Origin of the sequence: Rhodococcus sp. NPDC077669 (assembly GCF_040686915.1) — a bacterium.
Lineage (GTDB): Bacteria > Actinomycetota > Actinomycetes > Mycobacteriales > Mycobacteriaceae > Rhodococcoides > Rhodococcoides fascians.
The window spans coordinates 1-54987 of the sequence record NZ_JBFBMD010000022.1; the positions used below are offsets into that span (position 1 = coordinate 1).

Annotated in this window: 68 protein-coding genes (1 of these 68 only partly in view); 29 read left to right on the forward strand and 39 right to left on the reverse strand. The window is 65.3% G+C overall.

Annotation, left to right across the window (positions count from 1 at the left end):
- The 3 genes from AB0P23_RS19975 to AB0P23_RS19985 form a co-directional block, all read left to right on the forward strand.
- The coding region (locus AB0P23_RS19975) for a hypothetical protein (RefSeq protein WP_363798971.1) at positions 1–405 on the forward strand (405 nt) is incomplete at its 5' end.
- A complete protein-coding gene (locus AB0P23_RS19980) occupies positions 402–575 on the forward strand; it encodes a hypothetical protein (protein ID WP_155289420.1) in 174 nt (57 codons plus the stop codon). The genes AB0P23_RS19975 and AB0P23_RS19980, both read left to right, overlap by 4 nt.
- Positions 576–835: 260 nt before the next feature.
- Positions 836–1000, forward strand: coding sequence for a hypothetical protein (locus AB0P23_RS19985; protein ID WP_176457852.1), 165 nt, complete (start codon positions 836–838; stop codon positions 998–1000).
- A gap of 11 nt (positions 1001–1011) precedes the next feature.
- Here the strand turns inward: AB0P23_RS19985 and AB0P23_RS19990 are convergent, their stop codons facing one another.
- Positions 1012–1401: a hypothetical protein gene (locus AB0P23_RS19990; RefSeq protein ID WP_363798975.1), complete on the reverse strand. Its 390-nt coding sequence runs from the start codon at positions 1399–1401 to the stop codon at positions 1012–1014.
- Positions 1402–2089: 688 nt separating this feature from the next.
- On the opposite strand from AB0P23_RS19990, the gene AB0P23_RS19995 reads away from it, so the two are divergent.
- The 6 genes from AB0P23_RS19995 to AB0P23_RS20020 all read left to right on the forward strand — a co-directional run bounded on the left by AB0P23_RS19995 (position 2090) and on the right by AB0P23_RS20020 (position 6072).
- Positions 2090–2377: a hypothetical protein gene (locus AB0P23_RS19995; RefSeq protein WP_363798977.1), complete on the forward strand. Its 288-nt coding sequence runs from the start codon at positions 2090–2092 to the stop codon at positions 2375–2377.
- A 99-nt stretch (positions 2378–2476) separates the two neighbouring features.
- Positions 2477–4183, forward strand: coding sequence for a ParB/RepB/Spo0J family partition protein (locus AB0P23_RS20000; protein ID WP_363798979.1), 1707 nt, complete (start codon positions 2477–2479; stop codon positions 4181–4183).
- Positions 4184–4476: 293 nt separating this feature from the next.
- Positions 4477–4740, forward strand: a complete 264-nt coding sequence (locus AB0P23_RS20005; RefSeq protein ID WP_363798981.1) for a DUF3263 domain-containing protein — start codon at positions 4477–4479, stop codon at positions 4738–4740.
- Entirely contained in the window at positions 4737–5105 is a 369-nt protein-coding gene (locus tag AB0P23_RS20010; RefSeq protein ID WP_363798983.1) for a hypothetical protein, read from the forward strand. Before AB0P23_RS20005 ends, AB0P23_RS20010 begins: the two co-directional genes overlap by 4 nt.
- 82 nt (positions 5106–5187) lie before the next feature.
- Positions 5188–5379 (forward strand): three-helix bundle dimerization domain-containing protein, encoded by a 192-nt coding sequence (locus AB0P23_RS20015; protein WP_363798986.1) that lies wholly within the window; start codon positions 5188–5190, stop codon positions 5377–5379.
- 84 nt (positions 5380–5463) lie between these two features.
- A complete protein-coding gene (locus AB0P23_RS20020) occupies positions 5464–6072 on the forward strand; it encodes a hypothetical protein (RefSeq protein WP_363798989.1) in 609 nt (202 codons plus the stop codon).
- Positions 6073–6252: 180 nt separating this feature from the next.
- On the opposite strand, the gene AB0P23_RS20025 is transcribed toward AB0P23_RS20020, so the two are convergent.
- Entirely contained in the window at positions 6253–6621 is a 369-nt protein-coding gene (locus AB0P23_RS20025) for an Lsr2 family protein (protein WP_363798991.1), read from the reverse strand.
- Positions 6622–7044: 423 nt separating this feature from the next.
- Between AB0P23_RS20025 and AB0P23_RS20030 the strand changes: the two genes are divergently transcribed.
- Both AB0P23_RS20030 and AB0P23_RS20035 read left to right on the forward strand, forming a co-directional pair.
- Positions 7045–7305 carry a hypothetical protein gene (locus tag AB0P23_RS20030; protein ID WP_363798993.1) on the forward strand — a complete coding sequence of 87 codons (261 nt, stop codon included), beginning with the start codon at positions 7045–7047 and terminating at the stop codon, positions 7303–7305.
- Between the two features lie 548 nt (positions 7306–7853).
- On the forward strand, positions 7854–8309 hold the full coding sequence (locus tag AB0P23_RS20035; protein WP_363798996.1) for a hypothetical protein: 456 nt from the start codon (positions 7854–7856) through the stop codon (positions 8307–8309).
- A 64-nt stretch (positions 8310–8373) separates the two neighbouring features.
- Here the strand turns inward: AB0P23_RS20035 and AB0P23_RS20040 are convergent, their stop codons facing one another.
- The gene (locus AB0P23_RS20040) at positions 8374–8934 is read right to left on the reverse strand and encodes a hypothetical protein (RefSeq protein WP_363798999.1); all 561 of its coding nucleotides are present in this window, start codon (positions 8932–8934) and stop codon (positions 8374–8376) included.
- A gap of 254 nt (positions 8935–9188) precedes the next feature.
- Here AB0P23_RS20040 and AB0P23_RS20045 point away from each other — a divergent pair, with 254 nt between their 5' ends.
- The 5 genes from AB0P23_RS20045 to AB0P23_RS20065 all read left to right on the forward strand — a co-directional run bounded on the left by AB0P23_RS20045 (position 9189) and on the right by AB0P23_RS20065 (position 12101).
- Entirely contained in the window at positions 9189–9620 is a 432-nt protein-coding gene (locus tag AB0P23_RS20045; protein WP_335742918.1) for a hypothetical protein, read from the forward strand.
- The gene (locus AB0P23_RS20050) at positions 9617–10018 is read left to right on the forward strand and encodes a hypothetical protein (RefSeq protein WP_143547055.1); all 402 of its coding nucleotides are present in this window, start codon (positions 9617–9619) and stop codon (positions 10016–10018) included. Before AB0P23_RS20045 ends, AB0P23_RS20050 begins: the two co-directional genes overlap by 4 nt.
- A gap of 41 nt (positions 10019–10059) precedes the next feature.
- Positions 10060–10401: a hypothetical protein gene (locus AB0P23_RS20055; RefSeq protein WP_335742919.1), complete on the forward strand. Its 342-nt coding sequence runs from the start codon at positions 10060–10062 to the stop codon at positions 10399–10401.
- A 490-nt stretch (positions 10402–10891) separates the two neighbouring features.
- Positions 10892–11032, forward strand: coding sequence for a hypothetical protein (locus AB0P23_RS20060; RefSeq protein ID WP_179274904.1), 141 nt, complete (start codon positions 10892–10894; stop codon positions 11030–11032).
- A 49-nt stretch (positions 11033–11081) separates the two neighbouring features.
- Positions 11082–12101, forward strand: coding sequence for a DUF4192 family protein (locus AB0P23_RS20065; RefSeq protein ID WP_094716885.1), 1020 nt, complete (start codon positions 11082–11084; stop codon positions 12099–12101).
- A 173-nt stretch (positions 12102–12274) separates the two neighbouring features.
- On the opposite strand, the gene AB0P23_RS20070 is transcribed toward AB0P23_RS20065, so the two are convergent.
- On the reverse strand, positions 12275–12445 hold the full coding sequence (locus AB0P23_RS20070; protein ID WP_179274903.1) for a hypothetical protein: 171 nt from the start codon (positions 12443–12445) through the stop codon (positions 12275–12277).
- Positions 12446–12940: 495 nt separating this feature from the next.
- Here AB0P23_RS20070 and AB0P23_RS20075 point away from each other — a divergent pair, with 495 nt between their 5' ends.
- The 4 genes from AB0P23_RS20075 to AB0P23_RS20090 all read left to right on the forward strand — a co-directional run bounded on the left by AB0P23_RS20075 (position 12941) and on the right by AB0P23_RS20090 (position 14967).
- The gene (locus tag AB0P23_RS20075; protein WP_037174601.1) at positions 12941–13174 is read left to right on the forward strand and encodes a glutaredoxin domain-containing protein; all 234 of its coding nucleotides are present in this window, start codon (positions 12941–12943) and stop codon (positions 13172–13174) included.
- A gap of 36 nt (positions 13175–13210) precedes the next feature.
- Positions 13211–13354 carry a hypothetical protein gene (locus tag AB0P23_RS20080; RefSeq protein WP_335742920.1) on the forward strand — a complete coding sequence of 48 codons (144 nt, stop codon included), beginning with the start codon at positions 13211–13213 and terminating at the stop codon, positions 13352–13354.
- A 78-nt stretch (positions 13355–13432) separates the two neighbouring features.
- Positions 13433–14029 carry a DnaB-like helicase N-terminal domain-containing protein gene (locus AB0P23_RS20085; protein WP_363799005.1) on the forward strand — a complete coding sequence of 199 codons (597 nt, stop codon included), beginning with the start codon at positions 13433–13435 and terminating at the stop codon, positions 14027–14029.
- 86 nt (positions 14030–14115) lie between these two features.
- Positions 14116–14967, forward strand: a complete 852-nt coding sequence (locus AB0P23_RS20090) for a hypothetical protein (protein ID WP_363799007.1) — start codon at positions 14116–14118, stop codon at positions 14965–14967.
- 85 nt (positions 14968–15052) lie between these two features.
- Here the strand turns inward: AB0P23_RS20090 and AB0P23_RS20095 are convergent, their stop codons facing one another.
- From AB0P23_RS20095 to AB0P23_RS20115, 5 genes are read right to left on the reverse strand one after another with little or no spacing between them, the layout of a single operon-like run.
- Positions 15053–15382, reverse strand: coding sequence for a hypothetical protein (locus AB0P23_RS20095; protein ID WP_094716882.1), 330 nt, complete (start codon positions 15380–15382; stop codon positions 15053–15055).
- On the reverse strand, positions 15379–15798 hold the full coding sequence (locus AB0P23_RS20100; RefSeq protein WP_363799008.1) for a hypothetical protein: 420 nt from the start codon (positions 15796–15798) through the stop codon (positions 15379–15381). Before AB0P23_RS20100 ends, AB0P23_RS20095 begins: the two co-directional genes overlap by 4 nt.
- Positions 15795–16607: a methyltransferase gene (locus AB0P23_RS20105; protein ID WP_363799010.1), complete on the reverse strand. Its 813-nt coding sequence runs from the start codon at positions 16605–16607 to the stop codon at positions 15795–15797. Before AB0P23_RS20105 ends, AB0P23_RS20100 begins: the two co-directional genes overlap by 4 nt.
- 31 nt (positions 16608–16638) lie before the next feature.
- Positions 16639–16863, reverse strand: a complete 225-nt coding sequence (locus AB0P23_RS20110; protein WP_094716879.1) for a hypothetical protein — start codon at positions 16861–16863, stop codon at positions 16639–16641.
- A 3-nt stretch (positions 16864–16866) separates the two neighbouring features.
- Complete coding sequence (locus tag AB0P23_RS20115) at positions 16867–17286, reverse strand: hypothetical protein (protein ID WP_094716878.1); 420 nt, start codon at positions 17284–17286, stop codon at positions 16867–16869.
- Between the two features lie 192 nt (positions 17287–17478).
- On the opposite strand from AB0P23_RS20115, the gene AB0P23_RS20120 reads away from it, so the two are divergent.
- Positions 17479–17877, forward strand: a complete 399-nt coding sequence (locus AB0P23_RS20120; RefSeq protein WP_037174593.1) for a hypothetical protein — start codon at positions 17479–17481, stop codon at positions 17875–17877.
- Positions 17877–18224, forward strand: a complete 348-nt coding sequence (locus tag AB0P23_RS20125; protein ID WP_037174678.1) for a helix-turn-helix transcriptional regulator — start codon at positions 17877–17879, stop codon at positions 18222–18224. Before AB0P23_RS20120 ends, AB0P23_RS20125 begins: the two co-directional genes overlap by 1 nt.
- Positions 18225–18251: 27 nt before the next feature.
- On the opposite strand, the gene AB0P23_RS20130 is transcribed toward AB0P23_RS20125, so the two are convergent.
- Positions 18252–19583 carry a pentapeptide repeat-containing protein gene (locus tag AB0P23_RS20130; RefSeq protein ID WP_179274901.1) on the reverse strand — a complete coding sequence of 444 codons (1332 nt, stop codon included), beginning with the start codon at positions 19581–19583 and terminating at the stop codon, positions 18252–18254.
- A gap of 396 nt (positions 19584–19979) precedes the next feature.
- Here AB0P23_RS20130 and mobC point away from each other — a divergent pair, with 396 nt between their 5' ends.
- Entirely contained in the window at positions 19980–20360 is a 381-nt protein-coding gene (gene mobC, locus AB0P23_RS20135) for a plasmid mobilization relaxosome protein MobC (RefSeq protein ID WP_363799014.1), read from the forward strand.
- Positions 20357–22114: a hypothetical protein gene (locus AB0P23_RS20140; protein ID WP_363799017.1), complete on the forward strand. Its 1758-nt coding sequence runs from the start codon at positions 20357–20359 to the stop codon at positions 22112–22114. Before mobC ends, AB0P23_RS20140 begins: the two co-directional genes overlap by 4 nt.
- Before the next feature lie 69 nt (positions 22115–22183).
- On the opposite strand, the gene AB0P23_RS20145 is transcribed toward AB0P23_RS20140, so the two are convergent.
- From AB0P23_RS20145 to AB0P23_RS20275, 27 genes are all read right to left on the reverse strand, one after another.
- Positions 22184–22744 (reverse strand): hypothetical protein, encoded by a 561-nt coding sequence (locus tag AB0P23_RS20145; protein WP_363799019.1) that lies wholly within the window; start codon positions 22742–22744, stop codon positions 22184–22186.
- A 145-nt stretch (positions 22745–22889) separates the two neighbouring features.
- Entirely contained in the window at positions 22890–24206 is a 1317-nt protein-coding gene (locus AB0P23_RS20150; protein ID WP_363799021.1) for a hypothetical protein, read from the reverse strand.
- A gap of 66 nt (positions 24207–24272) precedes the next feature.
- Positions 24273–25811, reverse strand: a complete 1539-nt coding sequence (locus AB0P23_RS20155) for a hypothetical protein (RefSeq protein ID WP_363799023.1) — start codon at positions 25809–25811, stop codon at positions 24273–24275.
- Entirely contained in the window at positions 25808–26491 is a 684-nt protein-coding gene (locus AB0P23_RS20160) for a hypothetical protein (protein WP_363799026.1), read from the reverse strand. Before AB0P23_RS20160 ends, AB0P23_RS20155 begins: the two co-directional genes overlap by 4 nt.
- Positions 26488–27249 carry a DUF4913 domain-containing protein gene (locus AB0P23_RS20165; RefSeq protein ID WP_363799029.1) on the reverse strand — a complete coding sequence of 254 codons (762 nt, stop codon included), beginning with the start codon at positions 27247–27249 and terminating at the stop codon, positions 26488–26490. The genes AB0P23_RS20160 and AB0P23_RS20165 overlap by 4 nt, the downstream gene beginning before the upstream one ends.
- Positions 27246–29462: a TraM recognition domain-containing protein gene (locus AB0P23_RS20170; protein WP_363799032.1), complete on the reverse strand. Its 2217-nt coding sequence runs from the start codon at positions 29460–29462 to the stop codon at positions 27246–27248. Before AB0P23_RS20170 ends, AB0P23_RS20165 begins: the two co-directional genes overlap by 4 nt.
- A 31-nt stretch (positions 29463–29493) precedes the next feature.
- Positions 29494–30090 carry a hypothetical protein gene (locus AB0P23_RS20175; protein WP_363799034.1) on the reverse strand — a complete coding sequence of 199 codons (597 nt, stop codon included), beginning with the start codon at positions 30088–30090 and terminating at the stop codon, positions 29494–29496.
- Positions 30087–30218 (reverse strand): hypothetical protein, encoded by a 132-nt coding sequence (locus tag AB0P23_RS20180; protein ID WP_363799036.1) that lies wholly within the window; start codon positions 30216–30218, stop codon positions 30087–30089. Before AB0P23_RS20180 ends, AB0P23_RS20175 begins: the two co-directional genes overlap by 4 nt.
- Positions 30219–30402: 184 nt before the next feature.
- Positions 30403–30786 (reverse strand): hypothetical protein, encoded by a 384-nt coding sequence (locus AB0P23_RS20185; protein WP_363799039.1) that lies wholly within the window; start codon positions 30784–30786, stop codon positions 30403–30405.
- 62 nt (positions 30787–30848) lie between these two features.
- Positions 30849–31427 (reverse strand): hypothetical protein, encoded by a 579-nt coding sequence (locus AB0P23_RS20190; RefSeq protein WP_363799040.1) that lies wholly within the window; start codon positions 31425–31427, stop codon positions 30849–30851.
- Positions 31424–33058 carry a M23 family metallopeptidase gene (locus AB0P23_RS20195; protein WP_363799093.1) on the reverse strand — a complete coding sequence of 545 codons (1635 nt, stop codon included), beginning with the start codon at positions 33056–33058 and terminating at the stop codon, positions 31424–31426. Before AB0P23_RS20195 ends, AB0P23_RS20190 begins: the two co-directional genes overlap by 4 nt.
- Positions 33059–33129: 71 nt before the next feature.
- Entirely contained in the window at positions 33130–33447 is a 318-nt protein-coding gene (locus AB0P23_RS20200; RefSeq protein WP_094661994.1) for a hypothetical protein, read from the reverse strand.
- Positions 33444–35339 carry an ATP-binding protein gene (locus AB0P23_RS20205; protein ID WP_094716868.1) on the reverse strand — a complete coding sequence of 632 codons (1896 nt, stop codon included), beginning with the start codon at positions 35337–35339 and terminating at the stop codon, positions 33444–33446. The genes AB0P23_RS20200 and AB0P23_RS20205 overlap by 4 nt, the downstream gene beginning before the upstream one ends.
- 55 nt (positions 35340–35394) lie before the next feature.
- A complete protein-coding gene (locus tag AB0P23_RS20210) occupies positions 35395–36888 on the reverse strand; it encodes an SCO6880 family protein (protein ID WP_094716867.1) in 1494 nt (497 codons plus the stop codon).
- Between the two features lie 178 nt (positions 36889–37066).
- On the reverse strand, positions 37067–38626 hold the full coding sequence (locus AB0P23_RS20215; protein ID WP_094716865.1) for a hypothetical protein: 1560 nt from the start codon (positions 38624–38626) through the stop codon (positions 37067–37069).
- Positions 38617–39498 carry a hypothetical protein gene (locus AB0P23_RS20220; protein ID WP_094716864.1) on the reverse strand — a complete coding sequence of 294 codons (882 nt, stop codon included), beginning with the start codon at positions 39496–39498 and terminating at the stop codon, positions 38617–38619. Before AB0P23_RS20220 ends, AB0P23_RS20215 begins: the two co-directional genes overlap by 10 nt.
- Positions 39495–40154, reverse strand: coding sequence for a hypothetical protein (locus AB0P23_RS20225; RefSeq protein ID WP_094716863.1), 660 nt, complete (start codon positions 40152–40154; stop codon positions 39495–39497). The genes AB0P23_RS20220 and AB0P23_RS20225 overlap by 4 nt, the downstream gene beginning before the upstream one ends.
- Complete coding sequence (locus AB0P23_RS20230) at positions 40151–40507, reverse strand: hypothetical protein (RefSeq protein ID WP_094716862.1); 357 nt, start codon at positions 40505–40507, stop codon at positions 40151–40153. Before AB0P23_RS20230 ends, AB0P23_RS20225 begins: the two co-directional genes overlap by 4 nt.
- The gene (locus AB0P23_RS20235; RefSeq protein WP_094716861.1) at positions 40504–40797 is read right to left on the reverse strand and encodes a hypothetical protein; all 294 of its coding nucleotides are present in this window, start codon (positions 40795–40797) and stop codon (positions 40504–40506) included. Before AB0P23_RS20235 ends, AB0P23_RS20230 begins: the two co-directional genes overlap by 4 nt.
- A gap of 104 nt (positions 40798–40901) precedes the next feature.
- Positions 40902–41129 carry a hypothetical protein gene (locus AB0P23_RS20240; protein ID WP_143547052.1) on the reverse strand — a complete coding sequence of 76 codons (228 nt, stop codon included), beginning with the start codon at positions 41127–41129 and terminating at the stop codon, positions 40902–40904.
- A complete protein-coding gene (locus tag AB0P23_RS20245; RefSeq protein WP_094716859.1) occupies positions 41117–41395 on the reverse strand; it encodes a hypothetical protein in 279 nt (92 codons plus the stop codon). Before AB0P23_RS20245 ends, AB0P23_RS20240 begins: the two co-directional genes overlap by 13 nt.
- An 80-nt stretch (positions 41396–41475) precedes the next feature.
- Entirely contained in the window at positions 41476–41763 is a 288-nt protein-coding gene (locus AB0P23_RS20250) for a hypothetical protein (protein WP_363799047.1), read from the reverse strand.
- The gene (locus AB0P23_RS20255) at positions 41763–42317 is read right to left on the reverse strand and encodes a hypothetical protein (protein WP_363799048.1); all 555 of its coding nucleotides are present in this window, start codon (positions 42315–42317) and stop codon (positions 41763–41765) included. The genes AB0P23_RS20250 and AB0P23_RS20255 overlap by 1 nt, the downstream gene beginning before the upstream one ends.
- Positions 42314–43081, reverse strand: a complete 768-nt coding sequence (locus tag AB0P23_RS20260) for a hypothetical protein (protein WP_363799050.1) — start codon at positions 43079–43081, stop codon at positions 42314–42316. The genes AB0P23_RS20255 and AB0P23_RS20260 overlap by 4 nt, the downstream gene beginning before the upstream one ends.
- Positions 43078–44022 (reverse strand): hypothetical protein, encoded by a 945-nt coding sequence (locus AB0P23_RS20265; protein ID WP_094716855.1) that lies wholly within the window; start codon positions 44020–44022, stop codon positions 43078–43080. The genes AB0P23_RS20260 and AB0P23_RS20265 overlap by 4 nt, the downstream gene beginning before the upstream one ends.
- Positions 44023–44159: 137 nt before the next feature.
- Positions 44160–45476, reverse strand: coding sequence for an insoluble domain protein (locus AB0P23_RS20270; protein ID WP_363799053.1), 1317 nt, complete (start codon positions 45474–45476; stop codon positions 44160–44162).
- Positions 45477–45505: 29 nt separating this feature from the next.
- Entirely contained in the window at positions 45506–47107 is a 1602-nt protein-coding gene (locus AB0P23_RS20275; protein WP_363799056.1) for a cutinase family protein, read from the reverse strand.
- Between the two features lie 787 nt (positions 47108–47894).
- Between AB0P23_RS20275 and AB0P23_RS20280 the strand changes: the two genes are divergently transcribed.
- The 3 genes from AB0P23_RS20280 to AB0P23_RS20290 are packed head-to-tail and all read left to right on the forward strand — an operon-like array spanning position 47895 to position 49878.
- A complete protein-coding gene (locus AB0P23_RS20280; protein WP_335743469.1) occupies positions 47895–48584 on the forward strand; it encodes a hypothetical protein in 690 nt (229 codons plus the stop codon).
- Positions 48581–49063, forward strand: a complete 483-nt coding sequence (locus tag AB0P23_RS20285; RefSeq protein WP_335743468.1) for a hypothetical protein — start codon at positions 48581–48583, stop codon at positions 49061–49063. The genes AB0P23_RS20280 and AB0P23_RS20285 overlap by 4 nt, the downstream gene beginning before the upstream one ends.
- Positions 49064–49086: 23 nt before the next feature.
- Complete coding sequence (locus AB0P23_RS20290) at positions 49087–49878, forward strand: SGNH/GDSL hydrolase family protein (RefSeq protein ID WP_363799059.1); 792 nt, start codon at positions 49087–49089, stop codon at positions 49876–49878.
- Here AB0P23_RS20290 and AB0P23_RS20295 read toward each other — a convergent pair.
- The gene (locus tag AB0P23_RS20295; RefSeq protein ID WP_335743466.1) at positions 49860–50975 is read right to left on the reverse strand and encodes a hypothetical protein; all 1116 of its coding nucleotides are present in this window, start codon (positions 50973–50975) and stop codon (positions 49860–49862) included. The two genes, AB0P23_RS20290 and AB0P23_RS20295, sit on opposite strands and share 19 nt — an antisense overlap.
- Complete coding sequence (locus AB0P23_RS20300; RefSeq protein ID WP_335743465.1) at positions 50968–51495, reverse strand: hypothetical protein; 528 nt, start codon at positions 51493–51495, stop codon at positions 50968–50970. The genes AB0P23_RS20295 and AB0P23_RS20300 overlap by 8 nt, the downstream gene beginning before the upstream one ends.
- Positions 51496–52230: 735 nt before the next feature.
- Here AB0P23_RS20300 and AB0P23_RS20305 point away from each other — a divergent pair.
- Both AB0P23_RS20305 and AB0P23_RS20310 read left to right on the forward strand, forming a co-directional pair.
- Positions 52231–54069 (forward strand): hypothetical protein, encoded by a 1839-nt coding sequence (locus AB0P23_RS20305; RefSeq protein ID WP_363799062.1) that lies wholly within the window; start codon positions 52231–52233, stop codon positions 54067–54069.
- Positions 54070–54794: 725 nt separating this feature from the next.
- On the forward strand, positions 54795–54987 hold the 5' portion of the coding sequence (locus AB0P23_RS20310) for a ParA family protein (RefSeq protein ID WP_363799064.1). 521 nt of this gene lie beyond the right edge of the window; the window shows 193 of its 714 coding nt (coding positions 1–193); it begins with the start codon at positions 54795–54797; the stop codon falls past the right edge of the window.

The following is a 54987-nucleotide window of genomic DNA, read 5'->3' on the forward strand; positions in this document are numbered from 1 at the left end:
CTTCTGCGAACTCGACGACTGACACATGCTCGACTGACAGACGATTCACTGCTCCCGCCCACGGATCGCTTGACATGTATAGGACCGTCATGGGTCACCCTGATCGTCGGCGTCCTCGCCGTCGTCGGCGTCGCCCTGACCGTCCGCCAACGCACCGTCGCCGACAAACGCGCTCAAGCCTGGCAACGGATCACCTGGTGCCTCGAACGCACCACCAGCGCCGACCCTGCCGAAGCCGAACTCGGATGGGACATCTACGCAACCGTCACCGACTCACCGCTCATCACCACCACCGAACAAGACGTCCTCGTCGCCGTGGCCGACCGATCCACCCGACGTGCACTGGCGGAACCCGGCGAAACCGAGGACACTGACAACCAGAACGAGCAGGAGGACCCACGATGACCACCGCAGAAGCCCGCAAGACCTGGACCCCGAACGAACGGCGCAGTGTCGCTGCCGCAGCAGCCCGCGCCTCGATCGCACTCCGTGAACGCAGCGGCCGCGAGGTACCCCAATGGATCCGCGACGCCGCCGAAGGGCGCCCGACCACCCCACCAGCCGAACAGCCCTGACACAGGCTCACAACCCGCAGACCGAAAGGCCCGCACCCCGACACCGGGTGCGGGCCTTCTCCATTGCCTGGGATCGGGAAAGCGTGAGGGAGCAGGATCGGGCCACCCTACTGGCGTCCAACCGAATCGAACTCCGCTACGCTCCGCACTGCCACAAACCCGACCACAGTGCAGACAGGCCGCCCGTGCACGCGCGGTTCAGCCTTCAACCCGTTGCAGCGCAACACAATCTGTCGGTACCCGATGCCACACTCGAAGCCATGAGAATCCGAACCATCGACGGACCACCACTACCCGCCGAAATCGCCGAGATGACCGCCCGCGCACTCGCTCTGACGCAGCTACACCACGCCACCGGACGATCCACCAGCGCGAACAACGCCGCAATGGACCGTCCGGACGCACTCACCAGCGCAGTCGAATAGAGAAGGGTCGGTCAGACGCTGCCCGACCCGCACTTCGGAACGCCAGGCTGATTCCCCACGAACGACGAATGCACGAACAACCAGCCCACATAACCGCTCGTGAGCTGGACATAGACCTTGAACCACCGCGGAGAACCGTTGTACGAGGCACCGTCCCACCAGCACGACATGTCCGACACCTGATACGTCGACCCCGAACCGTCGTACGCCACCTGACCCATCAGACACGACGACAAACTCACACAACTACGCGCGTTCGCGCCGACAGCGACATGAGCACCCGACGCCGCATTCGCCGCAGGCGCAACCGCCAACGCCGACATCGCCAACGCAGCAAACAGAACAACAGCGACAACCGAACGACGCACCACAGCGGACGCCCGGGAAGTGAAAGAACGCATGATCAACCAACTTTCTCGAGAGGAAAGTAGAACGAACCATCGCAGTATCACCCCACACAACACTGCCGCGATGTCCTCCAATCGACGGACCCAAACAGCCTCGAAACTGTTACACCACAACCCGATTCACCCCACCACCTCGAAACCCGACCGATAGAAGCGACAGCTACCGCTTCCACCCACCCGATCGGGGAAACCGACCGAACCCCCCAGGGCAGCAGGCGCACCCTCAACAGATCCGCGCTACCGCGACACCGAACGTGGCCGGCCTGCGTCGCTCCCGCACAATCGCCTCGCGAGCTACACGGCCGGGAGGTGGCTACGCCGCCGGCGTCGACCAGCGGTCCTGCATCCCGCCTGCCGGCGGTGCCGGCCACCTGCGGTGTCCACCGAATTGAGCTTCGCTTCGCTCCGCACTCACAAGAGCAAAGACGTTTTTTCACTCCGGTTCTGGCTACCGGCGAGCATCCATCACCCGTGCCCGCCGCCTCAACCCCTCGCTCCGCTGCGCTACGGCCGAGGCTCCGAACACTTTTCGTAGAGCAGTCGCTGCGCTCCCACGAAAACTGTCCGGCCGAGGGGTTGCCCCGTCGGTCCCGTGCGCTGGTTTCTCTCCTCACGCCAGAAACGGCGAAAAAACGTGGCAGGGCAAAGGGCCAGGCCACCAGTTGAGAAGGGACGTAGCGACATGCACGACACCATCACAGGACCGAGGACGGTGGGACTGCACACGGCGATCATGGCCGCGATCGGTCAGGTACCGGCGCAGGTCAAGACCCACGCACTCGCGCAGGTCACCGCCTACACCGAGCAGGTCAACCGGGCCGCCGCGGATGCAAATTCGACCACCGTCGATGCGCACCTCGAGCGGGCCGCGTTCTGGGCGTGCACTGCCCGCGAACACGGAGCCAGTGAGGCCGAAATCCACGCCGCACGCCAGGCAGGCCACCACCAGGTAGCCACCGCCCAGCAGTAACCCCCAGGCCCGTACAGGCCCGGAAAACAAGAAAACACCGGACAGCGTCTATCTGCCCGGTGTCTCCAACCGAAGAATCTACCAGGGAGAGACACCACCATGAACGCCAGCATCGAAACCATCACCGCCGCAACCGAAGCCCCCACGACCGGCACCGTGCCGGTCGTGGGGGCGGGCGAGGAGTTCGCCCGCCTGCACCCCACCGCCCTCGAGGTCGGCCCCAACGTTCGCGACGAGGTCGACACCGACTCGGACGAGTTCCGCGCCGTCGTCGCCTCAATCACCGAACACGGTGTGCTCCTGCCGATCCTCGCGCGCCGCGACGGCGACCGCATCGTGGTCATCGACGGCCAGGTCCGCACCCTCGCCGCTCTCGAAGCCGGGGTCGACAGTGTGCCGGTACTGATCCGGCCGACTGCGAGCAAGGCCAAGGACCGCGAAATCGAACGCCTCACCCAGCAGGTGAACACCAACGACCGCCGTATCGCCCTCACCGACGGTCAACGCGCGAAAGCGGTGACCGAGATGTTCGAGCTGGGTCTGTCGGCTACCAGGATCGCCAAGACGATGCAGTACGACAATCGGGAGACCGCCAAAGCCGCAGGAACAGCGGGTCGGTCGCAGACCGCTCGCGAGGCGCTCGACGCCGGACAGCTCGACCTCGAGCAGGCGGCAGTGGTCGCGGTGTTCGATGCAGACGGCGACGACGAGGCTGTCGAGGAACTGCTCGACGCCGGATCACGGTTCCGCTCTGTCGCGCAGGAGTTGATCGCGGACCGCGCCGAACGCAAGGCCCGCGTCGAAGCCGGTACCCCGTATGCCGAGAAAGGTGTGACCGTCCTCGAGGAAGAACCCGGCTACGACAGCCCCTACGTCGCCGCTGAGGACTTGGTGACCGCAGACGGAGACCCGATCACCGAGGCCGTCATCGACGGCGCAGCCGAGCACTGGGCGGTGTGGCTCACCCCGAACGAGCAGATCACCCTCACCGCCACCGGCGAGGTGATCGAGTCCGAGTCGATCGACTGGGCCACCGAAGGAGCCCCGAAAGCTGTTGCCACCGAGGGCTACCACCACCACAAGGACGTCACCGTCGCCCAGGTGTGGGCGCCGGAGTACTTCACCGCCGACCCCGACGCGGCCGGGGTGAAACTGGGGCCGATCCTGGCCGCAGCGTCGAGCGAACCAGACGAGGCCGACGACCAGGCCGCAGCCGAGAGGAAGGCACGCGATAGGAAGGCAGCGCAGGCAGCGCTCGCGGAGAAGGAAGCCGAGAAGGCCACTCGGCGGCGCACCGTCGCATTGAACAAGGCCAGTGCCGCCGCGACGATCGTCCGCAAGGAATGGCTGAGCAAGTTCCTGACCCGCAAGACCTTGCCGAAGGGGGCAGGGAAGTGGATCACCGAAACGCTCGTCGACGAGCCGGGACTGTTGACCGAGAACAAAGCGGCGCAGTACCTCACGGAGCTGCTCGGTGTCACCGTGCCTGTCGACACCAGCCCCAGCGCCGGGTACCCCGGTGTCGCGGACAAGGCCGCGCGTCGAGCGCTCGCCGCCACGATCGACAAGACGCCCAGCGAGACCCGCGCTCAGGTGATCCTGCTCGCGCAGATCCTCGCCGCCTACGAGGCACGAGTGAGTGGCAAGGGCAACGACTCGTGGCGTCGCTCGTCCTGGGGTAACCAGGACAACTACCTGGGCTTTCTCGACCAGCACGGCCACGTGCTGACCGTGGTCGAGCAGGCCGCAGCGGGAATGCTCACCCCTGAGCTGGCGTACGACCAGCTCACTGCGACCACCGAGTAGGGACCGGGATCGGTGGCGGGTACCTCGACGGTGCCCGCCACCGATCGCTCTCGTCCCCGGCCCGGGTCGAGGGGGCTCCGCCGCCCTCGAGCTCCCCCGGAGGGCGCGCCCGATCACCTGCTCCCACGGACACCAGCGGCGCACCAGGCAGCAGGGGCGACGAAGAACGTGAACACCAGGACACCCTGACGAGTGCGGCATCGAACGACCACACACCCACTGTTCATCGGCCAGCTACCTGCTGGATGCTTGCAACACCCGCACATGCGCGATCGTCGGGTGATACTGCCGTCATGCCGCCGACATCGGAGAAACCGAACGAGCATGATCGGATGCTGACGTTCGCCGTCCAGTGGATGCCCTACGGGGGCGGTGACGCCGAGGACATCATGGTCGCGTTCGGAGTTGCGCCGGAGACGTATTTTCGCAGGCTCCGGCACCTGCTGACCGACCCGACACAGCTCACCGGCCTCGACGATCGGACCGTGAAAGCGCTGCTGCGAATGTGCCGTCATCGCCTCGAGGTCGCGGCCGGACAAGTCACGGTCGGGCAGTGACCGCCTCCCGTACCGTTGACACCGCATCGTCGACGGCGGTGTTCACCGCGCATTCACGCAAGGCCGGTCTCTCGGCGCGTTCCGGTGACCAACGGGTGAACGCGCTGCTCACGCCCGGCAGGGAGCCTGCTACCTCCGATTGTGCGCAAGCCCGCGTGTTCGCGGCCATGTTGACCGCCGAAATCGACGCCGTCTCCGCCCTCGTCGACGACGCCGAGCAGCTCGCCCGCACAGCCGGGCGGGTCGGGCAGGGAACGGCGCGACTGTGGCACAACGAAGAAGCCCGAACACAGCGCAGGACGCTCTACGAGCTGCACCGTCAACTCGACGCCCTCCACCGGCGGTTCCCCGATGTCTCGGGGTAGGCACCGACTGCCCGACCCCGACCCCGACACCACGTCGGACCCACCATTGACCACACCCCGAACAGAGCGGATCGTTGACACGATGACTACCACCGAGCACGAGCACATCGACGCCGTCCGCGATCGCATCGGCACGCTGTTTCCCGATGTGCCACGCTCGGTCATCGACGACACCATCGCCGCCGAGCACGCGCGTTTCGACGGCAACTCCATCCGCGACTTCGTCCCCCTGTTCGTCGAACGCAAAGCCCGCGAAACCCTCCGGTCCAAGTAGCTCGGCCGGTCGACTCCCCTTGTACTGCAACCGGTCTCGGCGGAGCCCTGCGGTCGTGTAGCGGACTGCGGCACACTCGAGGTGGTGAGCCCACGACAAAGCTGGTTGGACCAACGGACCGATGTGTTTCTCGCCGAAGCCTCCGCGCACGGACTCCAAGCACCCCGCAAGGCCGTCGCATCGCTGATCGAGACCGCCCTGAGCCGGGTAGCGCTGCGGATGAGGATCACCCCACGCTCAGCGCGGCAGTACTTCTCCGACGACGAAGTCCGCGCCCTGGTACATGACGCCGCCTCGTCGATGACCGCGCAGGCACCTGGTCAACAACTGATCGATCTCGATCCCACCCACACCGTCCCGATCGCCCTCGCCGGACGGACCGTGGCAGGACTGGCGATCATCACCGAACTCGCCACTACGGCCGGTGCCGACCTAGACCGGCACGAGCTGATCAACGAACTCAACCAAACCCTGTCCCTGATCACCGAATGGGGAACAGCCATCGAAGCAGCCGCATCCACCGAACAGACATCGGTCGCAGTGCACGAAGCAGCTATTCACCGCACCGTGCGCGAATTCGAGCGCGGCAGGACGCACCTGGCATCAGGGATCACCCCGCTCGATGGAGGCGACCCCGACGCCCTCTCGAACGCTTTCGCCGGCAACATCGCCGCGCTCCGCGAAGAACTCTGACCGCGCCACACCGAAAGCGGCGGAGCTTGCCCCCCCCGGTAGAGCTACGCCATAGCGCTACGGCGTAGAGCTGCACTACGCCCGCGCGGAGTTGCGAACGAGATAGAAGCACTCGAGCTCCCCCGCTCGGCGCACCACCACCGGCACTTGCTCACGTCGACGCAGGCGGCTCACGGCCAATCAGTGTGCGGCGTTGTACGCCTCTTCGATATCGGCCGGAATCCGGCCACGTTCGCTGATCTCGTAACCCTGGTCGAACGCCCACTGCCGGATCGCTCGCGTCTGCTCCGGATCACGCTTGACCGATCCGCCGGCCGCTGTCACGGTCGACGCGGCAGCGGGGGAGGGCTTACGCTTGCGGCCACCGACCCGCGTCGCATGCCCGACGTAGTAGTCGAGCTTCTTGTGAAACTCGGTGGCGTTCTTCGCTTTCAGGTCGATCACATACTCGACGCCGTTGATCGCGAATTCGATCGTCTCGCCGGACTCGTCGTCGATGACCGACCCGTCGATATCGTCCACCAATTGGGTTGTCACTCGTTTGGCCACAGCAGGAAAACCTTTCATCGATACATTCGCAATGCGCAACCGCATTCGTCTTCTCGAGGATAACCAGCGTCGATATCCGCCTTCTTCATCGACACGGTAATTCAGGCCGCAATCGAGCCGAATTCGTTTTCCCGAAGACTGACATACAGGCACAGAGAAAGCGACCGCAGCCGTTGCGTGGGTGAGTTTTTTCGCCGACCACAAGCTATGCAGTGCAACAGTATTCGGCCGCGTGAACGCGTCCGCACGTCCCCTTTGGGGCCGCCCCATATGGGTCACCATTTTGGTCGTACGAGTCGCCCGAGTCTGACATGCCGGGGACCCCGACCAGTCAACCCACGCTCCGCTCTTCGGGGTTGACAGGCCACCCTCGTCATGTCGATCGGGGACGTCTCATCCGAACCTTTGGAAGGTGTCCCTGTCATGAACAGCAACGAATTGCTCAACGATCACCAGATCATCACCGGCCTCATCGGCGCAGCCGCGAATGCCCCCGCTGGGGATCCGCGCGCGGCCCGATGGGCCACCGAAGCGCTCGCGCTCGCCAGGGCAGTAGATCTGCCCATCCTCATCGAGGAGGCCGAGGGAGTGCTCGGACGGATCGAGCACGACACCACCTGCGGGTGGTGCAACAGGCAGCCGGGAGCGGCCATCCCGGTCGGGTCCTTCTGGTGCACCCACTGAGCACCAGGCCCTCCGGGGTCCCGGTCCCAGCACGGGGCCGGGCCCCCTTTTTTGGCTCCCAGATCGGAGCTGTGCATCCGTGTGGAGTGCACGCGGGCGGGGCCAGTTCAAGCTCGTCCAGTCATTCAGACGAATGACTGTTGGCGGAACCGCCCCACGTTCGCGTGCGTCCAAGCCCGTATGGACCACGACGAACGCTCAGCCATCCGAGACGAAGGCCACGACCCCGACCATCCCGCCGTCATCGCTGCACTCGAGCGCCTTGCCCGCACGCTGAATGCACACCGCGGCCTCGTCGACGAGATGCTTCCTGCCCTTGGTCTGCGACGAACCGCATCGTTCGCGATTTCGGCCGATAGCATCGACGGTATGACTCCGCATCCGCGATGAAGGGTGCGCATCCGGAGCAGAAAGCAACAAACCAGGAGAGCAGGGAGTGCGTGATGCGGTTCGACTACTCGTCCATGACCGAGGGGTTTCGCAGTGAACGACCGATCCCTCTATCGAGCCCTCCGGAGCTGAACAAGACCGGTAGCGCAGTCATATGGTTGTCCAGCGTCGCGGTCTACTCGTTCGGGGTGATGTTCTCGGTGTCGGTGTTGACCAGGCAGTCGGATCTAGGGCTGATCCTCGGTGCTGAAGAGCACGTGGACTCTGCGCGGTATGCGTCGATTCTGTTCGGAGTCGAGCTGGGAGACGGAACAAAGCTGGCGATCGATCGGCGCGCTCCGCGAGGGGTCGTTCTGGAAGTCCGGAGCTCCAACGGCAACCGTGGGTCGCTGCACGGCACCATCTTTCTCGGCCCCGTTCCGCCTCCCGGGCCCGTCCGTATCGTGACCGCGATTCCCCGGCTCGGCGTATCGGAAGCGACAGTCACCCTCGATGGCAATCACATCATCGAAGCGTCCGAACAGGTCGAACGCCTGTGGACGGCACCGCCGCCCTCTCAGGGCCTCGGCGGAGCAGGCCTGCGCGGTGGCAACTGGTTCACCCGCCTCGACTGATCGCAGAACAAAGGGAGGGGGCTACTCGAAATCTCGAGTAGCCCCCTCCCTTGTCGAATGGCATCTACAACGTAGACAGAACGCCGATCTGCGTGGCCCCGTCCTCCGAATACACCGAGATCTGGCGAGAAGGCGTGTGCGCCTGGCCGCTGCCGTCCTTCTGCAACTGCTCCGCCGCCGATCGATCGACCGGCTCGGTGATCAGGTCCGCGCTGCGGATGAAGCCCTGCTCTCCGGAATCCGTGTAGGCGGCAACGAACGTCGGCTGCTCGGTGTCCGGCTTGGCCGGATCCGCGGGGCCGAACGTCTGACCGTCGACGGTGAACGACTCGACCGCCGGTGTCTCACCTTCCGGTGCAGCTGAACGAGCAGCGGGGGCGACGAAGTCGATGGGATTGGTCGGGAATGTGAAGTAGTCCCGATAGCCGGCACTGTTGTCGTACGTTCGCACGTAACCGTGGCTGTTGTACGAACCTGTGCCGCAGTGGGCACCATTGGTCGAAATCTCTAGCTGTGATGCCCAGTCCGTGTTGTAGGTGAACTCGACCACCTGGCAGATGATGCCCGACTTGAACAATCGCGCTCGCGCGGCGATATCGAACGCCGGGACCGTAGCCCCGGTCACGGTCTACGCACGCCATCCCGAACCGGACTGCACAGCAACGCACTTGCTCTCATCGGCCTCGCCGTAGTCGCCGCCAGCGTCTTCGCCCTCACCTATCCAGACCTCGCCTGGGGATGGAAAGCCGCCCTCATCGCAGGATCCATCCTGTTCGGCTACCTGAGCGCACGGCAGTTCAACAGCACCCGCGCCGAATACGAAGACGACCAGAAACGCAGATTCACCCACGCCACACTCGACGACGACAGGGGCAACCGATGACACTGCCCCACGCACTCTGGATCGCAACCATCGACACCCTCACATCAACTGCGTACGTGGCTATCTCGACAATCCTGGTCACCACCGTCGCCATCAGCAAGCTCGTCCACTACTACCGCACCCGACCCACCCACGACACCACCAACCGGCGCCGCGCCATCCTCGGATGCATCGGAGCAGTAATCGTGGCTCTCTCGTGGATCACACTCAACCTGCCCGCCAAATTCATCTCAGTATTCGACCCCGACAGGTACTACAGCCAAGTCCCCGTCATCGTCCTACTGGGGGGCATCGCCGTGTCCGTGATCGTCCCAGCCCTGCTCGCCCGCCACCTCACAGACACGATCACCGGCCGCTACGACTACGCCACCCGGCAGCCACACTCTGGCCACACCCAGACCGCCAAGCTCGACAGGGGCAACCAATGAACATTCTCAACACCAAGAACACCCACGCCGCCAGAGCCGAGATGGAACGACTCAACCGCGACCTCCTCGCCAACTACACCAAAGAGGGAGCAGGTCTGTACCTCAGTGCGGCCCGCGCCTATCGCACACAGCGCGCAATACAGCTCAAACGACTACTCCACTTCTACGTCGCCCTCTCGTTCATCGCCATCATCACCAACATCATCAACACGGGGGTCGGCGGTGAACCGTCGACCATTCTGTGGATCGCCTCCTGCGTAACTGTTCTCGGTGTCCTCTACAGCGGCTACAAACTGTGGCGCAACGCAACTCACGACGAATTCGTGGACACCATCGGTGCTCAAGAAACTGTCGTCGACGCACACGAACTCCACAACAACCGCCAACGCAACACCTGACCCGGCAACCACACATCTCAGCGCACGATTGGTGATCGAGCATGAACCGCACAGCTCCGCCGACGACCACGATCGACTGGTACCAACTGGACTGCCTCATCTCCAGAGACATCCGCAAACTCGAAGAACACTCCAGACGCGGTCTCGACAGCAGATTCCCCATCTCGCCCGATGCACAACACCGCGTCGTCACAGGGAAAGTGCAAATCCAGAAATGGTTGGCCGCCCTACAACACCTCCGCAACGACGCCGCACGAAACACCACACCCGAACTCATCCAAGAATGGATGCAACTACGACAGCAGATGGTCATGAAAGGCCCCTTCGGCATCCGCTTTTCGCTGGTCCCACACCGCACGCGACACTACGAACTCGACCACTGACAACCACGAGCTACCGCGACACCCAGCGTCGTCACCCTCCGTCGCTCCCGCACAATCACCAACCAGCCGTACCCCATTACCGCGCCGCCGTAGAGCACCAGCTCCGGCGGCGTTCCGCGTCCCACCACCCGAGGCCGGCCACATTCACAGGCAGGCCCTAGCGGGCCACACGCAGCCCTACGGGCTGCACCGAACCGAACTCCGCTGCGCTCCGCACTCACAAGAGCGAAAAGAATCAAATTTCTTTCAGGCGTAGGTGGCTTCTCCGAGCATCCATCACCCGTGCCCGCCAGCTCAACCCCTCGCTCCGCTGCGCTACGGCCAAGGCTCCGAACACTTTTCGTAGAGCAGTCGCTTCGCTCCCACGAAAACTGCCCGGCCGAAGAGTTGCCCCGTCGTTCCCGTGCGCTGGTTTCTCTCCCCAGCCACCACGGCGAAAGAAATTCGGCAGGGCAGAAGGTCCGGCCACCAGTTTTCGAGGAAGGTCACCATGCGCGCACAACACCCCACCACCGCCGACGAAATCGACATCATCGTCCACCGACGCGGCAACCGGACAGTCCGCCGCACCGTCAAACGCGCCAGCGCACGACGCGACCGACGCACCGCACGCCGCGAACTCCGCCACTGAAAACCGCTCCACCCCAACTCAACCCGTACACACACTGAAAGGCATCACCATGACTCAACGTCGTATGTCCCTCGCCACCGCCGCCGATACCCTCGCCGCCATCCCCGCCCTGCTCGGCTACACCCCCGACAACTCCGTCGTCGCCATCAGCCTGGCCGACAACGGCAACGGCTCGCACGAGGTCGTCACCGCCGCCCGCATCGCCGCCGTCCAGGCCGAAGCCGGAGCCGACAACGTCGCGACCCCACTGTCCCGGCACACCGTCCACGGACGACCGGTCACCGCCGTGATCCTCGCCGCGATTGCAGACACCGCCCACGCAGGCGCTGCCCTGCTCGGGCTCGACGCCATCCGCGACGCGTTCACTGCACGCGGAATCCGCACCATCCGCGCCCTACACACCTACAGTCTCACCGCAGGAACGACGTTCACCGACCTCGACCGCTTCACCGACGGCATCATTCCCGATCCCGCCACCACCGCACTCGCGGCAGCCCTCACCGCACGCGGAGCCGTCATTGCCGCATCACGCGCCGACCTCGAGGCCCGCTACGCCCCCACCGCCGAGATCCCCGAATCCCTGGCACTCGCCGCCGCCGCGACGATGGGTGCCGACTTCCTGCCCGTCACGTTCGACGAGCTCGCAGCCGTCATCCATGCCCGCGAAATCCCCAGCGCCGACCTCACCGCCCGCGTCGGCCTCGCACTGGCCACCGGACACACCGAAGTCCGAGACGCCTTCATGGCCCTGCACGTCCACGGTGACCACGACGCAGCCGACGCGTTCACCCGCATCGCCGCCCCGCTACGCGGCACCGCCCGCGCGAACGCCCTGACCATCGCCGCCTACTTCCTGTACTGCACCGGCGACGGCGCAGCCGCGCACGCGGCCCTCGACGCCGCCGAACGCACCGCCCACCGCGCCGACATCACCCTGCCGAAACTGGCGGTCCTGCTCTCCGCCGCACTCGCAGCCGGAATGGAACCGACGCAGGTCCGAGGGCTCGGCGAAGTCATCACCCCCGACTACGTCGCCGCCCACATCGGCGCAGTGCAGAGCTACACCTGACGCCGCTGCTGAGCGTGGCCACCGATTCGAGGTGGCCACGCCCAGCAATCGGAGGTCGCGGGGCCGGTGCATCGGGCATCGAGCCCTCACACCGACAGACGCGCCCAGCATCGTCCTACCAGCGCGGAGCGGGCGGCCATCGGATCAGAGGGAGGCCGAGAGCGGAACTGCGCTCAGAGGGACGTCGGCTCGGCCGGCCACACCATGTCGACGTCGGCGGCGGTGGGTCGGGTGTCTTCGACCGGAACACCGGCCACGATCGCATCGAGCGCCAGATCCGACGGTGGCGGTGCAGCGTTCACCACAGCTTTGGACAAGGCATGTTCGATCCGCGAGCGCTCCATACCCCAGCACCCTACCGACCAGCACGAGCACAACTGCGGCTACGAGCTCGGCGGTGACGACGACAAGGGAGGGTTCTTTTCGGTCCGTCTGGCTGCGCAACGAGAATGCAACACCCGTCATCTCCCGGATCAACCCCTGACTCCGCTCACGCTCCGGCCCACAGGGCCCAGCACGACTGTTCGCCCGACCCACACTCGCTGCGCTCCCCGGCGAACACTCGCACCGGCCAGGCATTGACCGTCGACGCCGTGCGCCGCGTCTCTTTTTCGCGCCACCCGGAAGCGAAAAGAACGCAGTAAGAAAAGGGTAGGGAAGGTTTCCGAGAACTGTATTTCAATTCCCCTGACGAATAAGCGGTGCGGCCAGAAGTGAGCATGAAAATGCAAGGGCAGCAACGTGAATGGACGATATTCGAGCCGCGTAAACTCTGGTGAAAATGCGGCTGTTGACGTAGAATGGAAGTCAACGCCAGCAATTCCGATAAGGAGAAAGCTATGTCGATCACCGTGTACACGAAACCCAATTGCGGACAATGCGACGCAACGAAACGACGACTCGACAAACACGGCCTCGATTACCGGACCGTCGATATCACCCAAGACGACACCGCTCGCCATTTCGTGAGTTGCGAACTCGGCTACCTCCAGGCCCCCGTCGTGTACGTCGACGAGGACACCCACTGGAGCGGATTCCGGATCGACGCCCTCGACGAGCTCGCCGCCGCCTGAAACCCACAAACCCACAAACACAGAAGAGGCCCCACCATGCGACTCGTACCCGCCTACACCCCCGACCCCGACTACATCGACCGCCAGATCGACGCCGAACTCACCGCAGAACACCCCACAACACGCCATGCCGACCATGCCGACAGTGAGCACCACGACATCGACAAAGCCGCATCCTGACCACCGACGCGATGCACCACAGCCGGTAGCACCTCCCACCGGTACGACGTCCGACCCGACACGAACACGAGGCCCACGATGAACGCACTACGCGCAGTCCCCACACCCGGCGACGACCCGGCAGCGCGGGCACGCGCGGACCTCGCACCCGTCGAGGACCTCGACACGTCGGTCGAACCCGGCTACGACCCGGCCACCGACCCCGAAGCGATGCTCCTGTGCGCCCTGATGGACGTGCGTAACCAGTCCACGGACGGTGGGGACGTCGAGCGGATCACCAGCACGCTCACCGCGGCGGACTTCGAGGATCCTGCACACGCACGCATGTACGGCCACATCGTCGACCTCATCACCGCCGGCCAACCCCACGACTTCGCGTCCGTCACCGGTGCACTCATCCGATCCGGAGCAGACGGAGCCAAAGACGCCCCGCTACGCAAACGCCTCATGGGCATCGTCACCGCCGGCGCACATTCCGTCGCGGCCGTGCACTACGCCGACAACGTCCTGTCCCAGTCCTACCGCCGCAGCTTCCACATCGCCGGCCAACGACTGACCCAGGCCGCCGAAGAAGCACCCGAAGAGTACCTGTTCGAATACATGGTCGAACTCGGCACCCGGCAGCGGGCAGCATTCAACCGGCTCAACAGCTTTCGGCAACCACCGACCTCCTGAACAAACCCACAGGGACACCGGTGAGCGCGTCGACGACGCCCAGGGCACTACGGTGCTCTGCGGGCCACAATCGAAAGACGAGGACAGTGACAGAGACAGGTGAGCATGCCGAACGGCCGCCACACGACGCGCCGGACCGCACGAACGCACCGACGACCGGTGCCGCTGTCGATGCGGGTCTGCCCGTGCACGTCCGCGAGCAGATCGCTGCTGTCGTCGACGCGTCCGGCGACCTCGAGCGCGTCCCGACCGGTAGCGGCGCACTGACTGTGCAGGTGTGCTCGGCATCGGAAACCTCGTACGACGCCGCGACGTGGAGCACCCTGGGTACTTACCGTGCCGCTGACGCCGCAACCCTGGCCGAGCGACTGCTCGACGCTCTCGGGGACAGTGCGAACATCGGCACCGACCTCGGTGTCCTCATCGTCACCCACACCCATACCGACACCCTGGAGGCACCGGCCATGACCGCACCCACCGCCGACGGAACCCGCGCGCCGGCCGCCCCGCTACTCACCCTCGACCTCGCGAAAGCCGACGTGCTCGACGACGACTTCGAGTGGCCCGAACCCGGTACCCCGCAAGCACTGTGGACACCGCACTGGCTGCTGCAGGCCGCGATCAACTCCGGGGCCGTCACCTACGACCGGCGACTGTGGGGCGAGCTCGCCCTGTCGGCCGAGTTCACCGCCCCGAACCGGCACGAGCTCCAATTCGTGATCACCTACGAAATCGACGGCGCACCGAACATCGTCGACGGTGACACCACCGACTACCCCGCCGACTTCAACGAGCTCGACGACGACGAACAGAACGCCGTCCCCTCGACGCTGGTCCCGAACCCCGAAACCGCGCGGGCCTGGTTGACGTACCTCGTCGACGCCTTCAACGCCCTGCACGCGAGTACCGACAAGCTCGTCCGCGGCTGGCCCGAGTAGTAGAACCCCGTCAGCGCCGAAGCCCCCAACCACACTGTGTGGCTGGGGGCTTCGTTCGTTCTCGCGATTCGGGATCGCGTGATGGTCAGTCCTCGCGGATCCTCCGCAACAGCTGTGCGAGCGCGAGCGCGGTGATCGGATCGTCGACGGTGGACGCGGACGCGACGACCACCTCGAGGTCACCCGAATCCTGCACCGCGTCGAGCAGATCGAGCGATGCGTCGACAGCGAAGTTCGGGCCCGAGATGTCGTTGATAATCGACAGCAGCTCGGCGAACCGCGATGCAGTGTCCGGGTGGACGGTCGAATGCAGCATCTCGAACGCGGCTACCGCTTCCGGTGAGCGCAGTTCGGCGAGGATCGCGAGTTCGACGGTGTCGAGGTCGGACAAGGCGGGGGAGTCGGGTGTGCTCATGGTGTGGGTCCTTCGGTCGACGCGTCGCCGGTGACCGGCGAGGTGGGAGGGACGAGAGACAGTCGGGCCACCGCGGCTTCGGTGGTCCCGAGTTGGCCGGCGACGGCGGCCGTGGAGTCGATGGCCACCAACTCTGCGACGAGATCCAGATGGATCCGGGCGGCGAGGCGGTGCTGATTGGCGAGGTAGGCGAGGAGCTCGGCGGTGAGCAGTGCGGCACCGGTAGGTCCGCCGTAATCGTGCGCCCAGTCTTCACCGTCGCGTTCGGGGGCGTACAGCAGCGATTCCGGGGCGCTGAGAACCTTGTCGAGGATCTCCGAGGTGATCCCGCACGCCTGCAGTCGCTCGATCACCCCGGGGATCTCGGCGGCGGTGCGGTGCCCGACGAGGCTGAGGTACCACCCGATGTCGATCACGCCACTGCGTCCGATTCGTCGTCGAACGACCGGCGGGTATGGCTTTCCAGTACGTGGAGCTCGGCGGTGAGGCCGACGGCGCATTCGGCGTCTGCCACCGGATCGAGGGCAGCGATGTTCGCCCGCAGTTGCGTGATCCGGGTGTAGCGGGCGACCGCTGCGGTGTCGGTGTCGTAGACCTCCGCCGGGTGTTCGACGACGAGCCGTCGTTGCCCGGGCACTGTCTTCACGGTCGCTTCGCTGTGGCCACCGCTGCGCATCGTGATCTCGCGGGCGAGAGCGGCGGCGAAGATGTGCGCCGAGTGGGCGGGGAAGTCGCCGGCCATCGTGGTCGTGTCCGGCAACGGATCGGGCCGGGTCGAGCGCACGGTGACGTCGATCAGGTCGTCCGGGTCGACGCCGGGAAGCGGCTCGATCGGTGTGGCGGTCCAGACCCCGATCGAGGTGGTGACGTAGCCCGGTGGCGGCAGTTCCGCCGAGCGGACACCCGCTGCGTAGTCCGACATCGACGCCAGAGCGCACGCGATCTCGCCGGGTGTGCCGATGAGGCACAGCGAGTCGTCGACGGTCTGGGTGAAGGTCGCGGCGACGGTATCGACCTGGTGGAGGTCCGCGACGGTTTCGGCTTGGCTCACCGCGAACCGTGCCGCCGTGGAGGGGGAGCGGAAGTGCCCGCGGGTGTGTACGAACCCGGGGTCGCCGTGTTGGTCGAGGGTGGAAATCTCGACTTCGATCAGCGCACGAGTCGAGGGCGTGGCCGAGTGCGGCGCTGTGGCCGGCGGGTGGGAGTGGGGATCTGTGGTGTCCATGATGGATGCCTTCGATGTAGGGCGAGACAGGTCAGAGTGGAATGGGGCTCGGGCCCCACGATGGCCAGGCCGAGAGAGCCAGGGTGGCGGCGGCGCACAGAAGACCAATCAGGACCAGGTTTCGACTGATGCGGTCGTCCAACGGTCCACAGATGGTTGTGTGCCTGAGAGTGAGGCCGAGCCGGGCACCGGCGATTGCCGTCGTGATGAAGGACGTGAGCGCCAGTGCCACGGTCAGCCAGTACAGAACGGCCATCGGTCAGCTCGCGTTCGCGTAGCTCTCACCGGACGTGTTCTGCTCAGTGTCCGTGCCGGTCGACTCAGGAGCGTCGGACTCGGTCTTCGCCGTCGACGACGGTTGCAGGCGCGGGGGCCGAGGTGCCGTCTTGGTGGCCGCGGTGGTCGCGGTCTTCTTACCGTTCGCGGCGGAAGCAGGGACTTTGAGTCCGGCTTTGCGGAGCTCGGGAACGGACCAGCCACCGTCGACCGCGGCTTTGATCGCGGAAAGTTCTGTCGCGGCCGCAGCCCGCTCGGCGGCTTGGGCTTCGGCGACCTTGGAAGCGGCGACGGTGCGTTCGTTCTGCGCCGCGACAATCGCGTCGATCAACCCGAGACGGGCATCGAGCGCAGCTTGCGCGGCGGCGCGAACAGCCTGGGGATCGAGAGGAGTGAGAGACATGTGCGGACCTTTCGGAGACGGCGTGGAGCGCACACACAAACCGATGCGTGGCGCTGTTGTTGACGCGGTCTCGGGCGGCCCGCACGGCTGCCCGATATCCAAGGACAACGCTATCGAATCGGTCCGACAGATGCACCCCGCCAACCGCTATATGCCTTGTATGGCATATGCCGTGCAGGGTATACTCAGGTGGTGGACGTTGATGCACCGGAAGAGTTCTTCGACTGGCTCGATCGCGTGGAGGCGAAGGCCGACGCCGGCGATGCTGCGTCGGTGCGGGTGCTTGCTCGGGTGACCGATGCGTTGGTGCAGTTGCGTGAGCTCGACGGTGTTCCGTTGGAGGATCGGCCGGACCTCAAGAGGGTGCGGCAGTCGAAGAAGTTTCCGGTGTGGCGGACGGCGCATCCGTTCGATGCGCAGATTGCGCTGCGGTTGATCTGTTGGTTTCCGCCTGGCAGTAGTTCGGTGGTGGTGGCGTTGTTCGCGGCCGACAAGGCGCGGATGGGTGATGTGTTCTACGACGGTGTCGGCGCACGGGCTGATGTCGCGATCGAGCGTTGGTTGCGGGAGACCGCGGAAGGGGAGCAGTGATGAGCGAGAAGAAGTCGTTCCGGCGTGCGAACGACCGGATCGAGCAGTTGCGTACCAAGCCGGCGATTGCGGAGACGGTGCGCGAGTTCGCGGCCGAGCGGGAGACGATGAACCGGGTGTACGCCGAGGGGTTGGCGGACATTCGGAAGGCCGGCAACCTCACCCAGGTTCAGATGGCAGCGTTGCTCGGTACGAATCAGGGTGCGGTGTCGCGGATCGAGGGCCGCGACGATCTGCTGCTCTCGACGCTGCGGCAGTACCTCGCTGCGACCGGCGCTGTGCACCCGAAGATCGTGGTCGAAAAGGACGGCGTCGAAATCGCCCTCGACCTCGACGCGTTCGCCTGAGACTGCTTCACGTTTGTCGGTGCACTTCTACTCGTTCCCGTCCCCCAGATCGGTATCGGAGCCTTCGATGTCGGATACCGAGTCGTTGACTAGAGGGTCGTTCCTGGATTCCTGCTCGGCAGCGGCCTTTACTTCTTTGAATGGCTTGGGCGGCCACGGTTTGCGTAGTGACTGTGGTTGCCCGCTGTGCTCGTTCCAGTCGACGGCGGGAGGCTCCGCCCATGTTCGTGGGGACGAGAAGTCGAGGCGTGTGGTTTTTTCGAAGTCTGCGACACGGAAGCTGACAGGCGCACGCCACCAGCTGCTCTCGAAGGTGACTCGTCCCTCGAATATGGCGGAGTCGAAAGTTGTGCGGCTGCTCTTCTCGTAGTTGGCGTGGGAGAAGTAGTTGTGGGGTCCGCGAAACTCCGCTGATGTGAAGTCGCACGTTCCGGTCACGATCATCCTGTTGAATAGAGCATTGGTGAAGAACTTCGTCTTGACGAAGATTGCTCGGGTGAACTGTGTTCTCTTGAACAGGGCGACCGTGTTGTTGGTGTTTCCTCGAAACTCAGCGTCGGTGAAGTTGGCGTTTCGTAGACGGGCGTTGGAGAAGTCAGCGCCGTCGACGAAGGTTGCGTTGGTGAAGTCGAGGAGTCCGTTGAATCTGCTGCTCGCCCATCCGATGTGTGGCAGCTGTGCGCCGGACAGGTCGAACTTGCAGTCCTGCCACGGGCCGTCACTCTCGGTTTCTGAATCCATCAAAGTTCGTTGTCCGATTATGCGGATGATGGTGTTCCGGACTTCGGCGTCCCGCAGCTCGTCTGCTGTAGGAGGCCGCATTTGGATGGCAACGCTGGGTGCGGACTGAGGTCCTGTCGTAGCGGGTGTTCGGAGGTACGAGCAGAGAAGGTCGATGCACACTTGCCGTTCGGCTGGCTGCCGCGAATCGGCCCAGTCGTCGGCAAGCGACGCCAACGAGTACACACCGGCGAGCCGGATCGTTGCGGAGTTGTCGGCAAGTTGTGCAGCGCTGCTCGTGAAGCGTGATTGTAGGTCCCGCCTGACTTCTCGTGAGTGCGCTTGGTCGCGAGCATTCTGCTGCTCGGTGAGTTTGGCTTCTTCGTCGTCGTGCGTCTTGTCGCGCGTCAGCTTCGCGCTGTAGAACGTCAGCGCTGCACCGCTGAGGACCGCAAGCCCGCCGATAGTTGTGCCCTGTCCTGACTCGATCGGTGTGGCAAGGATCAAGGCGAACAGGCCCAGTCCCGCACCGGCCGAGCTGATACCTATGCCGACCTGTGTTTTGGTTTTTGACAGCCACGATGACTGTGTCGGTGCGTTGCCATTCGCTTCCGGCACGAGGTCCTTGCTGTCACCCATGCGTCTCATCGTGCCCTGTCGTCCGAACGGGATGGGCGGTTGCCCCCAACTGTGGATCGGACGTGGTCCTCATGTGGATGTCCGAGAGTTCCCAGGCCGCTCCGCTCGATCTCAGGCACCCACAATCGGGTCCGAGACCCACAACCGGGGACAACCGCCGGCCGCGCACCGGTGGCGCGCGGAATCGGAACTCGCAGCGCTCGTCCTGAGCGTCTTTTCTGGTGACCCACTGCGCAGGCTCCGCGAGCCACCAGCGTGCCCCTGGCGGAGCAAGTTAGTATTTAGGTGCCCTAAATGTGGATTTCCTGACGGAAATCTGACACGCTGGTCGCGTGGTCCCCGGTCGGGGTCGCTGCGCTGGGCATGTGAAGGGCGAGTGGAGAAGGCGGTGACGGCGTGAGCGAAGGCAAGAGTGTGTGGCGTCGAAGCCGCCAGTCCAACGAGGACGGTGGCCGGCAGAACCGGCACGTCGTGAAGCTGACCGATGAGCAGGAATTGGCTGCGCAGGCGAGAGCCAAGGTGGCCGGGGTGACGGTGTCGCGGTTGCTCGCGGACTCCGCGCTCTCGCAGCAGCGAGCGTTGATCGCGCACGAGGATCTCGCGCAGTTGTTCGCGTTGACGAACCACGTGGCTGCGGTGGGCCGCAATCTCAATCAGCTCGCGAAGGCGGCGAACGCGACGGGGCAGTTGGAGCCGGAGACAGCGGCGGCCATCGAGTCGGTCATGCGGTTGTTCGACCGCCTGCACACCATCCGCGTGGAGTTGGCCGGCCGGTGATACCGAAGATCGTCAAGGGCTCGAAGATGGTCGGTCTGGTGGTGTACCTCGCCGGTCCGGGTAAGGCCAACGAGCACGAGAACCCGCACATCGTGGCCGGCCACAACGCGGTGGTGCTGCGCGCACCGACCGGCGAGCTCACGCACGCCGATGCGATCGACATTGCCCACGAGATCGACACTCCGCGTGTGGTGTTCGGTACCGAAGTGCTCGCGACGAACCGCAAGCAGATGAACGCTGCGATCGACGATGGCGTCCCGCGCTCGGTGGCGTTGGCGGACGCGACGCACGACATCAATGTCTGGCACTGCTCGCTCTCGCTCAACCCGGAAGAAGGGGAACTGTCCGACGAGAAGTGGGGCGCGATCGCGACCGACTTCATGAAGGAGATGGGCTTCGACGATCCGGACGACCCGCGCTCACCGGCGCGGTGGGTCGCGATCCGGCACGGCAAGACCAAACGGGGCGGCGACCACATTCACATTGCGGCGTCCGTGGTGCGTGAGGACGGGACGAAAGTCAATCTGCGTCGTGACCACAAGCGGGTGCAGACGACGGCGAATCTGCTCGAGCACCGCTACGGCTTGACCGTGCTGATGTCGCGGGAGGAGGAGCGCGGTACCCGTGGTCTGGAGCCCGCCGAGCTCGAGACGACCCGCCGATCCGGTGCGGTCGAACCTGTCCGGCACAGCTTGGAACGCGCAGTGCGAGCAGCAGCGACGGCATCGAAATCCGAAGCCGAGTTCGTGCGTCGGCTGCGTGCCGACAAACTGCTGGTACGCCCGCGGTACGACAAGGGTTCGGCCGGTGCGGTGGTCGGCTACTCCGTCGCGACGACACCGTCGGCCGCCGAGCGTGCGAACGGCGGCAAGCCGGTCTGGTACGGCGGCGGCAGGCTCTCGAAGGACCTGACGTTGCCGCGACTGCGAGACGAATGGGACACCTCCGCCGATGCGAATGCGGCGGCTGCGGCGGAATGGTCGGCTGCGCGAAAGAAGGCGTCGGTCACTCGCGGCAACGGCCGTGAACGCGCAGGGTTCGACCCGGCGTTGTACGCGCGAGCGGCGGCGGACATGGAGACCTGGAATGCCTACCTGGCATCGGTTCCCGCGTCGGACCGAGCGCAGTGGGCGCGGGCGTCCGGGCGGGCCGCGGGTGTGTTCGCGGCGTGGTCGGCGCGCATCGAACCGACGCCGGGCCCGTTGGCAGCGGCGTCCGCGTCGCTGGCGCAATCCGCGCAGATCCCGGCGCACAGCAGAGGCGACGGTGCAGGCTCGCGCATGACGTCGGCGGCCGGTGCCGCGCTGATCGTGTTGCAGGCAACCACGACCGATCCGACAGCGGCGACGGCGTTGTTGTTGCATCAGATGATGCGCACGCTCGATGCGATCGCGGCCGCGCACCGGGCGTCCGGCGAGGCGCAACGAGCTGCGCAGTTGGTGGCGGTGCGCGAGCGTCACCTCGACGCTTTGCACGCCCGGTTGTCGAACCCGATGACAGCAGCGTCGGCGTTCACTGTCGATACCCGACCTCGACGCGAGGGCCCGAGTACCGCGTCTGCCGCGCGGAGCGCGCAGCAGCAGGTTGCGGACATCGTCGCGGCGCAATCGGTGTCGTCGGCGGGTAGTGCCGGTGGCCGGCAACATGTTGCGCTTCCGGACCCGGCAGGGCGGGACGAGATGGACCCAGGCCGATTGGCGTCACCGCCTGGCACTGCCCGTCGCGACCGTGAGGACCGCGACAAAGAACGGTGATTGCGTGCCCCTGACGTGGACGGCGGAGTGCCCGTTTCTGACGACGCGAGCTACCGGTGTGTGGGCAGCTCAGGGGACCGCAGTCAGCGTCGTCGTCAGTGGAAGGGCGATGAGTACTTCCCACGTGGGTGTTGGGGACATCGGCTGCCCTGTCCAATAGTTTTGGGCGCAGTCCATCATGAATTGGTAGTTCCCTGCTTTGAGCCATGTCATGTCGCCGCGGTGGGTAGTGGTCCCTGCAGGAACGGACAGCTGCCAAACAGTGCCGCCGCCACTGTCCGTGGCGAAGCGCTGAGCGTCGATGACTGTGGTGAACGCGAACAGGGAATGGAAGCGCGACGGTAAGGCGGGAAACATGGCGTGCCGGTACAGCTCCCAGAAATTCTCGATCACGAGATTGGTCGACACGATGTTGGCGCTGCTGCCGTTCCACAGCACCGACCCGACCGGCGGGTCATTCAATTGATACTGGCGGCCGTGCTCGGACAGGCCACTGTTGAGCGCGATTGTCCCGCCTGTCTGTGGAAACGTTCCGCGACGGTCGACGTGAAAGAACGTCTGCGTTGCTGACGTTGCCTGTGCCGGAGTCGTTGCGGCCTGTGTCGGCTCTGGCGTGTTGTGGTCGTGCACTTGTCACCCCTTTTCGCACCGGTTCCGTGTCTGGTCGATGCCCTTTTCAGACTACGGATCTCGGGGCACACCGGGCTTCGAAAGAGCTGACGCACCGAACAGGCCGTTCCCGTTCGGTGCGTCAGTTGTTGTCGAGTAGCTGTGTTCAGGGCTTGTCGATGTATCGCGCGACGGTCCACGCGACTATTCCTTGTTCGCGTGAAGAGTTGAGTTCGGCGAAGCGGTCGTGTTCGGGGAAGTGCTGGCCCGGTTGTTCGGGTCGGACGCCGATAACCGCACCGTAGACGACGGCGATATTTTCGCCGCCGAAGCCGTCGAGTGCGTCGAGCCACCGCTGCGGAACTGCGTCGAGCACACCGACACCGATCTCCTCTCCATCGGAGGCTCTCAGCGTGAATGTCTTCCCGGTTCGAGTGACGGTGAAATCTCGCAACGCCGGGGGACCGGCGCTGTCGATGAGCCGCATTCCGTACGACAGGGCCACGTCGAGCTTGACCTCTCCTGTGCCTACGTCGCCGGGGACTCTGATCGCTCGTATCGGTTCGATCAACAGCATTGGGAACGGGAGCGGGGCGAGCTGGACGCAGTCGTCGTTGCCGAGTACCGCACGAATGCTGCATTCGGTGTCCAGCAGGGCCGCTGACACCTTGCCGGTGGTGTTGAGCACTTCGCTGCCCGGCCCGGGGGTGAACCCCGTGGCGTTGGGTAGGGGGACCGTTGCCGGGAGCGCGTCGAGGGCGGCGACGGCGCACAGTGCGTCGTCGGCCGCGGCAACGTCATGCAGGCCGACCACGCCGGCGGCGAGCTCTTCGACGTCGACGCGGTCGGTGAGGATGACCAATGCCCGGCCCACCGCCTGCAGCGTCTCGGCAATGGTCGGGTTGAGCGGTGCGAGGTACCGAGCGCCGCTCGGTGCTGCCACCTCCACGGTCCCATCGCTTCGTAGGTCGGCACCCCAGGTCACCGTGCCGTCGACACTCGGCCGCGCCGGCACCGGTTCGAGGCAGTCGAATTGGGGATTGAGCTGCGCGACCGATCGCCACACGCCGTCCTCACAGGTGCCGACGTGGATGTCGCGACTGGGGTTGATGATGACCAGCGGTAGCGCCTGTTGCGGCCGGTCGGCATTCGGTGTGGTCGAACGCTTGCGCCGGGAGAGGCTGCGGCGCTTGTCTTTCGCCGGTGCCTGGAGCACCGCGGCGGTGATCCTGTACGACGGGTGTGGGACGGACACTGTCCCGCCGGTGCGGTAGTCCGCGCGGCGGCAGCTGGCATGGGTCGGGACGACCGTCAGCAGTGAGCTGTCGGACTCGTGCAGTGACACCGCGACGTCCTGGTCTCCGAGTGTCACACCGCACGCGGCGCACTCGCCGTCGCGGTGGATCATGGCGCGCACTGTCTCCCATCCGGTGCCCAATCGGGCTCGAATGTCGTTGGTCGCGGTTGCGTTGACCGGTGTCACCTCGTGGAGGTCCTTTCGTGTGGATGTATACGGCGAGCGGTTGCCTGGTGAAGGTAGATGGGTTGGCTACTTTTCCAGGCCGGGCCGTTTGTCGGTGCTGCGTCCGCGTTCCTTTCGTCGGACGCCGGGGTCGTTGACGGTGTCGAGAACCGGGGTGGTGGCGGACGGATCGAGGGCCTCGGAGAGCGGCTTGGCCTGTTGCACGTCGGCAAGCATTCGGGCGTCGACGATGTCTGCGTCGACGCCGGCGTCCAGGAGTGCTTCGGCGTCGCGGGCGCGCCGGGCGCGGGAGTCGTAGATCGGGCCCTGGGGGTCCAGGTCGATCTTCGGCCGCCCGGCGTTGCTCCATTCGTCGATCAGTTCTGTTCGTGCCGTCAGGTAGTCCTCGCGGTTCGCTGATGCTTCGCTCTGCGAGAACTGCGCGGCCAGTGCGGGCGCGTTGCTCATGGCCCACGCCTTCGATTGTTCGACCTCCCAGGCGGTGGTAATGGTCTGCGCCGCGGCGTCTTTGCCATCACCGGTTCCGTAGAGGAAGCGCTCGGCGTCGCGGGGTAGCGCTGTGGTGGCCCATTGCGCGGCGAGGTCGGTATCCGTCGGTTCGGCGGCGATGGTCGGTTGCTCGGAGACGCGTTCGCGAGGCGACGGCGACTGTGCGATCGCTGTTGCCGCGTCGTCTCGTTCATTCTGCGCTTTCTCGGGAACGGCGTCGGGATCGCGGTCGGCGTTGACTTCTCGCAGTCGATCGGTGAGCGCGTCGGGGAGGCCACGGTAGTCGGCGGCGGTGAGGCCGTAGTGCCGCTCGATCTGCTCTTCGACGTGTGCGATGCCGTACGGGGACCCGTTGTAGACCAGCTGTTCGTAGACTTCGGCGATCTGGTGCTCGGCTGCCATCTCCCACCACCAGTCCTCGTAGGCGAGGTAGAGCGGCGGTGTGGGGCGAGTGAGCCCGGCACCTTCGGGGTCGGTGCAGTAGTACGTGGGGTCCCACTCGCCGTGCTCGCGGTAGAGGTACACCGCCCATCGAGCGGGGTCGGCGTCGATCAGGTACTCGTTCACTGGAGCTCCGTCGGATTGCTGCAGATCCCACACCGGAATGTGTCCTCGGCCGGCGGGCGGATCCTCCAGAATTGTGAACCCTCGGTCGATGTAGGACTGTGAAAGTTCCTCTCGTTCCTGGCGTTCGGCCATCAGGGCTGCGACTTCGGCGGCGATGTCGGGGGTCTCGCTTCGGGCGAGAGCAGTGGTGTCGATGCCGTAGCGGGTCGAGAGCTGCTCGTCCAAGTTCGTGACCGCCTCGGCGGCCACCGGTGACTCGTTCTTCCATGCATGTGCGGTGCGATATGCCTGGGCGACTGTGTCCGGTTTGGCAGCAGTCCACCACCGGTCGGAGAACGTCGGACGCAGGTACGCATCGGCCGCTGTGCGTTCGGCCCGGATGCGAGAGTCGAGGGCGCGACCGTGTTCGACGGAGCGTTCGCGGGCCTGGCGTTGCCGCTCCTCTCGTCGACGCGCTATCGCCTCGCCAGCGGCCATGGCCACCTGTACGCCGGTGCGGACGGCGCGCGCGAGGTCGTCGGTGAGGGTGTCGGGGGCAGGTGATGTCATAGCGAGTGTCCTTGTCTGGCCTGTGCTTCGGGCACGAGGTCGGTGAGGTCGATAAGGCGCTGTGGTGGCGATTCCATCTCGAAGTGGTCGTGGAAGGCGTTGTCTGCGGAGGCGCGCAGGGCGTCGGCGAGCGCGGCGCGCGAGGCGAGACTGTCGATCGCGGCGACCATGAGGCACTGCGCGATGAACCGGTAGGACCAGTAGCCGGCCTTGGTTCCGTACGTGTTCAGCCAGGCCCGCGCGTGCACGATGTCTCCGAGCAGTGGACCGAGCAAGTCTCTGTTGATTGTGACCGGGGATTGGCCGTGCTCATCGAGCCCGTAGATCTGGCTTTTGTCGTCGCGGACGAGATCGTTGTAGGTCTCCCTCGCTGGTCTCTCGCGTACTTCGACGGCATGCCGCAGCTGTCGGACATGCGTGCGGAAGGTGGCCGGGCGCAACACGCGATCGACAGTGACCTCCGGCAGCACGAGGAGAACGTCCGGGACCGGCGACGGTCTCAGACCTATGCAGTGCGTCGCGCTCACGATCGGAGCGGTGACGGTGAACCACTGCAACGCAGCAGCGACGACGTGTTGCACCTGATCGGTGACCTCAGGAAAAGCGTGGGGTGGGATGCAGCGCAACGCGTCACCGAACGAGCCGATCGCGGCAACTGTCTCTGTCTGGGTCTGTGTCATCGGTGCTGTCCTGTCCGTGCCGTGCGTGAGTGTTCTGTCGCGGTGCCGGCGGCCACCGACGCATCCGTTGCTGTGGTGGACGACGATGCGTCCGGATGGGCGGGTTCGGAGGGCAGTCGGGTCATCCGGTCGCTGTGGCCTTCTCGAACCGAGCAGTGCTCGAACGGCCCGGTCGGGGACATCAGGTGCTCCATGTGCACGTCGAGATGGTCTTTCCACAGCACACTGGCACCGAGCCCGGGATCGGTGCGTAGTACCTCGAACACGTGCCACATCGCGTCGATACGGGCGACCGCTTCGCTGTGTCGTCGCCAGTGAGAGCACCATCGGCGTTCGTTGGTGTCGGTCACTTCGCGTCGGTACACGGTGAACAGCCATTGGTCGACGAACTCGTCCAGCGATTGGAAGTACGTCTCGGGTGCTTTCGGTTTCTGCTGGGCAGCCGGCGGCGATGTCGCGTCGGTGTTCGCGCGGATCGCGTCGAGAACTCCGGGGTCGGTGTTCGCGCGGAGGGCGCGGTAGAGCTCTGGAGTGAGATGTTCCGACAGGGTGGTTTCTGCGATCAGCTCCGCTTCACGGTGCAGCCGTTGACGTAGCGAGCCCACCAGCTCGACCAGATCGTCGATCGAGGCGGGCGACGACGCCGGTTCGTCACCATGATCGGCGTAGTCGGGTTCGCTGTCGTAGTCGACGTCGCTGGGTTCGCCGTCGTCGCGGGGTGGCTCGGTGAAGTAGTCGTCGACGGGTGGTTCGCTCATGACTGTGTCCTGACGGCGTCCGAATCCTGGTGCGAGACGGTGGATTGTCCGGCTCGTGGTGCGGTGGGGTCACTGGGGTCGTAGCGCAATCCCGATGCCTTGCGCAGAGACGGACCAGCTGTGGAGAGGGGGCGGGGCGGTGCGTCCGTCGAGGTCGTGATCTCGACCGAATCGACCTCTGCGTCGATCGAGTCATCGTCAGTGCGGCCCCGTTTCGCCCACCACTGTGCGGTGCGTTGGCGTGGGGTCAGCCGCGCTTCGGGGAGCGGCGTGCCCTTGTTGAGGGCGTTGACGAGCTCGGCGTGCGGTCCCTCGTACCACGGTGTGGTTTCCACGATCACCGGCCGCTGCCCGGATACGCGGACCAATGCCCTTTTGCGTGGCCATGCTTCGATGTCCTTGACAGGAAGGGTCCGCACTGTCGTTCGCTGGCGGCTCACGGTGCGTCCGGAGCTGGTCTGCGAGACCGATCCGGTGATCTCGTAGTGGTCTCCGATCGCGGTGGACATGTTCTCCACGAATCGGTCGTCGTCCACGACGTCACCACCGCCGTAGATGCGAATGTTCGCCGCTCCGAACAGTTTCCGCATACCTTCTTTGCCCCAGCAGGCTTCGCCCTGCGACCAGGACTGCAGAATGGTCATCAGCATCAGTCCGCGGGATCCGTAGTGGGAGTACAGGCTGGGGAGCTCGTCCCAGCGCACCACGTTGGCGGCCTCGTCGAGCGCGAACAGAGCCGGGCGCGACAGTCGCCCGCCTTCCCTGACGGCGCGGGCGACCAACGCGTCGCTCACGGCGATGGTGAACGCTGTGACCAGGGGGCCGGCTGAGCCGATGTCCTCCTTCGAGAGCAGGTACAAGCTGTCGGCATCGCTGGCCGCGAAGGCGTCCGCGTCGAAACTCGGCCGGGTGTCGTTCTCGCTCATCTTCATCACCCACGGATGAATGGTGCGAAACTTCAAGCAGTTCACCATCTTTCGGGCGGTAGCAAAGATGTTGCTGCGCGTCTTGGGGGTCTCGTTGTAGTGGGCACGCAGACCCGCGGCGATGTCGGGGAACCGTCCGTCGTCTTCGAGGATCGTCAGTGCCTCACGGTTTTCCGGTTTGCCCGCCCATCGGTAGATCTCGGGAAGAGGGCGCTCGGCCACGGCCGCAGTGATGATCAGGCCTGTCAGAAGATCCTCGCCCATCGCGTCGAAGAAGTCCGTTTTCTTCGCGGCATCGCCGTCGGCGCTGATAGCGAATTGGTGGGCGAGTTTGGAGGCTTTGAGTTCCCACCCTCCGCGCAGGCTGAGCTCGTGCTGCTCGGTCTCGGTCAGTCCCATTTCCTCGACGTAGTCGAGGCCGAAGACCGTACCCGCGGTGTCGTCGCTGGCCGGGGCGTCGCTATCGCCGTCGGGGGCGGTGTCGACGAAACCGTCGCCGTCCTCGTCGATCTCCGGCTCGGTCTTGGTCAGCGATACGGTCGCGAGTGCTTCGGCGGTCTCGGCGGTGGCGGCGCTCGAACGCACCCAGGCGATGGGGTCCCAGTAGAAGCGAGGTGCCTCGTTGGCGACCGCTTGGGGATCGAACACCCAGACCCGCCCGGAACGGGCGCGGAAGACACGCGTGATGTCGAGGACGTCGCGTTTGTTACTGGTGGTCACCACCACCCCGAACGCCGAGAGGATCGCCGGCACGACCCGCGAGGTGGTCTTACCCGATCGTGGGCCCCAGATGTCGACCGAGGTCATCTCCACGGTGGAGTAGAGCTTCATGCCGCCGTGCACCATGCGTCCGAGGTAGATGCCCGGCACCGTCCCATCCGGAAAGTCGGTGCCGATCGACGCTGCGTGTGAGCACGCGGCCTTCTCCGACAGATCCTTCATGTCGCGGGCCGATCCCATGTAGCGGGCGGCATCGTCGATGTGAGTCTTGCGATTGCGTCGGCGTCGCCAGAACAGACCCGTGGTCACCAGCAGCACGATCAGCACCAGTGCGAAGAACGTCGCCACTACTGTCGCGCCGGTCGGCCACACCAGATCGCCGGTGTAGAGCTGGGAGATCACGTCGGCGGGGTTGGCGGGGACGCTCTGGTCGGTATCGGACAGGGCGGTGCCCAGATGCAGCGATACTGCGGCTCCGCCGCCGATCAGGACTGCGGCACCGGCGATGCCGCCGAGCAGCCACGTGCCGGCGGTGTCGGTCGTGGGATCTTTGACGTCGTTGTTCACGATGGTTCTCCTCGGGTGCAGGTGCCGAAATTCAGGGGGTGTACGAGCTGACCCGGATGCCGTGGCCGGTGTCGGTGACCCGAACACGGACCTGCCGGGTGTCGTAGGTCCTGACGGCGGGGTCGTTGTCGGGCTCAGCGATGGCGGCGGAATGGATCAGCCGTCTGCAGCCCATATCCACCGCCACGGTCACGGCGTCCTCCACCCACTGGTTACTGCCGTTGCAACGTGTGGTCACCTGCTGGCGTGAGTCGGAGACCATCTGCCACAGACCGCTCGCCGGACGTGGTTGCGCAGCCTTCGAGTTCGCGAGTTCGTCGGTCAGGAACGGTCTCGCCCGTTCGACCGCGTCGGCCTCGCTGACGTCGGGGCCCGGCTCGAAGGACAGGACCGTCTCCATCGCCCGCCTGGCGGTGTAGAACAGGGCATCCTGGTCTACGCCGTCGTCCAGTCGTTGATTGCTGGTGAGGGCGATCGCGGAGCCGTCGACGGTTTCCGATGCCTGTGTATCGCTGCCGGTCGCGCCCTGACTGGGGCTGGTCGAGCATCCTGCCAGCAGCAGTGCCGCGGTAACGGCGCACAGCCCTGCGGCCCGGCGCACCGTCGGGATTGTGTGGGTGACGTTCATCGGTACTCCTCGATCGTGTTCGGTGGGGTGTCGTGTTGTGGGTCGATGGTCGAAACGTTCTGTAAGGCTTCTGCTTTCGCGATCAGGACCGTCCAGTGCACGATCGCGTCATCGGCGGAGTGAATCATCGGTAGTCCCTGCTGCGCTGTCCGACAGTTCGTTCCGGTGGATGCGGCGGCCGAAGGTGGCGATGTGCGGGCACATAGTCGGAGAACAGTTGCCGGTGAATTCGGTCGGTCGTGTCGATTCGACCCTCGTCGACCGGGATGTGCTCGGGCCGAGCTACCCTGTGCTGGTGTCGATCTCGCTCGCTCATGATCGAGCCGCCGCATCGAGTGCGCCCGACACGATGACCGTCCACAGGCACCACGTACCGGCGGCGATGGCGAGCAGTTTGAGGGCCGATCGCAGGGCAGTGAGCGGCCAGTCTCGGCCCCGCTGGTAGTCGACGACGACGGCGATCAGCGATCCGAAGGCCACCGCGCACACGGCGACGATCACCGCCCACCACCCGCTGTTCACGGCACCGCGCACCGCGGGATCGTCACTGGCTGCGACTGCGTCGACGGCGGCGGCGGGGAACGGGATGGTCCATACCGCCCACAGCACCAGGGCGGCCACCGCGCAGGCAGCCCAGAGCCGGAACCTCCCCACTGCGTCCAGGGCGTGAATGTTGGTCGAAGGTGTGATGGTCACGGTCGGTGCTCCTTTGTCCGTCGTGGTCGAGCGGTTGATGTGCTGGCGTGGCGGTGGTTCGGTCATGTGCGGTACCGGAAGTCGGAGAGTTTCCATCCGTTCGGGGTGGTGATGACCGTTGCCCGCCAGGGTTCGACGGGCCGCTGCGTCGACGAGCCGTCGGCGTGGAGGACTCGTTGCCGGCATTCGAGGTCGACGATGATCGTCCGCATTCCGGCCGGCGGGGTGGTGGCACCTTCGACGGGCCAGCAGGTGGCGGTGAGGGTGTCTTTCGAGCGGGCCCAGGCGTCCCACTCTCTGTCCGGCCGTAGCTCGGTGGTGCTCTGCGGCGCATCGAGGGTGTCGATCAGGGGTGTGGTGATCCAGGGCCGTGCGCGGGCGAGCGCGTCGGCTTTGCTGGCGTCGACGGCGGGTTGCCAGGACAGAATGGCGTTCATCGCGGTCATGGCGGCACCGGGGGCATCGAGGCCCGCGGGGTCGAGCGGGTCGATCTGGACGTGGGCGTCGGTGCCTTCGGGGATCGGATCGGAATCGGGTGAGCCCCCGCAGCCGGAGATGGTCAGTACCGCGGCTGCGGTGATGGCTGCGGCGAGTGCGCGGCGTCGACGGGCCGGTGAGGTGCCGCGAGTGTGAGCGTTCATGAGTTCTGCTTCCTGTACTTGGCTTCACCGGCGATGATCTTGTCGGCGTACGGGCGGGTCTGAACGACGTAATCGGTGGAGCCGGTGGGGAATCCGCCGGAGGAGAGCACGGCTCCCTCGCCGGCGTTGTAGCCGGCGAGATAGAGCTCGGTGGGTCCGTTCGGTGCGGACACGCGGCCGTCTGCGATACCGGCGTCGATGGCCTTGGCGATATCGCACATGTACTGGCCCTGGGCCATGACCGCGTCCCCGATGGAGTTGACGTCGACGCGTCCGTCGCCGTCGTAGTCCTTGCCGTAGGTCGCCCAGGTGCCCGGCATGAACTGTGCGGGCCCACCGGCACCGGTGGAGGAGACGGGAGCGTTTGCGCCGTAGGCGAATCCGTTCTCGGCGTCGAGCTGAGCGGCGATGAGCGAGGGCTTGATCTGCGGGCAGATCCCGCCTGCTTTGCGGATCCACGGCTCGAACTCGGGCGGGACCGATCCGTCGGCGAGATCTTCCCCGAGGCCTCCGCCGGCGACGGTGCAGCCCGGGCTCGTGGCCGCAGCATTCGACCCCGAACCGCCACTGCCGGGCAGCTGTCCCCAGACAGTGCCGGCGTCGTCGAAGCCGGAGGCGTCGACGGTGATGTGGACGTGATTCATATGGTTCTCGTTGTCCGAGCCGCGGTCCTCCATCAGCGAGGGCTCCTGGCCGGGGAAATGGATGGTCTGACGCCAGATCGCGTACTCGAGGTGGAAGAAGTCCGCGTTGGCCATGACGTAGTCGAGGACTTCGTTGCCGAGCGCGACGCCTTCGCCGGAGGAGTAGTTCGGGATCATCGCGTCGACGGCGCGGCCTTCGGGGTGATCGGTGGCCGCTCCGCCGTTCGCGCGCCACCCGCCGAGCGAGTCGAGCCGGTCCCCGAACTTCATGGCCAGGGCGCGCATCAACCGTTTGGTGCCGACCTGCAAGTTCGCTTCCGAACCCATCGACGCCGGTGTCGGAGCCGAGAGGTCACCGCCGCCTGCGGGAGCGCCGGCGAGCTGGTCGACCGGGGCAGCGGGAGCAGCAGGGGCGGCCGGTGCCGGACTCGGCGCAGCGGGAGCCTGCCCCGGTGCCGGGGCGGCCTCGTACTGGGCGAGGGGGTCGATGGCCTGCCCGCCGGCGTGGCCACCGTCCCAGATCTCGAAATGCAGGTGCGGGCCAGTGGATTGGCCGCGGTTGCCGATGGTGGCGATGAGCTGCCCGGCGCGCACGGGTTGGCCGGCCGCGACGGTGAAAGTGTCGATGTGCCCGTAGACGGTGGAGATGGTCTTGCCATCGATGACGTGATCGAGCACGACCCACTGCCCGAAGCCGGAGGCGTCGCCGGCGGCGTTGACCGTGCCGTCGGCGGCGGCGTAGATCGGGGTTCCGATCGGGCCGGCAAGGTCGATGCCTTTGTGCATCGATCCCCACCGCATCCCGAAGCCGCTGGTGAACGTCACCTGGGCGGGGTCGACGGGCTTGATGAACGACCCGGGCGCAGCAAGAAGGTTGCCCGGACTCGCTCCGGTCGCACTACTGCCGGGCATGCAGTCCAGGGCCCCGATCGCGGCCTGGTCCTCTTCGTCCTGCGCGAGGAAGGCCATCATCACGACCAGGCCCATCATCGCGGCCACGACGGCAGCGAGCACGCCCATCACGGCCGACGAGGAGGAGGACGACGACGAGGACGCCATCAGCTGGTCGCCGTCCCGAACATCGACCCGCTGGTGCGCCCGGCGGCGAGTCGGTGGTTGAGCTCGGCTGCGGCTTCGAGGGCGCGGCGCAGTTCGAGGACCTGCTCGAAATCGGCGCGCGGGCGCCGACCGGAGTCGTTCACCCAACCGCGGACCGTCGTTTCGGCCACGTCGAGGTGCTGGGCGACGACCTTGCAGGCCGCGGTGAACGAGGTTCCCTTCTCGATCGCATCGCAGACGGTGCCGATCGCGGCATCGCGGGTGGCGTCGTCGACGATCCGGTACTTGCGGCGCTCACCGCCACCGAACGCGGTCATCGGGTCACCGCCGCACGGCGCTGCTCTTCGGCGGCCGCGTCGAGCCGCTCATCGGTGTCGTGGATTCCCGACTTCTTCTCGGCCGGGGTCACCCACACCCGGAACGGGACACCGGGGCGGCCGCCTTCACCGAGCTTGAGAAGGAAGTGCCCCATCCCGGAGGGTGGCTGCTTGACCGCTTCGAGTGGTTCGGCGATGCGGTCGGTGTCCTGCGCCTCGAAGTGCGCGTCCTGTTGCGGGTCGACGGCGTCGCAGTACCGAGCTTCGCTGTCCTGGTGCACCCATTCCGGTGTCTGGGTGCCGGCGAGGTAGAGCAGCGACCGTGAGCAGTGCTTGCAGCGAATCCGCGCCGCGGTCATCGCGGTCGCGGCCGAACCCAGGTCGGCCGAGTCCGACCAGTTGGTGAGCATCGTCTTCTCCCGCTCGGAGAACTGCATGACCTCGGAGAGGCGAGCGACCTCGCTGCGGGGGATGGGGCCGATGATGCGGGCGCGGGAGCGCTCGAAGAATCCTGAGGCACCGACTTTTTCGAGGTCGGCCACCGAGTGGGTGACCGCGATGACGCCGACGCCTTTGGTGCGCTGCAGGCGTTGGACACCGTCGAGGCGGTCGACCATCGTCGGACCGCACGAGAGGACCTGCCAGAGCTCGTCCATGAGGATCGAGAACGCCAGGTGTGGGCCGTTGCCGCTGGTAGCGCGCAGGTGCGCGGCGTCGACGGCGGCGAAGCACTCCGACCAGCCCGAGACCAGCACTGCGGCACGCATCAACGAGTCGCCTTCGGGGACGGCGGACATGTCCAGGCAGGTCGAGGGGTTGTCGATGTCGATCCGGACAGTGGTATTCGAGTCGAACGTTTCCCCGAACCGGCCTTTGGTGAGCGCGCGCAGCGTTCGCAGCAGCGGTTTGACCTGCCCGCGGTACTCCTCTTCGCTGTCCGCCACGACGTCGTTCTGTAGTTCCTCGGGGCAGCTGTCGACAAGGTCGAGCAGGTCCGACAGGCGCGCGGGCCGCTCGACGTCGTGTCCGCGGCCACCGCCCGAGACGGGTGTGTAGAGCAGTCGGATACCCGAGTCGATGACCGCTTCTTCGTAGTCCTGCAACGGAGAACGGCGGACGATCTCGCACAGTGCCAGCACGAGGTTGACCTGACGGAAGTGCAGCGCGAACTCGTAGCGGCGACGCAGATCCGGGTCGATGGTGACGTACCGGGCCAGAGCGACCCCGATCGGACCGGGATCGAGGGGATTCAACGAGCCTGTGCCGTAACCGACTTCGTTGACACCGGTGGTGCAGACCGCTTCGGTGAGCTTGCGTCCGTCGGGCTTGACGTCGCCGGGCCACATCACCCGGATACCGGCGGCGATGTCTCCCAACGCGATACGGCGCAGCAGGGTCGACTTACCGAATCCGTTGAGCGCGATGATGATGCACGCCGGTGCGGTGATCGCGCCGCGCTCTTTCGCAGCGAGCGGTGAGAAGCCGACCGGAGCGCCGGTCGACAGGTGCGGTCCGAGGATCGGTCCGAGGATCGGTGCGGAGGCACCGAAGATCCACGGATACAGCCCCGCGACCTGCTTGGTGGTGCCGCGGTACTCCACCGGCGGCAACACGATGGCCATGCGGCCGCTGCTCGCGCCTTTGAATCCGCGTGCGTCGGATTCGGTGAACCGCGCCGGATCGGTGCCGTCACCGAGCAGGGCCAGGTCGCGGTCCCGGTTGCGGCGATGGTTCGCGTCGCGGTTGAGGCGGGCACGCAGCCAGAAGGCGGTGATACCGGTCGCGGCCGCGCACCGCCGTTCGAGCGCGGCCCGCTCCTCGTCGGACATGACCTTGTATTTGTCGACGCGGGTCGATGCGGGCTTGGGCGGGCGGGCGTGGGTGGTGGGCACCGGGGTGGTCCTCTCGATCGGTCGACAACGCGGCAGTGGTGGTTGCGGGTGTGGATCAGCCGTCGGCCAGGCGCGGCAGGGAGGTGTGTTCGGGTGCGGAGACCCCGACCCCGAGACCGACCGCGAATGCCGCGTCCTGCCAGTAGTTGCTGCGCCGCACCGACAGCAGCGCCTGGACCGAGACGTCGCGCAGGATGGCATCGATGCGGGGAACGTCGGTGCTCTCGGCGGGTCCGGTGACGGTGATCAGGACCGCGAACCGGGTCATGCCGTGCCCGAGGGACTGTTCCTGCTGGGCGAGATTGGCGGCGCGCTCGTCGTTGACGTCGCTCATGTTGTCCAGGCCGGTGCGTCCGGATCGGCGGGCGCGGGCGTTGCGGTAGTCGCTGGCGGCGACATCGGCGGCCTCGCCGGCGGGGTGGACGCGGTAGATGATCGTCACCCGCTTGTGCGGCAGCTCGGCGTGCGGGCGGATCAGGCGTTCGAGGACGCGTTCGGTGACTGCGCGTTTCGGTGCAGCCCGCATTTCCCAGGTCACCGACACCGCGCCGTCGTGCAGGTAGCGATCGCGTTTACGGAACGCCGTACGGGGCCCGCAGTCCGCCCAGTTCAAGCCGGTGCCCTGACCGGAGTAGAGAGCCGCCTCGACGGCTTCGAGAGCAGCGGGATCGTAGGAGCGGCGCACCGTTCCGGCGACCTCGTCGGCGGTCATAGGGGTGCAGATGACCCCGGCAGCGGCTGCGGCGGAGGTGATTTCGGGAAGTCGACGGGCGATCTCCACGGCCTGCTCGGCGGGGTCCTTGCGACGCTCGTCGGTCTGGGCCTCGAAGGTGATCGCCAGGCGGGCGGCCATTCGGACGCCGCCTTTGGCGGTGCCGGTCGCTGTTTCGTACATCGACTGCCGCGCGAGCTCGGGGGCGTCGCGGCGCACCCGGCCGCGGACGGTCTCCATCAGCACCGTGCCGGTATCGGGAACGGTTTCGAGTACTGCTGCCACCAACGGGATGTCGGAGACGTCGCCGAATGCGGTGAGCTGCTGTCCCCAGTTGTTCACCGCGCGGTCGAGGTGTTCCTGGTCGAAGTTCTCTCCGCCTTGCGGCTCGGCGGCGAGCTCGACGGTGTAGATGTTCTTGTCGGGCATGTGGATCATGGAGAACGTGCGGCCGGCGGAGTCGATCGCCTCGTAGAGGTCGGTACCGGCGAGCACACCCGGTAGCCGCAGCATCCCGCCGGGCACCTTCGAGAAGGCACCGGAGGCGTAGGTGTCTTCCCCGCGACGGCGCGAGGTCAGAGCCGAACGCCAGCCGGAGAATCGGCGGTGTCCGCTCTGACCGTCCTTGTTCATCACCATCGGCACGAGCACCACCGCACCCGCGGCCACCACCAGGCCAGAGGCCATCAGCGACCGTGTGAACAGGTACGTGGCGATCATGGCCACGGCCACGCCCATGCCGATGATGGTCACTGCGAAGCTCACACCGAATGCACCGCCCGAACGCGGCAATCGCCACGCGCCGTAGGTGGTCGGGACTCTGCGCTCGCTGCTCATCGAATCGTCCTGCCCGTCCGGTCGGTGACACCGATCGCGGCCGCCACACGGCGGGCGGCAGTCCAGAACGCTGGATCCTGCTGCCATCCGGCTGGTCGACGAGGCACCAGCGTTGCACTCGATGCGATCGACCGATGCACCCCGGCCGATAGCTCATCACGGTTGTCGCAGTGGTGGTTCATATCTGAAAGCCCCTGTCGTCGTTGGTGTTTCCCAGGTTGCGGTCGGCTGCTCCGTCGACGCCGGACCCGAAGGAATCCGGGGCCGATCCACCCCCTGCGGCCGGTCCACCGGCGTCGGTGGCCCGCCCTGCTGTCTCTGCGCCGGAATCGCCTGCACCGGTGCCGCTGGGCATCGATCCGCCTCCGCCGTCCGATCCGCCGCTGCTCGGCCCCGAGCTGTCACTTCCGCCGCCGCCTCCACCGGAGGGGCCGACACCGAAGGACGCGGGAACCGATCCGGACGAGCTCGACGGAGCCCATCCCTCGACTGCGCCGCCGCCGGCCGCGCCGCCCGCTGCGCCGCCGGCCGCGCCCGCACCTGCGCTGGCACCGCCGGTCGCGGCCATGCCTCCGATCTGGACCGCGGCACCGGTGAGAGCGGCAGCGGCCGCGAGACCGCCTGCACCGCCCGAGGTTTCAGGAAGTAGCAGCTTCATCAGCGATGGCAACACCAGTGCGGTGCAGGCCAGCAGGAGTGCTCCGACGACGGCGGTCATGATGCCGCCGTCGGCTTCCTGCGAGGGTGCGGACTGGGCGAAGAGCATGGCCGAGATTCCGATGACGAACGCGCCGACCGGCTTGAAGAGCAGGAACGCCAGCGTCCATGCGATCAGGCGGTCGTATGCGCCCGCACCGATGCGTGTTCCGCCGGCGGCCGCGACGATCGGCAGGAACGCCGAGACGACGACGAGCATGCCCATTCGCATGATGAGCAGAAACGCCATCAGCAGACCGCCGAGGATTCCGATCAGTCCGATGACGAACAGCATCGCGATGCCGCCCGATCCGGTGAACACCGTGATCCGCACCATTGCTTCGACGAGCTTGGCGGGATCGTCCCCGACGGTGGAGGTGATGAACCAGCTACTGACCCCGTCCGATATCCGGGTGCCGATGACCACGAAGAAGCCGATGGAACCGGAAATGATCGTGGCACGGGCGAGTTGGCGGAATCCTTCCTCCGAGACCTGCCGAATTGCTCCCGATCGGGCGAGGGCGAGCTTGCCGCCGAGCAGGATGATCGAGACGATGAGGAACGCCAGCTGGATGTCGTAGGTGTAGCCGCCGACAGTGGACAGCACGCTCTGGAATGCCTGTTCGTTCTGGCCGGGGATCTCGATCCACCAGCCCAGAGCGAATTTCAGGGCCGCGCCCCCGGCCTCACCGAAGCTCAGACCGGCTTTCTCGAATGCGCCTTCGGCGGCGTTCTTGACGGCGTTGACCGGTGCGGCCGCAACATCCGCCGCAGTGTCGATGCAGGTCGGTTCGCTCTCGGTTCCCGAGGCGGCGTCCACGATCTCGCCTACGGCAGATGCGATGGCACCGTACGGGCTCAAGCACTTCGAGACCGCGCCCGCCTGGTCGAGAAAGGACGGATCCTCTGCTGGTGGCGCGGGATCTTGTGCGGCAGCGATACCGGCACTGCCTGCTACCAGGGCAAGAACGGCTGCGAACGTGAAGACCGCGCGCAGCGAATGGGTGAGAAGTGTGTGCAGTCGACGCCCGATCACCACCATGTCAGCCAGCCCGCCTCGAACGGTGTCGAGTCGGCACTGCCACCGACCGTCGGACCCTGCGGGGAGTTCAGTGGCCGGACTTGCAGGACCCATCCACGGTCTTCGCGCCAGACGAAGTCCGAGTACACGCGCCGGTACTGGGTAGCGCCATCTTTGAGGGTGGCGGTGTAGCCGAACCAGACGCGGGTGAGGGCGTCGGTGTAGTTCAACTTCAAGGAGGGCAGCGCAACGTATGCGGAACCGTCCGCGACGGAGCCGAGAACGCCGGTGGCGTTGTAGCGCTTGGCTTCCGCGTTGGTGCCGGTCGGATCGTCGGCCTGACCCGACGCTGCGATCATGTCGATGCGATCGTTTCCGGAGGTGACGTATGCGAGATAGTGCGCCGCAGCCAACGCCGCACCCTGGGGGGTGTGGCTGAATCCTGTTGCCACACCAGAGGAATCGATAGCAGTCGGCCCGTCCGAGGTGGAGAACGGCAGCACCATGTTGCCGTGCACCCGTTGGAGCATCACCCCTTCCGGAGCGGTGTCGGGTGTGCGGCCGGCAGGTGGGGTCTTCTGCTCGAGGACGACCCCGTTCGGGTCCTTCGGGACGTAGACCACCCGGTCGAGGGAATCGAACTCGGGATCGGGCTCGAACAATCCGGCAGTGTCCTGCGGGGTCACCTGCGCCGCGGTGCCGCCGTCGTCGAGGGGGACCAGGGGTGTGTCCTGGTCGCGGGAGAGGACCACCAGGCTCACGGCGAGGCCGGCGAGCATGATGACCACCACCATTCCGACGCCGATCCAGCCGACGGTGCCGATGCGCTTGCCTTCGGGCTCGGTCGGTTCTGTTGCAGGCGTGGGATTCTCGTCGTAGTGCGGTTCGGTCATGGTCTGGTTCCTTCCAGGTCGACGATGTCGCCGGGAAGGGTAGCCAGATCCTCGACCGGGTTGGTGTCGCTGACCGGGAGAGTGAGCTTCCAGTCATCGCCGGACCAGGTCACCGGGGTCAGAGTCGAGGCCAGCGAGTCGTCGGGGAAGCGCTGAACGATCGAGACATCGGCTGCGTCGGCCGAGTACTCCTCGATCGTGTAGCCGACGATCTCGGGGGCAACGGAGGGATCGATGCCGCTGGTGGAGACCAAGGCCCGGTTGCCGGCCCACAGGTCGCGGCCAGGGCCGGCAACGCTGACAGCGGGAAGGATTTCCGCCCATCGTCCGTCGACGGCGGTGGCGAGCTGGACCGATTGGTCGATCGCGGCCAGCGCTGCCCCTTGCGGGGTTTGGGTGTAGCCGGCGAACGGTGCCCCAGGGGACGAGGTCGGTCCGTCCACTGCGCCCAGGGGTACCGCAATGCTCCCTGCTGTGGTCCAGGAGGCGATATCGGGGGCACGGTGAAGATCGATGCTCGGTGCTGCGGGAGCATCGCTCTGCGGCTCTGTCTCGTCGCGGCCGCAACCGGCCAGCAGGAGGCCGACCGTGATCGCGGTGGCCGCACCTGCGGCCAGGTATCGACGGCCTGTGCGGGGGTGAGTGGCGATGGTCATTGTCCGCCTTTCAGAGGTGGGTTGATGCGTTCGATGTCGTCGACGACGCTGGGGTTCGGTTGCGGATCGTTCGAGACGGTGCCGGTCGCGTCCAGTAGGGCAGCGGCGATACCTCCGGCCGCGACGGCGGCGAGAATCCAGCCGATGACCGCGGCGAAGAACTCGGCCGAGACAGGCGATTCGACACCGGGAGTGTGCTGGTGATCCCAGGCCATGCGGGCACCGACGAAGATGATCTTTCCTACGCAGGCCACCGCGACGAGCCCGAGCATCCACCCGAGGGCGGTGTTGATGTTCTCGACGACATCGGCGGGCATGGCCAGGACAGTCCCGGCGTCGGTGGCCCCGGTCATCCGCCGGCGACTGCGTTGAGGATGGCGTTGGCGCTACCGGAGACGATCGCGCCGACCAAAGCGCCGAGGAGGATCTTCGGGGCTTGGATCGTTCCCTGATTCCACTTCTCCCAGGCCATCTTTCCGCCCGAGAACACGATCGCGGCCATGCAGGCCAGCAGCACTCCCCAGAAGAGCCAGTTCAACAGTTTGAGCAGTCCGTTCGCGCCGGGCGGGAGTTCGGCGGTGACGTTGAATTCGATGGCCTGGACCGAGAAGTCCTGCACGGCCTGTGCGGTTGCGAGAATCATGGGCGATCATCGAGCCTTTCGTGTCGTGTTCGGTGAAGCGGTGAACATCGGTCGCATCAGTACTGCGGTCCGAAACTCGTTGTGAGGCAGCAACGGTGAACTGGTTACGAGATATAGGGCGAGAGGCCGTAGGTGCCGGCCATGATCAGGCAGCCGAGGATGGATCCGACCAGCATTTTCGTGTTCTTGTCCTCGCGGCCGTCGTGGTGCTTGCGGGTCCGTGCCATGCGGCCCAACGCGACCAGGACCCCGATCGCGCAGGCCAGGTAGATCGACAGCGTGAGCACCCCGAGCATCGGCAGTGCGCCGAGCGCGGCCATCATGCGATCCACCCCATGAACTCGTAGGCGGCGAACGAGACAGGGCCTGCGACCACGGTCCCGATCAGCACCTTCGTGGTCTTGGCCTGACAGCCTGTCTTGCTCATTCGAGCCCACGCGATGCGGCTCAACGCGATAGCAAACGCTGCTCCACAGAGGACGCACACGGCCAGCATCAACCCCCGAAAGAGCGGCAGAATCTTCAATGGCCCGGTCGGTGGGGGCAGCGGATCCTGCGCCAGCGTCACGGCGCTCTGGACAGTGTCGATGAGGATCATGTGTGGTCACCGAGCCTTTCCGTTGGGTTCGCCAGTGCGGTTACGTGTCCGATCGGGCTGCTGAACAGAGGCGTTGGACGTCATGTGATGGAGCGGACGGCTTGGTAGGCGGTGACCGAGACAATGAGGCAGAGCCCGGACAGGGCAAGCCATTTCAGGTCCTGGGCCTCGCGGCCGTCCTCGTGTTTCCACGTCCATGCCAGGCGGGCGAACTCGAACACACACGCCGCTCCGCTAGCGATGCACGCACCGACCGTCATGTACCGCAGCAGCGCTCCCACATCCGTTACCGGCGGCGGGATCGTGCTCTCGGTCGGACGGAATTCGACGTGAGCGAGGGTCTCGCTGATCGTCAGTGCGGTGTTCATCAGGCAACTTGTCCGGTGAACAGTGCCGGGATGCGTGCGTGTACGGCGTTGGTCAGGGCGATGCCGACGGTGTGGATATCGGTCGGTAGTGCTGGGTTGGGGGCGGTTGCGTCGGCGGCGAGGGGATGCCAGCGCGGGAGCCGATCCACAGACGCCGACAGCAAGCTTCGGTGCCATCCGATGTGCCAGGACTGCTCGAACGCCCCACCGACGACGTCGCGGTGTTGGCGTATCGGCTTGTCCAAGGTGGGGGCCGACGCGACGGTGATCAACCCGAGGAGCTCCGATCCGGCCCCGATCTCTCCTCGCTGGTGTGCGAGTGCGAGATTCTGAGCGGCAGTGAGCGATTTGAAGCTGTCGCGGGCGACGATGACGACGTAGGGGGAGACGCGTTCGCGGTCGTCGCCCGGTGGCCACGATCCTTCGCTGTCAGCGGTGAAGGACCAGAACTGTTCTAGGGTGCTCACCCCTGCTTCGCGGGTGGCACCGAGCAGCCACAGTGACGGTGAGATCCACTGTGTCGCTGAGTCGGTGGTGTCGATGGTCTCGGTCATGCTTGCTCTCGCTTTCGTTGCTGGTCGGTCTCGAGGTCGGCGGCGGCGAGTGAGAGGGCCAGCGCGGCAGATGCGGCGGTGGACCATGCGGCCGTCGTGGCCGGGGCCACGCGACGGTGATCGAACAATCCGGGTGCAGCCAGGGCACTGTCGAAGGGCACCTCGACCAGTGCGCCGAGAACAGGGCTCAGTCCGGAGCGGACGGCGGTGAGATCGACGCTTCCGGCGGGGATGGTGTGGGAGATGACCACGACGGTGCGAGCGAGCGCAGTCGCCCCGTGGGCGGCGCGAATGTGCTCGAGGCGTCCTCGTAGGCGGGTGAGTGGTTCGGCGCGTGCGATGGCGGTCAGGACGAGCACGGCCTGTCCGCGCAGGCTTGCCACGCGCGGTGCGTCGAGGGCCGTGCCGACGTCGTAGATGCGCGCTGCTCCGCGTGAGGCGAAGATGCTGTCGATCAGGGTCAGGTCGCTGCGGTCCGAGGTAGGTCCGCACACCGTTGCGTTCGAGGTGGTGGCCGCGCTGCTGACCGGTAGGCCGGCGGTGATCGGGGTGTCGAGTGTGTGTGCGGCGGCGCGCTCGAAGAGGTTGCCGCCGTCGGTGGTGGCGTCGGCCACCACCACCGGAAACTTCGGTGTGGTCATGGCGGTCGCGAGACCGAGAGCGGTGGTGGTCGAGGACGCACCACCTGCGGACGACCCGACCACGATGCAGACCTGCTGCGGCGGTGGGGTTTTGCCCGGGCGGATGGGAACCACAGTGCTCACCGAACCTCCTCGACGTTGCTGATGGCGTAGTTCGCGCCGGTGCGCACGGTGGTGATCCGGGAGGCGATGGCCGATTCCGATCCGGACGGTGTCCGCAGCGCGAGAGCGACGGCATGAACGTCCGGGTTGTCGGTGGCCGCGATCGTCACGCAGTGCTCGGTACCGGCCGGGGTGCGGTCGATGACGGCCTGAATGCGTTCCGGTGGTGCCGGAGAGACCATGAGAGAGGCGACAGCTGCGCCGGACCGCTCCACGTAGTAGGCGTGCTCGAACGCTGCGATGACATCGACCGCGTTTCCGCGTCCCCCGGCAGCGTCGGTGGTCGTGGCGTCGGGGGTGCTGGCAGCGGTGCAGAAGGGAGCGGGGGCGGCGCTGGTGGGCGCGGTGGTGCTCGCTCTCGGTGCGGCGGTCGAGGCAGCCACCACGGTCGAGTTCGTAGTGTCGGGTGCGTCGTCCTGGCCGTTGACGACGACGACGGCACCGATCAGTGCGGCGGCCGCGACGCCGGCAGCGACGATCCACGTCGGGGAGATCCGTCGACGCGGGCGCGCGGGCGATACCGGGAGCTGCGAGGTCGCGTCGTCGACGGGGGGAGTCGGCGCGGCTGCGGTGCGACGGCGACGGAACCGGCGTTGCGGCTGGTCCATCACGAGGCGGTCGGCCGGGACGTGCGCGGCTACCCAGTACGGAACGGGAACGGTCTCGGGGGCGATGTCGCCGAAATCGGCATCGGCATAGTCGTGTTCGGTGTCGAGGTCGTGTGCCGGATCGGTTGTGGGGGAGTTGTTCTCGCCTACTGCTGGCATCGCCGGTAGCGGAGGTGCGGGGGTCATCGACGGGTGCACGGCGGAGTCTGCGGCCGGCTGCCACTGCGAGTGGTCGAAGTTTTCCTGGGGGTCAGGGAACAGCATCGTGCTGTCGCGGTGATTGTCGGTCGCCATTGTTTTCTCCTGTGTCCCTGAGACGTTCGATGAGAGCGCGAGGGGTTCGGGTGGAGTGGGGAGCTTCGGGAAGGCCGGTTCCGGCCGCGTGCGGGTCGGTCGGAACGCGGCCTTCCCGAAGCAGGTCACTGGATAGGTCAGGCAGGCACTGCCGGAGCGAGCGGGTTGGACAATCCGGCGGCCGCGAGCGCGTTGTCGATGGCAGCGAAGGCGGGTGCTGCATCTGCCACAGCGGCCTGCACCACAGGCGTTGCGTCGGCAACAGCGGCTTGTACCGCCGGAGTCGCGTCGACCACAGCGGCATCGACGGTGTCGAGTGCCTGCTGGCCACCGGCGATCTGTGTCGTGACGAATCCGCGTGCGGTGTCGACAGGGTTGTCCGGAACGGTCCAGACCGGGGCGGCCTGCTCGATGACCGGGGCCGGTGCGGGAGCCGGTACGACCGGTGCAGGTGCAGGTGCAGGTGCCGGTGCGGGCTGCGGGAAGTCCGGCAGTTCGATCTTCTGCGGTTCGCCGAGATCACCTGCACCGTAGGTGGTGCCGAGTGCAACTCCTGTAGCGAGGCCGACTGCGCCACCGATCGCGGCCGAGGGCACACCGCCGACCAGTGCACCGATCGCGGCTCCGCCCGCGGTGCCGGCGATGCCGGTGGTGATCGGTGCGATGCCGGGGGCGATGGGGATCAGTCCGCCGGCGAGTGCGCCGCCGATACCGCCGATGGTTCCGCCGGCGAGAGAGCCGAGGACAGCACCGGGGACACCGGCAGCAACAGCGCCGGTGACCAGGCCTGCGCCGCCTGCGGCGATCTGGGCGGCACCGAGCCGCTGAGCGCGGTCGGTCGGGACACCGATCGACCGCCAGAAGTCGGTCACCTGCGCCTCGATGACGGCCGTGGAGTTGTTGGTGCGGTCACGTGCGTCGTCGGTGAGCCAGCTGGGCTGGTCGGCGTAGTAGTCACCGAACTTGACCGTCTTGTCCGGGGCGGCGGTCGGGTTCGTGGGGTCTTCGACGGCGGTCGGGCCGTGCAGAGTGCTCACGTCCAACGGAGCTGCGGGTTCAGCCGGAGCGACCGGTTCTGCAGGCTCGACCGTGGTACCGGAGTTGTCCGAGGTCGTCGCCGTGCCGCTGTTGTTGGTGCTGGTGGAGTCGTTGTCGTAGTACGCGTCCCAGGTCTGCCATTCGGTCTGGTCGTACTGGACGGGCGGTGCAACCCAGTAGACACGCTTTTCGGGCTGCGGGGCGGGTGCGGTCAGTTCACCCTGTGTGGACGGTGCATCGGAGGTCAGGGGCCCTTGGGTCGACGGGGCTGCGGTGGTGATGTCGCCCTGGGTTGCCGGGGCGTCACCCGGTGCGGCCGATGCGGTGCCGTAGCAGAACACGGCCATCACCGATGCTGCGGTCGTGGCGGTGGCGATTCGGGTCAGTGACCGAGTGGGAATCTTGTGAGTGCCCATGAAGGAGTGGACCTTTCGTGTAGGTGGAGCTATTGGACGGGGGTTGCAGCCGGAAGCGAGGTGACGGTTCCGGACGTGGTGGAGGGACGAGTCGAGGGCAGCACCGAGGTAGTTGCGGTCGAGGTTGTGGGCGTTGCGGTGCGTGTCGTGGTGGAGCTCGACGGAGACGACGACGTCGTCGTGTCGGTGGAACTGTCACCGAAGTCGGCTGCGGCGGCCGCGAGCCAGTCCGCTACAAACTGTGTCGTCGATTCGCCCTGTGGAGTCGCCGCCGCAGTGCCGTAACCGGTATGTGCGGCAATGGTGTTGGCGTAGGAGGTCAACGCTGCGAGGTCGAACAGATCCTTGTTGGCCGTCACCTCGTTCTTGACGACGTTGAATGCCTGCTGCACGACCCGCTTCGATGTTGCAGGCGGGACGAGCTCGATGACTGCTTTGGCGGTCTTGGCTGCGATCACCGCGAATGCCGCTGCGGGATTGGACAAGCCGGCAGCGGACACTTCGGCGATGGTCTGCGGCGTGATGACCTTCTTCGCCACCGACACCACAGCATTGACCGCGACCAGACCGACCTTGGTCAGTGCTGCGATCGCTTCCTGCCCGGTCGGAGGCGTTGCCTTCGGGTCCGAGGCTTCGGCGAACCGCTGCGAGAGCGACTTCTTCGGTGCGATCGAGAGGTTCTCGAGCGAGTTCTTCGGCACCGAGACGTCCTCGTTGATGACGTCGACCGCGACGCCGAACGATGTCGACGCCAACGCCATGCCGATGGACGACACGGCGCGGAACGGGTCACCGCCGACCTCTGCCTGGCCGGCGACATTGGTGACCGCTCGCGCGATCGGGGCGTTCGCGGGTGCATCGCATGCGAGGTCGCCGGTCTGACACATCGAGGCCACCCGCCCGCTCAGCGATCCGTAGCTCGAGACGACGTCGCTTGCCGGGCCGATGCCCGACCCGGCGGGCGCAGGGGCGGAGACCGGGGGAAGTTCGGCGACGTGGTTTCCAGACGAGCCGGGGGCTGGTGAGGGGTCGTCGCTACTGCTGCCAGGGAAGACAGGCGACCCGGCACCTCTGGTCGGCGAACCGAACAGCGCGCCGACCGCAACTTTGTCTGCGGGGATTGCGCTGGTGCCCGCGCCGACTGCCTTGAGGAAGTTCGAGGCGGCGTGCGCACCCTGGCTGTAGCCGACGACGGCCAATCGGGTTGTCGGGCAGCTCGAGACGACTTTCTCGGCGGCAGCTTCGAGGTTGGCTGCAGCTTCCTCCACCGAGACGGTGTAGGGCTGCTTACCGCCGGGAACGGCACCGCCGAATGCAGCCGGGTACGGCACGTACGCGCGGTCGAGCGAAGAACCGATCACCCGCGCGGCCTCGAGCGCCGGGCCGAGGACCGTTCCGAGCATTCCGGTGTCGGCCTTGATCGGCGCATCCGGCGAGGACTGTCCCGTCCCCTGGACGGCGAGTGTGTAGAGGGCTGGGCAGTCGGTGACCAGTTCGTCGAGCCACGGCTGCTCCGGGCTGGCTGAGGCAGTCGGCGGCGTCACCAACAGGTGTGCCGCGCTGACCGACAGCGTGCACGCTGCGACGGCCATCATCGCGGCGATGGATCTGAAACGAGTTCTGTCGGACAATATTTCGACTCCTGTCAAAACCGGGAACATCTGGGTTGGCGACGTCAGGGAACGAGGGTTCGAGGGGCAACTGGCTGGTGGGCACCGGGTCGACCGGCACACCCGGAACCCACCAGGGGAAGGAGCTATCCACCGAGGAGTGCAAAGAAGTTTTGGGCGAAGAGCAGCCACTGCCAGATAGGCATCTTGTTGTCCATTTCCCTTCTGTGAGAACGGGTATGAGCTTCGGGGTGATGTCCCGGCGGGGCCGCGCAGCACCGAACATGATGAGATGCGCTTACTGCGCGACCCTCGCGCCGGTCCACCGGTCGAGCTACAGGGCGTCGGGGAGCACCTGCAGCTCACGACTGGAGTCAGGGTTGGCCCCAGTCGAGATTTGGGGTCAGGCCACGTGGCTGAAATCGATGGCACGGCGGGGTTCGTTGGCGGGCTCGCGGAACGTCATGTCCCTATCGGTCCATTCACCAAGAAGTTCGCCCGTGTCCTCGCACAACAACTGGTGAACAGCGTGCGGTGTTGAGGTCAACGAGCATGCGGCGAATCCAGGCACTTGATCGTTGATCGCAGGACACTCACGCAGTTCGGTCAGTGACACCCGAGACGGTGTCGATCTCGTGTCATGAGCTGTGGGTGCGGTCATCTTCGATGCCTTCGGTTGTGGATGCGGGCCGATCTGATGCCATTCAAACACAATTAATAAGCTATCGCGACCTCATTAACATGTTAGTGACATGCTAACGTTATCACTGTGTGTAGCGGGGCATGCTGGTTGCGTACAGTTCGCTTCGTGGGATCAGAAGACGACATCACCCGTTTCGGGCGAATCGTCAGTCAAAGGCGGCGAGAGCTGAACTACTCCATGCTTGCGTTTCGAGAGGCCGGTGGCCCGGTTCCTGCCACGACGAGCAAGATCGAACGAGGTCTGGAACCCCACCCTGCTTTGCAAACCTTTCAAAGGCTCGACAAAGCGCTGCGGTGGTCACCTGGAAGTTCGGCGCGGGTCTGGAACGGGGGTAGTCCCACTACTGTCGAGTCGGCAGAGTCGGGTACCCCGTACGTCTCAAGTACCTCTGTTGGTCAAGGTCCGTCTGAGTTGATCGTGTCGGCGCAGCTCTTGCCGTTGATGACTCGCATCGCCAATAGAATCCGCGATGTTAGACGGGATAATCCAGATTTGCCGCCGGCATTGGACGAGCCGCTGAACGATCTCGACGCTGTGGTTGATCGCTTGAATAGGTCATGGTTGATTTCCTACGTCGAGCAGAGGTTGCTTCACGATGGTTCGATCGCCGACGATCCGCTGCTCACAGTCATCCTTGGACCTCAGCTCGACGCGAGTCAGTCGGATCTCAAGACGGACTACGATCGTGCAGACGCTGCGTATCTGCGATGGTTGATCGGTCGCACGGAAACGCTGACAAAGGACCAGGCAGAGAGAGCCGCTGGTAGATGGTCTCTACGAAAGGAAACGAATTGATCGGCGAACAGCCAGATTTTTCCGAGGCGCTATCTGCTCAGGCTCGGCTCGATTTGATGATCGACTACTACCGACCGCACGGGCACCCCAAACTTACTCCAGGAGCATTGGCGACCTTCATCTCGAACGAGCATCTGTCGCGGACGGTAGCACCTGAAGAAATCGCAGCATTTTTAGAACGCCGATCGAACTCCCTTAGCGAGGACGTTCGAGTTGCGCTGTGCATGATGATCGGTACACCGCCGGACTTCCTCAGTGAGTCCGCAGACACTGATCTACTCAAAAGAGTCGTGCTTGAACTGCAGATTGTGATCGAAATCCGTGACCGAGGAATCAATTACTTGGCTGGACGCCGAGGGGGTGCCACTACGTTGACGATGCTCCAATCTGTCCTCGACAGTGTGCGACTGCTCCCCCTACTTGACGTTGACGGGTCAGACGGCGAACCTTCCAGCCCTCGCTCGCTTCGAGCAATCTAGCCTCTGCATCTATGGTGTACGCCATGACGTATCACCATGTAGTTTCGCTCGGAAGCTCGTTTGCCTCTGGGCCAGGCATAGAGCCTCTCGTCGACAAAGTTGCGGGGAGATCTGGGCGTAATTATCCCTCTTTGCTTGCGGTCGGCTTAGGTGCCGTACTGACCGATAGAACAGCAAGTGGGGCCACATTGGCCAACATTGTTGATACTCCGCAACGTGTGGGGCTGAAAAAGCTGCGACCCCAGCTTGACAACGCACCACGCGATGCGGACCTCGTCACTATCACTGCCGGTGGCAACGACCTGGGGTATAGCATCAACATGATCCGAATTGCGCTTGCAAACCGCTTACGAACCAGCGGTCTGGGTCGACCGCTGGCAGGTTTGTTGCGTCCTAAGGCCCTGCCCGCAGTATCCGAACAGCAGCGCACTGACATGGCCGAAGGTTTGGCGAGGGTCATCGGGTCCATTCGTGAGCAGATGCCGGCCGCTCGAATCGTCGTGGTCGACTACCTGACAGTCCTGAACTCGCAGTCGGTCAACACCGCTAATGCGCCGTTCACTCCGGACGAGCTGACGGCGTTGAACGGGGTGGCGACCATATTGTCCGAGGTCTTAGAAGAAACGTCCCAGAAAATGGGCGTCGACTTCGTTGCTTCAAGAGCTATTAGCACCGATCATGCTGTTGGCGCTCCAGAACCTTGGGTTGTGGGTATGCCTGCGAAGATTCGTGGCATAGCCTCGCGGCCTCCATTTCACCCCAATGAAGTCGGGATGAAAGCAATTGCAGCGCACCTTCAAGAAGTCTTGGCCTGAGCGTTTTGGTACGGAAGCGTTGAGTAAGCAGCGGCCACTCTCACGATCGCTCGTCGACTTGCCGTCCATGCTGGCGAATCGGCCTTCGCTCGCCGCTCCGCCGCCATCGACAGTGCCCGTTGGACGTCTTGCGCTCGCTGGGAGGAGGTCGTCGCGTGTCCGCTCAAGTGCAATCGCGTCAGTCCGTCTTCGAGCTCGATAAGCATCTCTTCGCGTCGTTCCCGGATCGGTAGGGTTTCGGTCTCCGGTTTGGCTATTCCCGGAAAGCAGTGCACGACCTCCTTCCAAAGTCGCTCAAGACTTGCTGTTTGGCGAATCGCCTCACGGCGCTCGAAAAATGCGCGCCAAACTCCGGGGAAAGTGGCGATGGCGAGAGCGGCAGCTGCAGGCAGGAAGACTTGATCTACTCCCTGAGTTCGGAAGTGGGTCAACCAATTTTGCTCCCCAATGCTGAGGAAAACGGCACTCACAGCGCGGCTGACGTGGTCGATGAATTGAAGGCCGGCGGCGAGGATCGCCGCCAGCGCAGCAAGTCGTGTTGTTTTGGAGTTGGTGCTGGTATCCCGACTTTGCGCCAGCAGCGCGCTGATGACGGCGGCCGCGGCGACCGGAATCGGCAGTGACATCGGAACGAGATACGCAGCAGTGCGCCATGACTGGAAATCCTCAACTGCCACGTTCGATGCCCTTGCTGGTGCTGATACGAACCACAGCCACACCGTGATGCCGGTCGCGGCAACAAGGGCCGTTGTAATTTCGACTCGAGAAAAGCGGCGGGGGGAAGTCCACGACCGCGCCAGAAGCCAAAGGCAGACTGCGCCGTACATGATGATGCTGTGCCCAATCACGCGCGCGGTGGCGAGATTGACGCCAAGCGGCTCCAAAACTGAACCCTGCACCCAAGTGTCGCGGACAAGGACAACCATGGTCATCACACCCAGGAGCGCGGATACCAAGAGTTGGGGGCGTCCGGTCCTGATGAAGAACAGGCGCAGTAGCAGTACCGATCCGCAGGTCACGATCAACACTGCGGACAGCGCGGGTGGAGTGGTCGATCTGGCTTGATTGACGAGAATCGTACTGACGGTTTCAGTCACCGAAAGTAGCCCCGGCGATAGACCATCGGCCCCCTTCAACACCTCCGGTCGAACCTGATGCCAAGACCATCCCGCGGCGCTCGGCGTCGAGTTCTTCAGGAGCGATAAAAATATCTCTGCTGAGTACGAAACCTGCCTTGCCGATGTCTAGGTCACTCAGCAGCTCCAAGGGGATATTGCGGAGGTTCGGACGGTCGCCCAGTGACAAGTGATGGCCCGCTTGTAGGTGGCCGAACTCATGGCACACCTGCCGGCATTGATGTGCCGGGCTGCGGCGGCTGTCGTACCGTACAGCGATGCCGTGTGTACCCACGACCGTCATACCGCCGCAACTGCCGAACAGGTCCGCCTGCTTTGCCTGCTCAGAGGTCGACCACGGTGACAGCGCAATTTTCGTCTCGAACTGACGGCTCAGCGCTATGCGTACATCTTCTAAGCGCCATGGACGTACCAGTCCGCTGACTGAAGTGTCGATCCGTCGCTCGTCGTCCTCTGTACTTTCCTTGCCTCGCCACAGCATTAGAGCTCCGTTTCCCCGACGACAGCCTTCGGACCGAATGGTACGCGGCTCACCAGCATCGAGAGCTTGGCGTTACACCCTCATGTTAGACCGCGTCGAAGAGTTGCCAACTGTGTAGGTATTAGCATCATGGTGACACGCGAAAGTGTGTTCGTTAGAATATTTGGAGCATGCATCGGTCTTTTCTGGTCCACTTACGGCGTGTCGGGCACAGCAGCAAGGTCAGACTGAGCCACACTTGGTGCCGCGCAGAAGTGCAGCGCGACGAGGTCGTAAGAGGAGGGTCCATGGCTAGGCCAAGCAAAGGTGATCGCAAACGTCTGGGCAGACTGCCAGCGGACGTCCATGAGGCCCTTGAGAAAGAGGCAGTGGCGCACGGTGCCAGCTCTGTGAGCCAGTACGTTTCGGATCTGCTCTGCCTACATGTTGGCCGACGCGACCTAGTTCAGGAAATTTCGCAGGAGGTCCTCCCACTGACCGCTTAGGTCTCAAAACTTAACTTCAACGTCAAAGCCCCCGCTCTTGTAGCGAAGAGCGAGGGCCTGATGACAAATGCCGCGCCGAGTTGGTAGCTCAGTGCTGGCTTCCCAGAAGGGACTGTCTTTGGTGGACAGGTCTCAGGGTACATCGCGCCCTGACGAAGGTTCAAGATTCAGTGGTCGTGTCGGGTCGACGATGTCGACACCCGACAACACATGGGGACGTCTGTCTCCGCTCGTGGCCGCGCGTCGGTCCATGCGTGTCTGGAGCGCCGCCAGCGGCAAGTTCGATACCTCGCGGAGGCTGACGAAGCACCTTCCGGCCGTGCCGGCCGCCGTACCGATCTATGCGCGCGGCCGCACGAGCCTGCTAGCCCTGGACTTCGACGCCAAACACCACACCCCAGAGCAGGTCGACGTCGATGTCGAACGTGCCTTGGGATGGCTCCACGAATGCGGTGCACGCACAGTCACCGATCGTTCGACGAGCGGCGGCCGCCACGTCCTGGTGCCGATGGCCACCGACATCGCTCTGCGCGTCGACGACATCAAAATGGTGATGCAGCTTTTGTCGGCCCGCCTGGTCACCCTGGACGCCACTCCGATGCTCAACGCGGACTGGGGATGCATCACTCCCCCGGGCTCACCGTGCCGCGAGGGTGGCTACCGCATCCTCGACGGCACTCTCGAAGAGGCGATCGACGCCTTCACCGTTCGGTCCGACCGCGGTATCGTCCCCCGCCTCATAGCTCTCCTGGGCGGTGCGACCACTCCCCGGCACCGCACCCCTGTAGCCGCTGTCGCTGCCTCCCTCTCCCAAGACGAACGCCTCGTCGGTGTCGGCAGGGACCGACGCTTGGACCCGCGTTTCCACCGCACTACAGCCGTCCCAGAGGCCGTCGAGGGGTACGCGGCGACGGGCAAGTTCACCAAAACAGCCAGAGCCCTCTGGGACTCCCCCTCAGAGGCGAGGCAGGCCGTCATCAGCCACGCCGTCCTGCGCGGTGCCAGCACCGCAGACATCGAGAAGGCGATCGCAACCAAGGCGTGGTCGGGAGTCCGCAACTCGTACATCGACAAGTACGGCAGGCACTCCGCCGCAGCCCTGCAACGAGACGTCGCCAACGCCCTGAGCTGGGCCGCAAGGATCGTCCGCCCATTCCACCAACTCACGCACAAGAACAGACACACAGGGGGTAGTAGTTCCTTCCTGAAAGATCCGATTCGTAGAAAGTGGCTGGCACACGCACAGCTGTGGATCGACTCAGAATTTCTCGGTACCCGACAACGCCCTGTCCTACTCGCAGTGGTCCAAGCACTCGCCTACACATCGGCTCTGGCCGGCGAATTGGTCGAGGGCGTCCCCGTGGTGGCAGTGGGTGGACGGAGCCTGTCGCATTCGGCGGGATTGCTGTCAGAATCGACTGTCTGGAGTGCGTTGCGGGTGCTCAGAGAGACTCCAGGGTCTCCCCTGCTGCTCGTAGCCCGCGGCGCTGGCCGTGAGGCCGATCGCTACGCCCTGACCGTCCCGGCGACCACCAGGGGCCCAGGACGAGCGCGGATCGAGCGTGCACGTGTGGAGCCGGTACATCCGGCATGGAGCGTGCTCGGCCTGCGTGGGCGGGCGGTATACGAGCTGGTCGTTGCCGGTCTGGCCACGAGCGTCGACGACGCCTTCGCCGGCGCGATGCTGCGCCCATCGAACGGTTACGCCATTCTCGCGGATCTGACGGCCGCTGGGCTCATCGAACGCGACGGGACGTCACTGGGTCCCGGAAGCCGCACGCTGGACGACGTAGCGGACGCTCATGGCCTCGAGACCGTCGCGGCCGACCGCGTCGTTCGACACCGTGCCGAACGGCTCTTGTGGCAGGTGTGGCTTGAGAACCGCTTCTACGGTCCGGCCGTTGCCTTGGCCATGAAGGATCCAGCCGCCGACGTTCCGATCTACGGCGCTCCCCCACCGCGCGGGGCGGAGTCCGAAACGCTGTGGGCGGCGATGCTCGCTGCCGGGCCACCCCCGGTGCCTGATCCTGTGCTGGAAGCGATCGAGCTCCTGAGTGACCATCTCGGGGCGGTGATTGTGTCTGCCTGAAATTTTCCAAGCCGGTTTGCTGGCGATACGAAACTCCGTTTGGCGATGTGTGGCCATCGAGCCGGAAGCGCAAATCCTCCGGTCATCGATTCGCAACCTCCAGGCCTTGGACTGACCGGCGATTGTGTCGACGTTGCGTCGACCGAGTCACCTGCGCAACGCTGCCGCACGGTCTGCAGAGGCGTTACGGCGTTGTAGCGGCACAACGTCGGAACGTTGCAACGTTTAACCGTTCTACCGTTTGAGGGGTGCGGAGTCTCATTATTCAGCGATGAGGTCTGGCTTGCGGGTCCGCAGGTGGGTTGGCTCCGGTTGCGGGTGGGGCATGGTGCCCACCTAACCCAGAGCCCCCGCCCTGGCCCGGGGCGCGTTGCGTCCCGTTGCGCACGCTTGCGCGCAGTTGCAACGCGCCTTGCTAGATTATAGCGCTATAACTGCAAAACGTTTAAATGTAGTAACGCTGTAGCGTTAGACTGCTACAGCGGTATACAGTTAGAACGTATGAACGTTCCGCAGTTCCGCAGTTCCGCAGTTCGGAAGTTCCGCAGTTGGTCGGTGGAATGTTGTAGATGTCCAACGTTCCAACGTTCCAACGTTCCAACGTTCAACCGTCACGCGCGCTTAATGTTTTAACGTTCTAGCGGTACAACTGCGCATTTGAATGCCAGCGAAGCAAGGGGCCGGAACGGCCCGATGGAGAACACTCATCCTCAGGAGGGGCCCGCATGACCTACTTCGTTGTCTGCCACACACGTAAAGGGGGCGTCGGTAAAAGCACCCTTGCCTACGAGCTCGCCTACACGCTGGGTGCTGTTCTCGTAGATCTCGAACATGACGGTGGGGGAGTGACCAAGAAGTGGGGCTACCGTCCCGAGGAGAGGCAACGAATCCCCCTCCTCGACGCCATCGCATCGAACC

Coding starts and splice junctions, on each gene's coding strand:
- AB0P23_RS20175 (WP_363799034.1), bottom strand. CDS start 30,090: ATGAACGTCACCCACACAATCCCGACGGTGCGCCGGGCCGCAGGGCTG.
- AB0P23_RS20050 (WP_143547055.1), top strand. CDS start 9,617: ATGAACATTCTCAACACCAAGAACACCCACGCCGCCAGAGCCGAGATG.
- AB0P23_RS20300 (WP_335743465.1), bottom strand. CDS start 51,495: ATGCTGTGGCGAGGCAAGGAAAGTACAGAGGACGACGAGCGACGGATC.
- AB0P23_RS20125 (WP_037174678.1), top strand. CDS start 17,877: ATGAGCGAGAAGAAGTCGTTCCGGCGTGCGAACGACCGGATCGAGCAG.
- AB0P23_RS20085 (WP_363799005.1), top strand. CDS start 13,433: ATGAACGCACTACGCGCAGTCCCCACACCCGGCGACGACCCGGCAGCG.
- AB0P23_RS20265 (WP_094716855.1), bottom strand. CDS start 44,022: ATGGCGACCGACAATCACCGCGACAGCACGATGCTGTTCCCTGACCCC.
- AB0P23_RS20080 (WP_335742920.1), top strand. CDS start 13,211: ATGCGACTCGTACCCGCCTACACCCCCGACCCCGACTACATCGACCGC.
- AB0P23_RS20015 (WP_363798986.1), top strand. CDS start 5,188: ATGACTACCACCGAGCACGAGCACATCGACGCCGTCCGCGATCGCATC.
- AB0P23_RS20215 (WP_094716865.1), bottom strand. CDS start 38,626: ATGGTGGTGATCGGGCGTCGACTGCACACACTTCTCACCCATTCGCTG.
- AB0P23_RS20225 (WP_094716863.1), bottom strand. CDS start 40,154: ATGACCATCGCCACTCACCCCCGCACAGGCCGTCGATACCTGGCCGCA.
- AB0P23_RS20245 (WP_094716859.1), bottom strand. CDS start 41,395: ATGATCCTCATCGACACTGTCCAGAGCGCCGTGACGCTGGCGCAGGAT.
- AB0P23_RS20110 (WP_094716879.1), bottom strand. CDS start 16,863: ATGGCCGTTCTGTACTGGCTGACCGTGGCACTGGCGCTCACGTCCTTC.
- AB0P23_RS20195 (WP_363799093.1), bottom strand. CDS start 33,058: ATGGGCCTGGTCGTGATGATGGCCTTCCTCGCGCAGGACGAAGAGGAC.
- AB0P23_RS20165 (WP_363799029.1), bottom strand. CDS start 27,249: ATGAGCGAACCACCCGTCGACGACTACTTCACCGAGCCACCCCGCGAC.
- AB0P23_RS19990 (WP_363798975.1), bottom strand. CDS start 1,401: ATGCGTTCTTTCACTTCCCGGGCGTCCGCTGTGGTGCGTCGTTCGGTT.
- AB0P23_RS20200 (WP_094661994.1), bottom strand. CDS start 33,447: ATGACCGCGTTCGGTGGCGGTGAGCGCCGCAAGTACCGGATCGTCGAC.
- AB0P23_RS20190 (WP_363799040.1), bottom strand. CDS start 31,427: ATGAACGCTCACACTCGCGGCACCTCACCGGCCCGTCGACGCCGCGCA.
- AB0P23_RS19985 (WP_176457852.1), top strand. CDS start 836: ATGAGAATCCGAACCATCGACGGACCACCACTACCCGCCGAAATCGCC.
- AB0P23_RS20290 (WP_363799059.1), top strand. CDS start 49,087: ATGACGTATCACCATGTAGTTTCGCTCGGAAGCTCGTTTGCCTCTGGG.
- AB0P23_RS20155 (WP_363799023.1), bottom strand. CDS start 25,811: ATGACATCACCTGCCCCCGACACCCTCACCGACGACCTCGCGCGCGCC.
- AB0P23_RS20220 (WP_094716864.1), bottom strand. CDS start 39,498: ATGACCGAACCGCACTACGACGAGAATCCCACGCCTGCAACAGAACCG.
- AB0P23_RS20230 (WP_094716862.1), bottom strand. CDS start 40,507: ATGACCGGGGCCACCGACGCCGGGACTGTCCTGGCCATGCCCGCCGAT.
- AB0P23_RS20160 (WP_363799026.1), bottom strand. CDS start 26,491: ATGACACAGACCCAGACAGAGACAGTTGCCGCGATCGGCTCGTTCGGT.
- AB0P23_RS20180 (WP_363799036.1), bottom strand. CDS start 30,218: ATGATTCACTCCGCCGATGACGCGATCGTGCACTGGACGGTCCTGATC.
- AB0P23_RS19980 (WP_155289420.1), top strand. CDS start 402: ATGACCACCGCAGAAGCCCGCAAGACCTGGACCCCGAACGAACGGCGC.
- AB0P23_RS20005 (WP_363798981.1), top strand. CDS start 4,477: ATGCCGCCGACATCGGAGAAACCGAACGAGCATGATCGGATGCTGACG.
- AB0P23_RS20270 (WP_363799053.1), bottom strand. CDS start 45,476: ATGGGCACTCACAAGATTCCCACTCGGTCACTGACCCGAATCGCCACC.
- AB0P23_RS20250 (WP_363799047.1), bottom strand. CDS start 41,763: ATGAACACCGCACTGACGATCAGCGAGACCCTCGCTCACGTCGAATTC.
- AB0P23_RS20210 (WP_094716867.1), bottom strand. CDS start 36,888: ATGAGCAGCGAGCGCAGAGTCCCGACCACCTACGGCGCGTGGCGATTG.
- AB0P23_RS20070 (WP_179274903.1), bottom strand. CDS start 12,445: ATGGAGCGCTCGCGGATCGAACATGCCTTGTCCAAAGCTGTGGTGAAC.
- AB0P23_RS20095 (WP_094716882.1), bottom strand. CDS start 15,382: ATGAGCACACCCGACTCCCCCGCCTTGTCCGACCTCGACACCGTCGAA.
- AB0P23_RS20115 (WP_094716878.1), bottom strand. CDS start 17,286: ATGTCTCTCACTCCTCTCGATCCCCAGGCTGTTCGCGCCGCCGCGCAA.
- AB0P23_RS20130 (WP_179274901.1), bottom strand. CDS start 19,583: ATGGGTGACAGCAAGGACCTCGTGCCGGAAGCGAATGGCAACGCACCG.
- AB0P23_RS20235 (WP_094716861.1), bottom strand. CDS start 40,797: ATGATTCTCGCAACCGCACAGGCCGTGCAGGACTTCTCGGTCCAGGCC.
- AB0P23_RS20255 (WP_363799048.1), bottom strand. CDS start 42,317: ATGACCGAGACCATCGACACCACCGACTCAGCGACACAGTGGATCTCA.
- AB0P23_RS19995 (WP_363798977.1), top strand. CDS start 2,090: ATGCACGACACCATCACAGGACCGAGGACGGTGGGACTGCACACGGCG.
- AB0P23_RS20055 (WP_335742919.1), top strand. CDS start 10,060: ATGAACCGCACAGCTCCGCCGACGACCACGATCGACTGGTACCAACTG.
- AB0P23_RS20305 (WP_363799062.1), top strand. CDS start 52,231: ATGCGTGTCTGGAGCGCCGCCAGCGGCAAGTTCGATACCTCGCGGAGG.
- AB0P23_RS20105 (WP_363799010.1), bottom strand. CDS start 16,607: ATGGACACCACAGATCCCCACTCCCACCCGCCGGCCACAGCGCCGCAC.
- AB0P23_RS20045 (WP_335742918.1), top strand. CDS start 9,189: ATGACACTGCCCCACGCACTCTGGATCGCAACCATCGACACCCTCACA.
- AB0P23_RS20065 (WP_094716885.1), top strand. CDS start 11,082: ATGACTCAACGTCGTATGTCCCTCGCCACCGCCGCCGATACCCTCGCC.
- AB0P23_RS20030 (WP_363798993.1), top strand. CDS start 7,045: ATGAACAGCAACGAATTGCTCAACGATCACCAGATCATCACCGGCCTC.
- AB0P23_RS20000 (WP_363798979.1), top strand. CDS start 2,477: ATGAACGCCAGCATCGAAACCATCACCGCCGCAACCGAAGCCCCCACG.
- AB0P23_RS20075 (WP_037174601.1), top strand. CDS start 12,941: ATGTCGATCACCGTGTACACGAAACCCAATTGCGGACAATGCGACGCA.
- AB0P23_RS20060 (WP_179274904.1), top strand. CDS start 10,892: ATGCGCGCACAACACCCCACCACCGCCGACGAAATCGACATCATCGTC.